The following is a 57,671-nucleotide window of genomic DNA, read 5'->3' on the forward strand; positions in this document are numbered from 1 at the left end:
AAGTTTTTCAAATCATCAATCGACAGCGCGTAACCGCTCAGGTGCAATAAAGAGTAAATCAGCATTGAGCCGTGGCCGTTTGACAGCACAAAACGGTCGCGGTCAGCCCATTGTGGGTTTTGTGGGTTATGGTTTAAGTGACTACGCCAAAGCACTTCAGCGATATCGGCCATACCCATCGGTGCACCAGGGTGACCAGAGTTAGCTTGTTGAACACCGTCCATACTAAGAGCACGGATGGCATTGGCGAGTTCTTTATTAGAAACAAGGTTACGGGAAGACATGTCTGCTCCTGAGTGCATTAAGCGAATTCAAATTAACGGAAATGGGCTGAAAATAGCGCGGCTATTCTCTCAAAGCACTTTTCTCACTGCAAACGTTTTACTGGAGAAATAGTGCTCTTTAGCGCTTATTTTTAGGATAAAAAACCAAACTCCAATTTTTCATCTAAATTTAAGCAAACGTTTGGTTTACAGACAGGCGTAAAAATAACTTGTAATTCGACCATTCAAAACTAGAATAGACGTCTAGATGTAGAAACACCTACATAAACTAATGAATAACGATGGTGAGCGAAGCTTGCCATAGTCCAACGATTAAAAGTGGAGCTCTCATGGTTAAGCACCTGTTTACTTCTGAATCCGTTTCAGAAGGCCATCCAGATAAAATTGCAGACCAAATTTCTGATGCAGTTTTGGATGCGATTCTAGAACAAGACATCAAAGCGCGCGTTGCTTGTGAAACTTACGTGAAAACCGGCATGGTCATGGTTGGTGGTGAAATCACTACCTCTGCATGGGTGGACATTGAAGAGCTTACTCGCCAAACCGTTCGTGAAATTGGTTACGTCAACTCAGAGATGGGTTTCGATGCCAATTCTTGCGCCGTTTTGAATACCATTGGTAAACAGTCACCTGATATCAACCAAGGTGTTGATAAGGCCGATCCTAAAGAACAAGGCGCCGGTGACCAAGGTATTATGTTCGGTTACGCGACCAACGAAACTGAAATCCTTATGCCGGCACCGATCACCTACGCTCACCGCTTGATGCAAAAACAAGCAGAAGTGCGTAAAAATGGCACGCTTTCTTGGCTACGTCCTGATGCAAAATCTCAAGTTACCTTCCAATATGACCAAGGTAAAATTGTCGGAATTGATGCAGTCGTTCTTTCAACGCAACATTGCGACTCTATCTCGACAGCTGACCTACGCGAAGGCGTCATGGAAGAGATCATTAAGCCTGTGTTGCCAGCCGAGTGGCTTAGCAAAGAGACCAAATTCTTCATCAACCCAACCGGTCGTTTTGTGATTGGCGGCCCAATGGGTGACTGTGGTTTAACTGGTCGTAAGATCATCGTTGATACCTACGGCGGCGCAGCGCGTCACGGTGGTGGTGCATTCTCTGGTAAAGATCCATCAAAAGTAGACCGTAGTGCAGCCTACGCGGCGCGTTATGTAGCGAAAAACATCGTGGCGGCTGGCCTTGCTGACCGCTGTGAAATTCAGTTGTCATACGCCATTGGTATCGCAGATCCAACCTCAATCATGGTCGAAACCTTTGGTACTGAGAAAGTATCACAAGAGATCATCATTGAAGCGGTACGCCAGCACTTCGACCTACGCCCATACGGCCTACAAGAAATGCTCAATTTGCTGCAACCGATCTACAAGAAAACCGCCGCTTACGGTCACTTCGGCCGTGAAGAGTTTCCTTGGGAAGCGACTGACAAAGCCGCCATCCTGCGTGACTTTGCTGGCTTGAAGTAATTTTCAACCTAGTTTAAATTTGTAAGCCCTTGCTCATTCGCAAGGGCTTTTTTCTAGGAATGAATCTGTGCCTAATTTTGAGCTACATTACCGTGCGCAAGTAAAAGCAAAACAGTGCATCACAACCGCTCGTCACTATTTTCAACACGACTTCCCTATGCCGAGTATCAGCTATCAGTTACGGGGAAAGGCGGCAGGTAAGGCTTATTTACAACGTTGGGAAATCAGACTGAATCCAGTGCTGTTTGCTGAAAATCAACGCGCCTTTCTCGATGAAGTGATCCCACATGAAATCGCCCACCTAATTACCTACCAGCGCTATGGTCGTGTTCGTCCACACGGTAAAGAGTGGCAGGCCGTGATGAATCAAGTGTTTCATTTACCAGCCAATACCACTCATCGCTTTGAAGTCTCTTCTGTGCAAGGCAAAACCTTTGAATATCACTGCGCCTGTGCGCATTATCCGCTCACTGTCCGTCGTCACAATAAAGTGATGCGCAATCAAGCCACCTACCGCTGTCAACACTGTGCACAAACGCTCCATTTTACTGGCGTGCAGCTTTCCTAAATAAACTTTGGTTGCTGCTACTTGAATCTACAGCTGTGTGGTTACACCCATCTGCAATTAACAACAAAAACATCATTTATTATTCTTTAATCTGAGTGTTAGACTAATAAAAACCATACTTATATCAGTCTAAATGATGTCCTATTTTCGCTTATTGCTTGTGAATAGCAGCTTAGCTTTGTTCTCGTTTTGTGCCCTAGCTGCGCCTCCCGCTTCCTTTTCTCAAGCTAAAAAAGAAGCATTGAAAATCTATCATGATCATCCAGTGAGCTTTTACTGCGGTTGTGACATTGCATGGCAAGGTAAGAAAGGCACGCCCGACTTACAAGCTTGTGGTTACCAAGTTCGCAAACAACAAACTCGCGCCAGCCGTATTGAATGGGAACACGTCGTCCCTGCTTGGCAATTTGGCCACCAGCGTCAGTGCTGGCAACAAGGTGGGCGTAAAAATTGCACCAAAAATGATACTATTTTTCGTTCGATGGAAGCTGACCTTCACAACCTGACGCCGGCGATTGGCGAAGTTAACGGCGATCGTTCAAACTACAATTTCAGTCAGTGGAATGGCGTCGAAGGTGAAAGCTATGGCCGTTGTGAAATGCAGGTCGATTTTAAACAACGCAAAGTCATGCCACCCGATAGAGCACGTGGCTCAATTGCTCGTACCTATCTGTACATGAGCCAAAACTATGGCTTTCAGTTATCCAAGTCCCAAACACAACTAATGCAAGCGTGGAATCGCCAATACCCAGCCGATGAGTGGGAATGCAAACGCGATCAGCGAATTGCCAAAGTTCAAGGCAATCACAACCCATTTGTGCAGCAACAGTGCCGTTCATGAGGTACTTTTTGTGGGCCATTTTCGTGATTGAAACTCGCCCTTGCCCCTTGTTTTTTCAGTGTAAAGCATCCATGTTAATGGCTATTCAACGTCAGGTAGGAACTATCCATGCGTATCCCTAGAATTTATCATCCGACTCCTCTTCAACCCTCAAGCATTATTGCTCTCAATGATGATGCGGCTGGGCATATTGGCCGGGTGTTACGCATGCAAGCGGGCCAAGAAGTACTGCTTTTTGATGGCAGTGGCGCGGAATTTCCAGCGGAAATTACCGAGGTCAGCAAAAAAAATGTGCTGGTCAATGTGTTGAAAAGAGTCGAAAGCAGCTGTGAATCGCCTCTTAATTTACACCTTGGGCAGGTGATCTCGCGTGGAGACAAAATGGAGTTCACCATTCAAAAATCGGTCGAACTTGGCGTCAATACCATCACGCCTTTGATTTCTGAACGTTGCGGCGTGAAATTAGATGCCAAACGTTTTGAGAAAAAACTGGAACAGTGGCAAAAAATTGCAATCAGCGCTTGTGAGCAGTGCGGCCGCAATATAGTGCCGCTGATCCGCCCAATTATGCAGTTGGAAGAGTGGTGTGCCGAACCCAGTGATGCGCTCAAGCTCAACTTACATCCACGTGCGAAGTATTCAATTAATACCCTGCCTCAACCCATCAATAAAGTCCGTTTGTTGATTGGCCCTGAAGGGGGCTTATCAGAATCAGAAATTAGCATGACTGAACAGTACCATTTTGAAGAAACCTTGCTAGGCCCACGCGTACTGCGTACTGAAACTGCGGCCTTAACGGCTATTACTGCTCTTCAAGTTCGCTTTGGCGATCTTGGCTAACCGGAGAAAAACAATGATTAAACTTGGTATCGTCATGGACCCTATCTCGTCCATTAACATCAAAAAAGATTCCAGCTTTGCCATGTTGCTAGAAGCGCAGCGTCGTGGTTATGAAATCCACTATATGGAGATGAATGATCTACACTTAGATCAAGGTGTCGCTTTTGCCGATACCAAAGTGGTGACATTGAAAGAAGATCCGAATGGTTGGTATGAGTTTTTATCTGAGCAAACTATTCCACTGGCTGATCTCGATGCAGTGTTGATGCGTAAAGATCCGCCGTTTGACACTGAATATATCTACGCAACCTACATTCTAGAACGCGCAGAAGAAGCAGGAACATTAATCGTCAATAAGCCGCAAAGCTTACGTGACTGCAATGAGAAACTGTTTACGGCATGGTTCCCTGAACTAACGCCAACCACCATAGTGACGCGTAAAGCGGAAAAAATTAAAGCCTTCCGCGCGCAACATGGTGATGTGATTTTAAAACCGTTAGACGGTATGGGCGGGGCATCTATCTTCCGCGTTAAAGAGGGTGATCCAAACGTATCTGTCATTATCGAAACATTAACTAACCACGGCCAAAACTACTGTATGGCGCAAACTTTTGTACCTGACATCAGCAACGGTGATAAACGTATTTTAGTGGTCGATGGTGAACCAATGCCTTACTGCCTAGCGCGAATTCCGGCACAAGGTGAAACCCGTGGCAATTTGGCAGCGGGTGGCCGTGGTGAAGCGCGTCCGCTAAGCGAAACCGATAAAAAAATTGCTCAAACTATTGCTCCAACATTGAAAGAAAAAGGCTTAATCTTTGTCGGACTTGACGTTATTGGCGACAAGCTCACTGAGATCAACGTGACGAGCCCTACGTGTATTCGTGAAATAGAGGCCGCCTTTGATATCTCAATTACCGGTAAGTTGATGGACGCGATTGAGCGTCGAATCAACAAGTCATGCTGAACTGGGCAAACTCTTGCCCAGTAATTTGCGATAGGTTGGAGGCAGTATGAATCTTACAAATCATTTTTTAGTCGCCATGCCAAGTATGAGAGACCCTTACTTCAAGCACAGTGTTATTTACATCTGTGAGCACAATGAAGAAGGGGCGATGGGCTTGATGATTAATGTGCCGATTGATATCACCGTGGGCGGCATGTTAAACCAAGTCGATGTTGAGCCAAGCTACCCGAAGCTTCAACTTGATAGCCTAAAAAGGCCCGTATTGAATGGCGGTCCTGTTTCTGAAGATCGCGGTTTTATCCTACATCGACCGAAAGATCATTATGAATCCAGCATCCGTATGAGCGATGACATTGCCGTCACCACATCGAAAGATATTTTAGCGGTACTGGGCACGGATGCCGAACCAAGTCACTATCTTGTGGCTCTGGGTTATTCAGGCTGGGAGCCGGGTCAGCTTGAGTTAGAGCTGGCTGAAAATTCTTGGTTAACCATTGAGGCCGATCCAGAGGTTATCTTTAATACGCCCATTCACGATAAGTGGAATCAGGCGATTAAAAAACTCGGCATTGACCCCATCCAACTCTCAGCACAAGCTGGGCATGCTTAACTTTTACGGCTCTAACCTTTACGGCTCTAACTAGGTAACGCGCCTTTTTAGAGCCTTCGTTGCACCATTCAAGATACTGATTATGACATCCAGAACCATTATGGCTTTTGACTTTGGCACCAAAAGCATCGGCAGTGCGATTGGCCAAGAAGTTACAGGCACCGCATCGCCACTTAAAGCCTTTAAAGCCAATGACGGAATTCCACATTGGGAAGAGATCGAAAAGCAGATCAAAGAGTGGCAACCCCATTTATTGGTGGTAGGGCTACCAACAGATTTGCACGGTAAAGCGTTGGAAACCATTACTCCGCGAGCCAAAAAATTTGCGCAGCGTTTACACGGGCGCTTTGGCTTACCCGTCGAGATGCATGACGAACGGCTTTCAACCCGGGAAGCCCGCGCCGACTTATTTGCCATGGGCGGCTATAAAGCGCTGAGCAAAGGCAATGTCGATTGCCAATCAGCCGTAGTGATCTTAGAGAGCTGGTTTGAAGCGCAATGGGGCGCTTAACTTAACCTCGCGTAACTTAACTTTAATACAGCGGTGCAGAACAATCCCGAATCGAGTTCGGGATTGTTCGTCTTGAACTGCAACTATTCCATATCAATCTGCACGTTATCCAATGTGCCACTGCTGATCCCTTCGCCACGCTTTGTTTTTAACATTAAACGCAAATCGTTAGCCGAGTCAGCGCTGTGCAGTGCATCTTGTTCACTGATTTTGTCATCAACGACCAGTTGATACAGTGCTTGGTCAAAAGTCTGCATCCCCACTTCTTTTGATTTGCCCATCGTCGCTTTCAATTCGTGCAGATCACCACGGCGGATCAAATCGGAAATTCGAGGGCTGTTGAGTAAAATCTCAAACACACCATGTCGTCCCTTGCCATTCTTATCGCGGATCAACTGCTGCCCCACGACGCCTTTGAGGTTCATTGATAGATAAAACAAAAACTGCTCTTTTTGCTCTTTAGGAACCAAATGCAAAATTCGCTCAAGCGCTTGGTTGGCATTGTTAGCATGTAACGTTGCCATACATAAATGACCTGTCTCGGCAAAGGTCATCGCATATTCCATCGTTTCACGTGAACGGATCTCACCAATTAAAATCATATCAGGGGCTTGGCGCAGCGAGTTTTTCAGCGCCACTTCGTAACTCTCGGTATCCAACCCCACTTCTCGCTGGGTCACAATGCAACGCTGATGCTCATGCACAAACTCAATCGGATCTTCCACTGTTAAAATATGCCCAGTTCGGTGCGAGTTACGATAGCCCGTCATGGCCGCCATGGTGGTCGATTTGCCCGACCCCGTCGCGCCTACCACCAGAACCAGCCCACGCTTTGCAATCGAGAGATCTTGCAACACACCCGGTAACTTTAATTCTTCAAAAGTGGGGATATGAGTTTCAATGCGGCGGATCACCGCACCGGGCAGCTCACGTTGGAAAAAAGCACTGACACGAAAGCGGCCAATCTCTCTCACCACTGCAAAATTGGCTTCACGTGTACGTTGAAATTCACGGCGGCGATCCTCATCCATCATGGCATCTAACAACGCCATCACCTGCGTTTGGGATAACTTTTCGCCATGAGCTCTTAACTCTCCATCGACGCGAAATAACACTGGCGCTCCTACGGTGAGGTACAAGTCGGAAGCTTTTTGAGTCAACATACCCTCAAGACATTGGTTCAGTTCCATGAGCTCTCTCTTAAAATGGTGATGAATTGACTTCCAGTTTTTTCTGCACTTCTTCTTGATCGACAATACCTTGCGCAATCAACTGTTTAGAATTCTGTTCCATGGTTTGCATGCCATGCGCCGCACCCGTTTAGATGATGGAGTACATCTGCGCAACCTTATCCTCGCGGATCAAGTTACGAATCGCTGGAGTGGCAAGCATAATTTCATGACATGCGACGCGGCCCCCACCTAAACGTTTTAGCAACTTTTGCGCAATCACGGCTCGCAATGATTCAGAGAGCATTGAACGAACCATCTCTTTATCACTACCGGGAAACACATCAATGATCCGGTCGATAGTTTTCGCCGCAGAGCTGGTATGTAACGTGCCAAACACTAAATGCCCGGTTTCAGCCGCGGTTAACGCTAAGCTGATGGTTTCTTGATCGCGCAGCTCACCGACCAAGATTACATCCGGATCTTCGCGCAGCGCCGAGCGTAGCGCCGCTTTAAAACTGTGGGTATCTCGGTGCACTTCACGTTGGTTAACCAAACATTTATTGTTGCTATGCACAAACTCAATTGGGTCTTCAATGGTTAAAATGTGTTTGTTGTGATGAGAATTAATGTAATCAACCATTGCTGCCAGTGTGGTCGACTTACCCGACCCTGTTGGCCCAGTCACCAGCACCAATCCTTTCTCATAATTGGCGATTTTATTAAAAATGTCAGGCGCTTGTAGTTCTTCCAAGGTTGGGATCACCGTAGGAATCGTCCGGAAAACCGCAGAGCAGCCACGAGATTGATGGAAAGCATTGACACGAAAACGCCCTACATTAGGCAGCTCAAATGAGAAATCCACTTCCAGTTTCTCTTCAAATTCACTACGCTGAGCATCGTTCATGATCTCAAAAATCAAACGATGCACGTCAGCATGAGTAAAAGCAGGCACTCCGAGCTTTCTTACTTCACCATCTATCCGTACCATAGGTGGAACACCTGCAGATAGGTGTAGATCCGAAGCGTTGTGCTTTACACTAAAATCCAGTAGCTCAGCGATATCCATTTAATTTCCTTAGTAAAGTCAGGCTATGAGTAGTATTCAACAAAACATTGAACAGATCACTTCACAAATTGAAAGTGCACAACAAAAGTGTGGACGCGCTCGAGAGAGAGTGCAACTTTTAGCGGTCAGTAAGACCAAACCTGTCGAGGCGATTCTAGAAGCAGCGCGCGCTGGGCAACGTTTATTTGGTGAAAACTATGTGCAAGAGGGCGCGGATAAAGTTCAATACTTCAATACCTTGCACCCCGAACTGGATTTAGAATGGCACTTTATCGGCCCAATTCAGTCCAATAAATCGCGCATTGTGGCCGAGAACTTTGCTTGGGTGCACACGGTGGATCGAAGTAAAATTGCCCAGCGTTTAAATGATCAACGTCCAGCAGGCATGCCACCACTACAGGTCTTGATTCAAGTCAACACCAGCGGTGAAAGCTCGAAATCGGGCATTGGTGAACACGAAATAGTTGAGTTGGCAGAGTTGATATCCGCGCTACCCAACCTCACGTTAAGAGGACTGATGTCTATTCCTGAGAATGTCCCCGATTACGCTGCGCAACTTGCCGCATTTCAAAAACTGGCGAGCTTACAAGCGCAATTGTCTGAACGTTTTTCAGGGTTAGATACGCTCTCAATGGGCATGAGTGGCGACATGCAAGCGGCGATTGAAGCTGGTAGCACTATGGTGAGGATCGGCACCGCTATTTTTGGTGCGCGTGATTACGCTTAGCACTGGCTTATCTATCAACCACATAATAATCAATCAGCGACAAGCAATTAGAGGTCAGCAGATGCAGCAGAGAAACATCACTTTTATCGGTGCAGGCAATATGGCCAAAGCAATTATTGCAGGCTTAGTCGCCAGCGGTTATCCAGCTGATAGAATTACCGCGACCGCACCGTCAGAAACAAGACGCAAACCACTGGAAAGTGCTTATGGCATTCACACCACCAGCGATAATCTTGCCGCAGCGCAGCAAGCCGATGTGGTGGTACTGGCGGTCAAACCGCAGTTGATGACCAGTGTCTGTCAACCTTTGCAATCCATTGATTTTAGAAATAAGTTGGTGATCTCCATTGCAGCAGGTGTTTCTGCGGCGCGCCTTAATGAGATGCTGGCAACCGAACTACAACTAGTACGCGCCATGCCCAATACACCTTCGCTGATCAATCGAGGCATGAGCGGTCTATTTGCCGCTCCAAGCGTATCAGAGCAAGACAAACGCTTTACCGCACAATTGCTACAAGCCGTTGGTGAAGTGTGCTGGGTTGAAAACGAGTCCGCCATTAATGGCATCATCGCCGCTGCAGGCAGTGCGCCTGCCTACTTCTTTTTGTTTATGGAAGCGATGCAAAATGAAGCCATCGCTCAAGGCTTTGATAAAGAAACGGCCCGTTTGTTAGTACAACAAGCGGCGTTAGGCGCAGCCGAAATGGTGGTGGCAAACCCTGAGATTGAACTCTCGACATTGCGTGAACAAGTGACCTCCAAAGGCGGCACCACCGCCGAGGCGATTCGCACCTTTAACGAGCATCAACTTGCCAATATCGTTGCACAAGCGATGCAAGCGGCCGTAACTCGTGCACAAGAAATGGAAAAACTGTTTTAATCCTAGTGGCGTTTCACTAAGCTATAGCGCAAAAGCGCAAACGACACTCTACTCATATTAAGGGCTAGCTATGAATTCAATGAGTTTTTTGATCTCCACCCTGTTTGATCTGTACATCATGGTCGTAATTTTACGCATCTGGTTACAAGCAGCGCGTGCCGATTTCTATAACCCATTCTCCCAGTTTATCGTCAAAGCAACACAACCTGTGGTTGGCCCACTGCGCCGAGCGATTCCATCCATTGGCAGCCTAGATTTGGCCACGGTTCTCTTTGCGTACGTGCTGTGCGTATTGAAATTTATTGCCTTAATGCTGGTGGCATCAGGTGGTGCGGTTAGTTTTAGCGTCTACTTTTTATTCTTAGGCTTACTCTCGTTAGTCAAATCCGCTGGCGGTTTACTGTTCTGGGTACTGTTGATCCGCGCCATTCTCAGTTGGGTTAGCCAAGGCCGAAGCCCGATTGAATACGTATTTCATCAATTAACCGAGCCGATGCTTGCGCCGATCCGTCGTATTCTACCAGCGATGGGTGGTTTTGATTTAAGTGTATTGGTGCTGTTTATTGTGCTGCAGTTTGCGAACTTCCTAATGGGCGATTTTATTGGCCCAGTATGGTATCAGTTGTAATGTCATCTGCTGTTTGGCAAGAGGGAGAGGATCTAATCCTCAAACTCTACATCCAACCCAAAGCAAGCCGCGATAGTATCGTCGGCTTGCATGGTGAGGAGCTCAAAATTGCCATCACAGCCCCGCCTGTTGATGGCAAAGCCAACGCGCATTTAACCAAATTCTTGGCCAAACAATTTAAAGTCGCCAAAGGTTTAATCGAGATAGAAAAAGGGGAATTGGGACGTCATAAACAAGTCCGAATTCATTCACCTCAAGTGATACCAGAGCCGATTGAAGCCATCTTGTGATGGCTTTTTATTTAGCCCACTCTGTTTTGTAAGGAGCACCACATGCGTAAATGGATGATAGCGTTTGTTATAGCCTTTATTTCGCTACCCACACTCGCCGAGCAGTTTCAAACCATCAAGAATGTTGAAGTTCACTACTCAGCTTTCAACTCAACATTTTTAACGCCACAAGTGGCGCGCAGTTATCAGTTAAAACGTAATGGTTACTCGGCTATTTTAAACATCAGCGTATTAGATAACTCGGCCTTAGGTAAACCAGCTATGGAAGCGACACTCAAAGGCAATGCGAAAAACCTAATCGGTCAGGTACGTGAACTTGAATTTAAGCAATTCAAAGAGGGCAACGCGATTTATTACCTCGCTGAATTCCCCATTACCAATGAAGAGAATTTGAGTTTTGACATTGAGGTTGATGCGGGCTTAAAAGGCACCGGTAAGCTTAAATTCACCCAAAAATTCTACGTCGAAGAATAGAGAAATAGTGCAATGAAAAAAATAGTATTAGCCACAGGAAACCAAGGCAAAGTGCGCGAAATGGCTGATCTGCTGGTTGATTTCGGTTTTGATGTGGTGGCGCAAACAGAATTAAACGTCCCAGAAGCCGAGGAAACTGGCACCACCTTTATTGAAAATGCGATCATCAAAGCACGACATGCTGCCAAAATCACTGGCTTACCTGCGATTGCCGATGACTCCGGCTTAGAAGTGGATTATCTGCAAGGCGCTCCGGGAATTTACTCGGCGCGCTACGCTGGTGAAAATGCCAGTGACCAACAAAACCTAGAAAAATTATTAGCGGCGATGGAAGGTGTACCAGACGAACAACGCACCGCTCGTTTTCATTGCGTGCTGGTTTTCATGCGTCACGAAAATGACCCAACACCATTGGTCTGCCATGGTACGTGGCAAGGTCGTATCTTGCACCAAGCTCACGGCAGTAACGGTTTTGGTTATGATCCAATCTTCTTTGTCCCTGAAGATAACTGCGCTTCAGCTGAACTGCTACCTGCACGTAAAAAGCAGCTTTCACATCGTGGCAAAGCGCTAAAAATGCTATTTAAAACCTTAAGCGAGCAAAATTCATAATGTTGCAACCACCCGCGCTGAGTTTGTACGTGCACATCCCATGGTGTGTACAAAAATGCCCCTATTGTGATTTTAACTCTCACGCGCTAAAGCACGATATTCCTGAACGTGAATACATTGATGCGCTATTGGAGGATCTCGATACCGATATCGCCAAATACCGCCTTGTAGACCATCCTCGCCCATTGCATTCCATTTTTATTGGCGGTGGTACACCGAGTCTTTTTTCTGCTGAAGGTATTGCTCGCCTGCTGCAAGGCATTGAAGCGCGTATTGCGTTTAAGCCTGGGATTGAAATCACCATGGAAGCTAACCCGGGCACGGTAGAGGCTGACCGTTTTGTTGGATATCGACAAGCAGGGGTGACGCGCATCTCGATTGGTGTACAAAGTTTTGAGCCACAAAAACTGGCACGTTTAGGGCGAATTCATGGTCAGCAAGAAGCGGTTAATGCCGCTCAATTAGCTCATCAAATTGGCTTAAACAGCTTCAACTTAGATTTGATGCATGGCTTACCCGATCAAAACTGTGAACAAGCGCTGGCCGATTTAGACAAAGCGATTGCACTAAACCCACCTCATCTTTCTTGGTATCAACTGACCATTGAACCTAATACGGTTTTCTACTTTAAACCGCCCACTTTGCCAGATGATGACGCACTGTGGGATATTTTTGAGCTGGGTCACCAAAAATTGGCCGCCGCTGGGTACGTGCAGTATGAAATTTCTGGCTATAGCAAACCCGGCTATCAATGCCAACACAACTTAAATTACTGGCGCTTTGGTGATTATCTGGGGATTGGTTGTGGCGCGCATGGCAAGCTCAGCTTTAACGATGGGCGTATTGTACGCACCACTAAGGTGAAGCATCCGCGTGGCTATCTCAATTTACTCAAACCTTACTTGGATGACGAATTTGAAGTCGCCGCTGCGGATCGCCCTTTTGAATTCTTCATGAACCGCTTTCGCTTGATGGAACCTTGTCCGAAACAAGACTTTGTTGAAACAACTGGATTAAGTTTAAGCGTGATTCAGCCAACGATAGATTGGGCACTAGCCGAACACTATTTAACGCAAACCGAAAGTCACTGGCAAATCACAGAAAAAGGAAAACTGTTTCTTAATGACTTGCTCGAAGCCTTTATGGCTGACGACTAAAAAGATAACCCCAACAGAGATTGGCTAACCTAATCGGTAGCCAATCTTTTGCCAAAAACACGGGCTGTCAGAAAATATTGAACTTAAAAGATAGAGCGACCAATACGCTCAGCCAAGAGTTCTAACATCTTAGTTCCCGCAAAAGAATTACCTGACGCATCAAGCTCTGGCGACCAAACCGCAATCGTCATCTCCCCAGGAACAACAGCAATAATACCGCCACCTACGCCCGATTTACCCGGCATGCCAACACGATAAGCGAACTCTCCTGCGCCATCATACAAACCGCAAGTCGCCAATAAGGCATTGATCTGCTTACTTTGTGTCGGCGTTACTATCGCTTCCTTGGTATGCACGGACACCCCTTTATTCGCCAGATAACTGAAGGTTTTCGCTAATTGAACACAGCTCATTTTAAGTGAACAAGCGTGAAAATAGTTGTGCAGTACCGGGATAACATCATTATCGAAATTACCAAACGATCGCATCAAATAGGCGATGGCGGCATTGCGATCGCTGTGCATCATTTCTGAAGCCGCTACCACTTTGTCGTATACGATGCCCTCTTCACCCGACAACTGACGTACAAACTCCAGTAAGCGCTGCCGAGGGGCTGATAAACGGCTATGCAGCATATCCGCCACCACAATAGCTCCAGCATTGATAAAAGGGTTACGCGGAATACCCTGCTCCATTTCAAGCTGGATCATCGAATTAAACGCTTGGCCTGAAGGTTCTTTTCCGACACGAAGCCATAGCTCTTCTGGTTTATAAAGCATCATAGCAAGCGTTAAGCTCAAAGCTTTAGAGATGGATTGAATTGAGAATCCTTCCGTGGCATCTCCAGCCGAAATCACTTCACCTTGATTGGTGTAAACCGCGATCGCCAGCTTGTTATTCGGTACTTTGGCTAAAGCAGGAATGTAATCGGCGACTTTTCCTTTGCCGATCAGTGGGCGAACCTCACACAAAATATCAGCAAGTAGATTGGGTGTTAGCTTCATGGGTGACTTTACCTCGGGTGAGAAATGTTTTTCTCTATTTTTATAATGATTTTCGTAGGGCGCTAAGGCCGAAAAAGCCAACATTACAACAATGTTGGCTTTTCTTTAATCGCTAATTTTGTTGCAGCAACAAAAGTGAGTCGTTACGCGGTGCGTTTATATTTGATATCCCACACACCATGACCTAAACGGTGACCACGCGCTTCAAATTTAGTCAAAGGACGCTCTTCAGGACGAGGAATATAGTCACCTTCTGCGGCAATATTGGCAAAGCCCGGCGCTTGATTCATCACTTCAATCATATGCTCAGCGTAGTTTTCCCAATCGGTCGCCATATGAAAGATACCCTCTTCCATTTTTAGTTTTTGACGCACCATTTCCGCAAATTCTAACTGCACAATACGGCGCTTATGGTGACGTTTTTTGTGCCAAGGATCAGGGAAGAACAGTTGCAGTGTATGCAGGCTACCATCAGGGATCATGTGTTCAAATACTTCCACTGCATCATGGCACATCACGCGTAAATTAGTCACGCCAGCATCACGAGCGGCTGACAAACAGGCGCCAACACCTGGGCTATGCACTTCAATACCAAAGAAGTTTTTTTGCGGTGCATTTTTAGCCATTTCAACTAATGAAGCGCCCATACCAAAACCGATTTCTAAAACCACCGGGTTATCGTTACCAAAAACCGCCGCCCAATCGAGCAATTGTGGCTGGAAATCAATACCCATTGTTGGCCAACATTCATTCATTGCCGCTTCTTGGCCTTTGGTTAATCGACCCTCACGACGAACGAAACTACGGATTCGACGCAGTATTTTGCCTTCTTCGGTATATTCGTTGGTGGTTACTTCACTCATTGATCTTGCCTGCACATTGATTAATCAAAGCGGGGATTATCCAAAGAATTATTCTCGGTGCAAGTGTTATCGAAATAAACTTGTTGGATAAATCCACACAATTTGTCCGTTTTACAACGTCACATTTATGTGGTGCAATTTTGCTCCACTAAAACTATAAACCAAAGAGCCTGTCGTGACACCTTTCGCTAACGCCATTTTAAAATGGTATGACGCCTATGGGCGCAAACATTTGCCGTGGCAACAAAACAAAACGGCCTACAGCGTTTGGCTGTCGGAAATTATGCTCCAACAAACTCAAGTCGCAACGGTAATCCCTTATTTCGAACGCTTCATGCAACGTTTTCCAACCGTGATTGATTTAGCCAATGCAGAACAAGACGAGGTACTGCACCTATGGACCGGCCTTGGTTATTACGCACGTGCGCGCAATCTACACAAAGCAGCCAAAATAGTGGCCAGCGAATATGGCGGTGAGTTTCCCCTTGATATCGAACAGATGAATGCTCTACCGGGTATTGGCCGCTCAACCGCTGCGGCGGTGCTTTCTTCGGTTTATAAGCAGCCGCACGCCATTTTAGATGGTAACGTAAAGCGTACTTTAGCCCGCTGTTTTGCTGTCGAAGGCTGGCCGGGGCAAAAAAAGGTTGAAACTCAGTTGTGGCAACATGCCGAACAAAATACGCCAGCGCAAGATGTTGATAAATATAACCAAGCCATGATGGATATGGGGGCGATGGTCTGCACACGCAGCAAACCGAAATGCACGCTCTGCCCAGTTGAATCTTTTTGCATCGCCAATAAACAAAATAACCCACTCGATTATCCGGGCAAAAAACCAAAAACAGACAAACCAACCAAACAAACTTGGTTTGTGATGCTGCACCATAACCATCAAGTATGGTTAGAACAGCGCCCTCAAAGTGGAATTTGGGGTGGATTATTTTGCTTCCCTGAAAACCCCAATAGCGCCATCGAAGATCAACTTGATCACAGAGCCATCAAAGAGAGCGCTATCCGCTCTATTCGCCCACTCATCGCTTTTCGCCACACGTTTAGCCATTATCATTTAGAGATCACACCGATCTTGGTGGAGTTATCTCAACAACCGAACATCATCATGGAAGCAAGCAAAGGTCTTTGGTATAACTTAGCCCAACCGGAACAAATCGGCTTAGCCGCTCCTGTAAAACAGTTGCTAGAAAGCCTTCCATTTGAAATTAACCCTTAAAACACCGAAGAGGAAGTGACCATGAGCCGCACTGTATTTTGTGCTCGACTAAATAAAGAAGCCGACGGTTTGGATTTTCAACTGTACCCAGGTGAATTAGGTAAACGTATTTTTGACAACATCTCAAAAGAGGCTTGGGCACAATGGCAGCATAAGCAAACCATGCTGATCAACGAGAAAAAACTCAATATGATGGACCCTGAACATCGTAAATTGCTGGAAACCGAAATGACCAACTTCCTATTTGAAGGAAAAGAGGTCCATATCGAAGGCTACACGCCACCAAGCAAATAAGAGATACCTTATTTATTTCGAGGATAATCAATGACATCATGGTAAACGCTCTGATGTCATTTTTGTATTGGGAAGATAATGAGAAAGCTGACTTACTTTTTTATTGCAATGCTACTGGCCGGTTGTAGCCGAGAATTAGTTGAACGCATATACAGCGTCGACTATGAGCCGACCAACCGTTTTGCCAAAAACTTAGCGCAATTACCCGGGCAATTTGTCAAAGATACCGCCGCCTTAGATGCACTGATCAGCAGTTTTTCTGGCAACATTGAGAAACGCTGGGGCAGTAAAGAGATCAAAGTGGCCGGTAAAAGCAACTATGTAAAATACATCGATAATTACCTGAGTCGTTCCGAAGTCAATTTCTCCACGGGAACCATTATTATCGAAACAGTTTCCCCAACTGACCCCAAAAAACATCTGCGCAATGCCATTATTACCACCTTGCTCACGCCTGATGATCCCGCACACGTTGACCTTTTCTCTTCACAAAATATCGAATTGAATGGTCAGCCATTTTTGTACAACCAAGTGCTTGATCAAGATAAACAACCGATCCAGTGGGGTTGGCGCGCGAATCGATTTGCTGATTATCTTATTGAAAATAAATTAAAAGTTAAGAACGTTGATTTCAAAAAAGCCTACTATGTGGAAATTCCTATGGTAGCGGATCATGCCTCTAAACGAGGTTATAAATACGCCGACATCGTGCACCGAGCCTCGAAAAAATATAACATTCCCGAAGATCTGATCTACGCGATCATAAAAACTGAAAGTAGCTTTAACCCCTACGCCGTCAGTTGGGCCAATGCGTATGGCCTGATGCAAGTGGTTCCTAAAACCGCAGGTCGAGATGTCTTTAAACTGGTCAAAAATAAATCTGGTGAGCCCAGTCCTGAATATCTGTTTGATCCCGAAAAAAATATTGATACGGGAACGGCCTATTTTTATATTCTGAAAAACCGCTACCTCAAAGAGGTCAGCCATCCAACGTCACTCGAATACAGTATGATTTCGGCCTACAACGGCGGCACAGGAGGAGTACTGAATACCTTTAGCAAAGATAGGAAACGAGCGATGAGGGACTTAAATTCACTGCAACCCAATCAAGTCTATTGGGCGCTGACCCAAAAACACCCTAATGCTGAATCGAGAAGGTACTTAGAAAAAGTAACAAAATTCAAAAAGGAATTTAACGCAGGTGGATAAAAAAGCGCAGCTTTGTCTAAATTCGCAGCAAACAAACCGTTTTTTCAAAATATTTCCAAAAAGCAGTTGACGATTGAAGGGAAAATCCGTTTAATAGCGCTCCGTTGCCCGGATAGCTCAGTCGGTAGAGCAGAGGATTGAAAATCCTCGTGTCGGTGGTTCGATTCCGCCTCCGGGCACCACAAATTAAATTGTTGGTGCTTTTGTTAAAGTAGCAGCAAGCAATAAATAAAGTGCGCCGACTTAGCTCAGTAGGTAGAGCAACTGACTTGTAATCAGTAGGTCACCAGTTCGATTCCGGTAGTCGGCACCATTTATTGCCTCGATAGCTCAGTCGGTAGAGCAGAGGATTGAAAATCCTCGTGTCGGTGGTTCGATTCCGCCTCGAGGCACCATTATTTGGTGCGAAGTCTTAGACTTACACAGATAATTCCCCCTTAGTTCAGTTGGTAGAACGGCGGACTGTTAATCCGTATGTCGCAAGTTCAAGTCTTGCAGGGGGAGCCACTTTTAAAGCCAAGTCTAACGACTTGGCTTTTTTATTACCTGTCATATTTATCCAATCCCCTCTACCTCTACAGCGATTACCTCTACAACGATTAAATTATGGGTCAGTCCATTTTCCGTCAAAAACTAAAACCAGTCTGGTGAGTTTGCTCCTTTAGTGTAACCAAGCGGATAAACGTGTGTTTTTCAACGCGCTTTTATTCGCTATTTGCTCCATTCAAAGCTCCTATTTTCTTTTCAACGCCTCTTTCCCTATCTAATCTGACACTAATTTTTAACGAAAATGGGCAAAAACGAGTCACTAAGTATAGAAAAACAACAAACGACATTTTTTTTGCATTTTACTGTTGACGTTAAATGCGAAAAACCTTTTAATACACCCCGTCGCCCGGATAGCTCAGTCGGTAGAGCAGAGGATTGAAAATCCTCGTGTCGGTGGTTCGATTCCGCCTCCGGGCACCACAGTTTCTAAATTGTTGGTGCCTAGCACAGACAATAAAATTAAAGATAAAAATGTGCCGACTTAGCTCAGTAGGTAGAGCAACTGACTTGTAATCAGTAGGTCACCAGTTCGACTCCGGTAGTCGGCACCATTCTTTAAAACCTGTTCCCCCTTAGTTCAGTCGGTAGAACGGCGGACTGTTAATCCGTATGTCGCAAGTTCAAGTCTTGCAGGGGGAGCCACTTTTCATCAATGAGCACTGCTTATTGATTCGGCGCCGACTTAGTTCAGTAGGTAGAGCAACTGACTTGTAATCAGTAGGTCACCAGTTCGATTCCGGTAGTCGGCACCATTTATCTGCATAAGATAAGCAAACATTCTGTTCCCCCTTAGTTCAGTCGGTAGAACGGCGGACTGTTAATCCGTATGTCGCAAGTTCAAGTCTTGCAGGGGGAGCCACTTTCTAAAGCCAAGTTTTCAAACTTGGCTTTTTTTGTGTCTTGCGTATGCTCATAATAAAAAGAGCCAGTTTGCACCAGCTCAATCGATTGGAACGTTCGCGGTAATTCACGATAGCCGGTTACTTAAAACCCTTCTCTTTCTTAATCAAATCGTACGCATTTTGGATCTCTTGCGATTTTTCTTTCGCAACGTTCATCATCTCTGGTGGTAAGCCTTTGGCCATCAATTTATCTGGGTGATGCTCATTCATCAATTTGCGATAGGCACGTTTAATCTCTTTAGCATCCGCATCTTTACTCACGCCTAACACATCGTAAGCATCAGTGAGGCGTTCAGCTTGCGCGGCTTGTTGCCACTGCCCAGATTGCTGGTAGCCTTGTTGTTGGCCACCAAAATTTCCGCCTTGTTGAAAACGAAAGGCCGCTTCTTGCATACGCAAGCGTCTTTCCAGTTGATCGGATGAGAAACCCAAACTACGAGCGATTTTGTGCAGTACATTGCGCTCGCTAGGGTGAACATCCCCATCGGCAAACGCGGCTGATATTTGCAATTCGAGGAAAAATTGCAACAAGTCAAAGCGTCCACCCGTCGAAAGGCGCACACGCTCCAACACTTCCTCTAAAGGAAAACCACTCTCTTTCCCCTCACGAAACGCATCTTGAGCCGCTTTACGTTGCTCACCATGTAAGTTCATACGCTCCATCATGATGGTAGCTAGCTGGATCTCTTCTTTGGTGACTTGCCCTTTCGCTTTAGCAACATGGCCCATGACCGAGAAAGCGGCTTTAAAAAATTCGTCTTGTCGCTCAGTTTGGCTTGGCCCAGAACCAAATGAGCTAGTTTTAAACCCCGCTTGATTCAAACGACGAGCTTTATCAAATTGATGCCCGAGAAACAAGCCAAAAAATGCGCCAAACGGTCCTCCAAATAAGAAGCCAAAAAAAGCGCCAAGAATTTTGCCAAAAATATGCATTATGTGCTCTCAATCTATGAATTTTTCAGGAGTAAAGCGGTCTGATAGTGCCGGGAGCTTCAATTTCCTTTATGATAAGAAACGTTTTATTTTACATTCGGCCATCCATCTTCCGAATCAATCAAGTTCAAACAGGATAGTACAACTCGATGTCATGTTTTTCCCGCACCTTGTTAGCCGCTTCAATTAGCGCAGCTCTTTTTGTGCCACAGACTCAAGCAGAAGCTATGTTAGACAATAGTGTGCAGGAAATGCCCGCTATAGATCAATGTTTGATCAACGAACCTGAAGCAGAAAACTCAAGTCAGCAACCGATTAATGTCGAGGCTGATACGCTAGAAGCCGTGAACGGTGAACGCGCAAACTACTCAGGCAATGTGGTCGTTGTTCAAGGTAAAAAACGCATTCTAGCGGATACCGTTACCCTGCATCAGAAAGATAATATTGTAGTTGCGCAAGGTAATGTCAACTTCAGTGACGGTGAAGTAAGGACCATTTCTGATAAAGCAACCAACAATCTTAATACGGATTTAATGACATTAGAGAACACAAAATATCAATTTTTGTGTGAACCCGGCCGTGGTGAAGCTGTGTATATTTCCAAAACGGGTAAGGCCGTTTATGAGATAGAAGATGGTTCTATTACCTCTTGCCCTGAAGGTAATAATGCATGGCGATTGAAAGCATCCAGCATTGATATTGACCAAAATGAAGAGCAAGCCACTTTTTATAATCCGCGCTTCGAGATTCAAAATATTCCGATTTTTTATCTGCCATTTCTTACGGTGCCGATTGGCGACACACGTAAAACGGGATTTTTATACCCTACCGTTTCTTACGGTTCTAGCGATGGTTTTGAAGCCCAAGTACCTATTTATTGGAACTTAGCGCCAAACTATGACCTAGAAACGACCTTTAAATATATGCAAGAACGCGGTACGCAATTAAACAGTGAATTCCGTTATCTGAATGATTTTGGTACAGGTAACATTAAATCTGAATATTTACCTGATGATCAAAAACATCCGGAAAAGGGCAGCCGCTGGGGCTTCCAATACCAACACAGTGGTATTTTCAACCAAGCTTGGAAGTTTGAAATTGACTACTCTCAAGTCAGTGACATTAGCTACTTTAGTGACTTAGACTCAGGTATCGGTAACCGAGAAGATGGTCAGCTTATCCAAGAAGGTAAAGCCACCTACCGGACCCACAATTGGGATTCATCGATACTGGTTCGCGACTTTCAGCTGCTTACAGAAGACAAAACTAGCACCAACCAACCCTATCGCTTGATGCCACAGATTGCGTTTAATTACTATGCGCCCGAATTATTACCGTATTTGAACTTTGATATGGTGAGCCATCTATCGCGTTTTGAAACCGATGCAAGAGGAAAACCTGCAGCCACCCGAGCGCATATTGAACCGGGCTTTACTATCCCTCTCAGTAACACCTGGGGCACTTGGACAACAGAAGCGCGAGTGCTTGGTACTTATTACCAACAAGATCTCAGCGGTGTTAACCTCAATTCGGATAACTATAAAGACCTAAAAGAGAGCGTTTCACGCATCATTCCGGAATTTAGAACTCATGTGGGATTAGTACTGGAAAGAGATACGGTTCTGTTTGATGACTATACGCAGACACTTGAGCCGCAGATTCAGTACCTGTACGTACCGAGAGAAGATCAGCGCAATATCGGGCTGTACGATACAACGCTACTGCAAACCGATTATTATGGTTTATTCCGCAGCCGTAAATATAGTGGTGTCGATTATATTGCCCCAGCAAATCAGATCAGCTACGGTGCCTCTTCACGGTTTTTCGACGATCAGTATAAAGAACGTTTAAATATCTCTTTTGGCCAGATTTTTTACCTCAAAAAAGATCTCAAGAATTCCTCCCCTAATGAGGGAGATAATTCAGCCAACACTTCCAACTATTCGGCTTGGGCCGTCGAAATGGACTTCAACTATGATGATTTGCTCTTCTATCATGGCGGGGTCCAATACGACATTGATAGCAGTACGATGCAGCTCGCCAATAGTACTCTCGAGTACCGAGTGGGTTCTGGATACATTCAAACTAACTATCGTTACGTCACCAAAGAGTATATTGATAATACCGTTGGCGATACAATTACCAATATTAATGCCATTACCAAAGATGGCATTTCACAAGCCGGTTTACTGGCTGGGTATCAGATCTCCAAAAAGTGGAATGCTAGCGGACAGTACTTCTACGATTTAACCACGGAAAAGAGCCTGGAGTGGCTGGCTAACCTAAGCTACACCTCAGATTGTTGGTATATTGGTTTTACTTATAGTAATCAACTGCGGAAATGGGATGGTGATTTTGTTACTGACCCTAATGCTACGCCACTCTACGAAAATAACTTTAGTTTGAACTTTGGTATTGTCGGTTTTGGCACCACGATTGGTGCAGGTTCCGGAACGACGGGCGTAGACAGCGCTGGAAATTCATTAAGTTATGGTCGTCCATTTTTCCTAAACAACTAATTTATCCGGCCTTTGCTTAAGCGTAAAGGCCCTTGCGCATTTTGATAGGACTACAAATGAAATTGTGGAAACACACACTGATTGGGTTGATGGCAACATTAAGCCTAAACACCGCATACGCTGCTCCTGTTGAGCTCGATCGCGTCGCCGTCATCGTCAATAGTGGCGTTATTTTACAGAGTGACATTGATGGTGCATTAAAAACCTTGACCATTAATGCAAAGAAAAATGGTCAAACGCTACCAGAAGACACAGTGCTGCGTGAGCAAGTGGTTGAAAAATTGATTATTGATACCATTCAGCAACAAGAAGCACAACGCATTGGCGTTCGCATTGACGATAACCGACTCAGTGACGCGATCGCCGACATCGCGAAAAACAATAATCAAACCCTGGAACAGCTTAACGCTTCTGTTACTGCTGAAGGGCTGACTTATGCCGAATTTCGCGAACAAGTACGTAAAGAAATTGCAGCAAGTGAAGCGCGCAATGCTTTAGTTCGTCGCCGGATCAATATATTACCGGACGAGGTGGACAACTTAGCCAATATTCTTGCGCAAGAAACCAATGCAACGGTGCAATATAAAATCAGCCACATCCAACTGCGTGTTGACGACACTCAAGATAAGGCCGCAGTAGAACAGCAAGCCAAAACCTTAGTCGAAAAACTCGACCAAGGAGCGGATTTCAGCACCATGGCTTATACCTATTCAAAAGGTCCGAAAGCGCTGCAAGGTGGTGATTGGGGCTGGATGCGCAAAGAAGAAATGCCGACAATTTTTGCCGACCAAATCAAAATGCAAAACAAAGGCTCTATTATTGGGCCATTTCGCAGTGGCGTCGGTTTCCACATTCTTAAAATTGATGACGTCAAAGGATTAGAAACCGTTGCGGTCACGGAAGTTAATGCACGCCATATTTTAATCAAACCCACGGTCATTTTAAGCGATGACGGCGTACAAAAAGAGCTACATGACTTCATTCGTCGCATTAAGGCAGGTGAAGCGACCTTTGGTGAATTGGCGCAGCAATACAGCCAAGATCCCGGCTCTGCGGCGCAAAATGGCGAATTGGGTTATCAAACACCTGATCTGTACGTGCCGGAGTTTCAGCATCAAATCGAAACATTATCGGTTGGGCAAATCAGCGAACCCTTTAAAACCGTTCATGGTTGGCATATTGTCGAAGTGCTTGATCGCCGTGAAGTCGACCGCACCGACTCAGCACTGAAAAACAAAGCTTATCGCATTCTTTTTAATCGAAAATTCAATGAAGAAGCCAGCGCATGGCTACAAGAAATGCGTGCCAGCGCCTTTGTCGAAATTATACAGGACAACCAAGATGACAATTAAACGCATCGTGGTTACCGCTGGCGAGCCCGCGGGTATTGGCCCAGATTTGGTGCTGGCCTTATCAAAAGAAGATTGGGCACATCAACTGGTGGTATGCGCGGACAAAAGCTTGCTTGCAGAGCGCGCTAAAGAGCTCAATATTGACGTTATATTGGAAGACTACTTAGTCACCTCTGCACCAAAACCACAGCAAGCGGGACGGTTAGTAGTGGATCATATTCCCCTCAGCGCACCGGTGATAACGGGAAAACTGAATGAAGCCAATGGACATTATGTATTAAATACATTAGAAAGAGCCGCTTTAGGCTGTATGAATGATGAATTTGATGCTATTGTCACCGGCCCTGTGCACAAGGGGGTGATCAACCGAGCTGGCGTTGCATTTAGCGGCCACACTGAATTCTTTGCTGAAAAATCTAATACTCCACTGGTGGTTATGATGCTCGCAACAGAAGGGTTGAGAGTCGCGCTAGTGACAACACATATTCCACTGGCTTATGTATCAAAGGCAGTAACGGTCGAGCGGTTAGAAAAAATCATCACTATTTTGCATAAAGATTTGGTGGAAAAATTTGCCATTGCTCAACCCAAAATTTATGTGTGTGGTTTAAACCCACACGCGGGAGAAGATGGCTGTCTGGGCCGTGAAGAGATAGAAACCATCACTCCAACACTAGAAAAAATTCGTCAGCAAGATGGCATTAATTTGATTGGCCCACTACCAGCCGACACCATCTTCAATGACAAATACTTGCAAGATGCCGATGCTGTTTTAGGCATGTATCACGACCAAGTCCTGCCCGTATTAAAGTACAAAGGCTTTGGTCGTTCAGTAAATATTACTCTTGGTCTACCCTTTATAAGAACATCGGTCGATCATGGCACCGCACTCGAATTGGCAGGGAAAGGGCTTGCGGATACAGGGAGCTTTAGAACAGCACTCGCCTACGCGATTGACTTGGTAGAAAAGAAACCTAATTAATTTCGAGAAAACTATGAGAAATGATGTCCACTTAGGGCACAAAGCGCGTAAACGTTTTGGTCAAAACTTCCTAAACGATCCATACATTATTGATGGCATCGTCTCTGCGATTAACCCTCGTCCGGGACAAAATTTGGTTGAGATCGGCCCCGGTCTTGGAGCGATAACTGAGCCAGTCGGCCGCGAAGTGGATAAATTCACTGTTATTGAGCTAGACCGTGACTTAGCTGAGCGCCTGCGCAACCACCCAGAATTATCGAGTAAATTGACGATTCATGAAGGTGATGCGATGCGTTTTGACTTCACGCAGTTGGTGAAACCGAATAATAAACTGCGCATTTTCGGCAACTTGCCATACAACATTTCAACGCCATTAATGTTCCACTTATTTGAATTTCATAAAGATATTCAAGATATGCACTTCATGCTGCAAAAAGAAGTGGTCAACCGTTTAGCTGCCGGTCCCGGCAGTAAAGCTTACGGGCGCTTAACGGTTATGACGCAGTATTTCTGCAAAGTGGTTCCTGTGTTAGAAGTTCCGCCAACTGCTTTTGTGCCGCCACCGAAAGTTGATTCAGCCGTGGTGCGCTTGGTGCCTTATGAAGTACTGCCGCATCCCACGACAAACATGAAATGGTTAGAGCGTGTCTGCCGAGATGGTTTTAACCAACGTCGTAAAACCGTACGCAACTGCTACAAAGGTTTGATTGAGGTGGAAACGCTAGAAGAACTTGGGGTCAACCCTGGCATGCGCCCGGAAAACCTAACACTTGAACAGTTTGTTGCTATGGCAAACTGGTTAGACGCTCATCACGCCTAATAACGATTGAGCGATAAACGGCCAATGTCTATCGCTCATCTATAAAAACAAGGAGTTAACATGGATATCTCTGAACCTTGTATCAAAATCCAAGTCCATACCCAGTATCTCCCCGAGCAGTCCAATCCCGATTTACACCGCTATATCTTTGCCTATGTGATCACCATCCGTAATCTCAGCAACCAGCAGGTACAGCTGATGAGCCGCCGTTGGCTAATTACCGATGCGAATGGCAAACAGATGTCTGTGGAAGGTGATGGCGTGGTCGGGGAACAACCGATTATCTTGCCCAATGATGAGTACCGCTATAACAGTGGTACGGCGTTAGAAACGCCAGTCGGTGTTATGCAAGGTCATTACATTATGTTAGATGAAGCGGACGCTGAATTTATTGTTGAAATTGAGCCTTTTCGTCTCGCTATTCCTAATGTTTTAAATTAAAAGAGGTAGCCGTGGCGAACTATATTGTCGGCGACATTCAAGGCTGTTTTGATGAACTACAGTGTTTATTGGCTCAAGTGCAATTTCAACCACAACAAGACACACTGTGGGTCGCTGGCGACTTAGTTGCAAGAGGCCCTAAATCTCTAGAAACGCTACGTTTTATCAAACAATTGGGTAGTTCGGCACGTATCGTTCTAGGCAATCACGATCTTCACTTACTGGCCGTATCGCTGGGCATCCACCCATGTAAACCTCGTGATAAAACCTTACACATATTACAAGCCAACGATGCAACAGAGCTGCTCACTTGGTTGCGCCATCAACCGCTCCTCGCTGAACATGCTGACTTTGTCATGTGCCATGCGGGGATTTCTCCTCTATGGGATCTTGAAACTGCACGTCAAGCAGCAAAAGAAGTCGAAAGTATTTTGCAAAGTGATCGTTGGCGTTGGCTTATCGAGCAGATGTACAGCAACACACCTGATATGTGGAGCTCGAAGCTAGAAGGGATTGATCGCTATCGCTATACCATCAATGCCTATACTCGGATGCGTTTTTGCTTTGCTGATGGGCGTCTTGATATGGCGTGCAAACTTCCCCCTCAAGAAATAAAAGATGAAGAATTGTTACCGTGGTTTGCCCTACCCAAACGCCTTAAACTCGATAAAACAGTCCTCTTTGGCCACTGGGCTGCGTTAGAAGGTTACCGCAGCGACGAAGTGATAGGGCTTGATACTGGTTGTGTGTGGGGAGGATGTTTGACCATGCTACGCTGGGAAGATAAACACTACTTCACTCAACCAGCGTTAACCCATAAAGGCTAACGAATAAAAAGATTCGGATCGTTGCTTAATATCGATCCGAAATCCTCTATTGCTTATCAAAAACCACAAACTGCATGTTGTGAGCATTTTTGTCATCCGCTTGATACATTTCACGATGAACTTCTTGCCACTCACTCCCCCACTCGGGAAATTGCGTATCTCCCTCAATATTTAAGTCAATAAAGGTGAGGTATAGTTTATTGGCCTGTGGCATACAGGCTTGATAGATAGAGCCGCCACCAATGATCATCACTTCATTCACATGACCCGCAACCTCAATGGCTTCTTCAATCGAAGAGACAATACTCACCCCTTCAATTGCCAATGAAGCATCACGACTGATCACGATATTATGGCGACCGGGTAACGGGCGACCAATAGACTCATAAGTTTTTCGCCCCATGATCACTGGTTTGCCCAATGTACAGCGTTTAAACCATGCAAAATCGGCCGGTAAATGCCATGGCATTTGATTGTCTTTACCAATAATCCGGTTGTCTGCCATCGCGGCAATCATGCTGATGATCATAAATAAGATCCTAAAGTGTCATCACGAAAAATAGCCCATGCCCTTACACTATGGGTTTGCGCCGATAGAATAACAAACCCGGAACCGCAAGGCCAACCGCTAAGCCCGCGATAATAAACATCGCTTTTAAAAAATTATCCATCAGTATCGCCAGCAGCTCTGGCGTAAAACCAAGATGGTTAATTTCAACCATTGCAATCATCGCTTTAAAGGCAAAAACCCCGGGAACCATTGGGATCAAAGCCGCTACCGTAAACACTTTAGGGTGAGCTAAAAATTTACGCGACCAACGCACGCCAATCATTCCAACGATAGTTGCAGCAAAAAAAGTCGCCCACTCAATGGGAATTCCAAATTGCATCATTAAGTAACGTGAGCCATGACCAATCGCACCACCTAACGCACAATATTTTAGGGCTGGTACAGGAACATTAAACACCAAAGCAAAACCAACGGCTGGGATTGCAGCAAAAAACATATCATTGGCTAAACCGAGTAATAAATTCATCCAATCCATCGCTACCACCCCCATACACCCGTCACGCTCATCGCCGCAACGATGCCCAAACTCGTTGCCAACGTAAGCAAACTTGCCATCACAAAACGGGCAATACCCATATTGATATAACCTTTAAGCATATCCGCGACCGCATTAATTAAAGGAAAACCGGGGACTAACATCAGTACAGAAGAAGCCATCACAATGGTTGGTTTATTGCCTAGTTGGTAGATGATAGCTTGCGCTGAAATGATCGAAGTAACAAATGAGGTCACCGTAAAGTTGACGAGCGGATTAAATTGGCGATGCCCAATCTCTTGGCGCACAATCATACCCGCCGCAGAAGCAATGAACGTCATCGTAAACACCGTCCAATCTCCGCCAGCTAAACGAGCAAATGCAGCACAAGAAAGACCAATCATCACCACAACCAACCAACGGTTGTAGCGTTCAGGGCTGATCTGATTAAGTTTTTTCTGCGCAAGGGAATAATCTAAAATCCCTTTTTCCATCATGATGCAGATGCGCTGGACTTGCGTCACTACCCGCATGTTGATCCCACGATCAGGACAACGGCGCGCAGTCGTAATGCAATGGCCATCATAAACCGTGGTTAGCACAAGTGAACTCGCCGAGAGCGATACTTCCACTTCACTCATGCCACACGCCGCTCCCATGCGACGCATAATATCGCCCACCAGTGTACTTTCCGCACCATGAGCCAACAACATTTGCCCAGCCTGGGCGATCAATCGAGAAACAAGCCTCTGTTTGGATGTCATGATTCCTTTCCGAACGTCCTAAAAGCCCAATAGTGTGCCCGAAATTGGGTGCTTTAAATATGATTTAGCTATAAAAAAGCCGCAATAATTATTGCGGCTCAATCAATTCAGGAACATTAATCACGAACATAGATAACGTGGCCGTCATCTTCTTCGTCGTCCCAATCATCCCAGTCATCACCATCTTCAGTGATCACATTTTGGCTGTTCATCTCATCTTTATGGTAATCATCCCACATGAAATCGACTTTCTGAGCTTCACTGAGCTCTTCCTGCTCACGAGGTAGCGTTTCCATATAGTCAGCCAACTCACGGCACAAATCCGCCGTACCTTGTTGGTTTACTGCCGAAATTTTGAAGTATCTACCTTCCCAAGCCAGCGCATCTAAGATCTCTTGGATCTTTTCATCGGCTTCTTCTTCAAGCATCAGATCAACTTTGTTGAACACCAACCAACAAGGTTTTTGTGACACTTTTTCACTGTATTGCTCTAGCTCATCAAAGATGGTCAGCGCATTTTGCGCAGGATCACTTTGATCAATAGGAAGAATGTCGATCATATGCAGCAACACTCGGCAACGTTCTAAGTGCTTTAAGAAGCGAATACCTAAACCAGCACCATCGGCCGCGCCTTCAATCAAGCCCGGAATATCAGCGATCACGAAACTTTTCTCAGGAACCACACTCACGACACCCAAACTTGGGATCAGCGTAGTGAAGGGGTAATCAGCGACTTTTGGCTTCGCTGCTGAAACAGAACGAATAAAGGTTGATTTACCCGCATTCGGCAAGCCAAGCATACCCACGTCAGCTAACAATAAAAGCTCAAGGCGTAATTCGCGCACCTCACCTTTTTTACCCATGGTTTTTTGGCGTGGTGCACGGTTAACGGATGACTTAAAGCGAGCATTACCTAAACCATGCCAGCCACCTTTAGCGACCATCACTTTTTTGCCATGCTCTGCAACTTCACCCACAACTTCATTGGTGTGAATGTCAACCGCTCGAGTCCCAACAGGCACCTTCAAAGTAATGTCTTTACCGCGCTTACCTGTACAGTTGGCACCGCCACCATTTTGGCCGCGCTCAGCAGCGTAAAAGCGTTGGAATCGGTAATCAACCAAGGTATTTAAGTTTTCATCGGCTTGGATATAAACGTCGCCGCCATCGCCGCCATCGCCGCCATCAGGGCCGCCTTTCGTCACGAATTTTTCACGCCAAAAGCTCACGACACCGTTACCGCCATCACCCGCTTCGACTTTAATTATCGCTTCATCAACGAATTTCATTTGTTACTCCACGCTCTTTGCGTTGCGATATCATTGTCACACAATGATATAAATTCTAGCAGATACACATTCAGGATCGACCGTGATCATCCTTCGTTTTATCCACAATTGGAACACATAAGGAGAAACTCTAGTGATTAGAGTGTCTTCTTTTCTGTTCGGCTGATAAATAAAAAACCCCACCGTAACGGCAGGGCTTTTGAGTTCAGTTAGGTATAAATTTATTCAGCGTCGATGCTAACAAATTTACGGTTTTTAGGACCTTTAACTTCAAATTTCACTTTACCTTCAGTAAGAGCGAAAAGAGTATGGTCTTTACCGATACCAACGTTAGTGCCTGCGTGGAACTTAGTACCACGTTGACGAACGATGATGTTACCTGCAAGAACAGATTCACCACCGAAACGCTTAACACCAAGACGTTTGCTTTCTGAATCGCGGCCGTTACGAGTAGAACCGCCAGCTTTTTTGTGTGCCATTGTTAAACTCTCCTAAATTACTTAAGCGTTGATGCCAGTGATTTTCACTTCAGTGAACCACTGACGGTGGCCTTGTTGTTTACGAGAGTGTTTACGACGACGGAACTTAACGATTTTAACTTTATCGCCACGACCGTGTTGTACTACTTCAGCAGTAATTTTACCGCCTTCAACAAGAGGTGCCCCAACAGTGATTTGCTCACCGTTAGCAACTAGTAGAACTTTATCAAATTCAACAGTTGCACCAGTTTCAACGTCTAATTTCTCTAAACGAAGAGTTTGACCTTCGCTTACACGGTGTTGTTTACCACCAGATTGGAAAACAGCGTACATATTTTACTCCGCTCTTTCCGCACAGCCGTATGCTTTTTATTTGAGCAATTTGGGTGTGCGCTAAACTAATCATCAATAGGGCGCAGATTCTACGCGAATGAGTACCCCAAGACAAGCCATATTTTGAAAAAATTGGCGAAAAGCTAATCGCCAATGAAAAGTGGCGCAATCATGCCTTTAAGCCTTGTATTAATCAACGTTTTTTAGTGTATTATTCGAGAATTATAGAAGAACACAACACCTTATAGGTTCTAACTTCAGCCGGATTAACCATGGATTTTAAAGCTATCCAAACGCTTACTGCCGATGACATGGCAAAAGTGAATGAAACGATTCAAGCTCAGCTCAACTCTGATGTATCTTTAATCAATCAATTAGGATTCTACATCGTCAGCGGAGGTGGGAAACGTCTGCGTCCTTTGCTGGCTATTTTGTCGGCTCGAGCCCTTGGTTATCAAGGTGAAGCGCACACGACTGCCGCTGCATTTATTGAATTCCTCCACACGGCAACCTTGCTGCATGACGACGTTGTCGATGAGTCGGATATGCGCCGTGGTAAGGCAACAGCGAACGCGGCATTTGGCAATGCAGCGAGCGTGTTAGTGGGGGATTTCATCTACACGCGTTCCTTCCAAATGATGACTACACTAGGATCGTTAAGGATCCTTGAGCTGATGAGCGATGCGGTGAACGTTATCGCGGAAGGCGAAGTGCAACAATTGATGAACTGTAATGATCCAAACACTACCGAGGAAAATTACCTACAGGTGATCTACTCGAAAACGGCGCGTTTGTTTGAAGCAGCGACCCAGATTGGTGCGATATTAAGTAACGCTTCTCCTGAAATTGAAACGGCACTACAGAACTATGGTAAGTACCTTGGCACAGCTTTCCAGCTCATTGATGACGTGATGGATTACACCTCTGATGGCAGTGAAATGGGCAAAAATGTGGGCGATGATTTAGCGGAAGGCAAACCAACACTTCCTCTATTGTACGCAATGCAGCATGGTACACCCGAACAAAAAGAGATGATCCGTGAGGCCATCGAAAAAGCCAATGGCATGGAACAGCTGGATGCAATTCTAGCGGCAATGAAACAAACAGGCTCGCTTGAATACACAACCAACAAAGCGCTCGAAGAAGCCGATAAAGCGATCAATGAGCTGTCTATCCTGCCAGAAAGTGAATATAAACAAGCACTGATAGCTCTAGCTCATATGGCTGTGAATAGAACAAAGTAGAACAGCAGCTAGCTTGGACGAAGAATCGATCTTTGCCTAAAAATGCACCGCGACAAAAAGAGCCTCAATTGAGGCTCTTTTTGATTCTAAGCGTTATTTAAAACCCGCCTTGCCAAATCATGCCAAATGCAAAAACAGCCACGATTGTTAAAGCACAAGCTCCTAACTTTTCTTTGCCTTGAAAAGGATGAATGCCCTGCTCTCGTTTAGCTTTCATGTAGAAATAGAGCCCAGGTAAGTAGAGTAGCGCGGAGAGCATCAAATAGTGCAAACCAGAGGCATACAAAAGCCAAATCCCATAAATGGTGGCACAAGAACCTATCACCAGAAGTTTGCCTTTATTCTTCTGTTCAATCGCGATCTTTAACGTAAAGGCGCCGATCAAAAAATAGGGAACAAGGATCATTTCTGAAGCGAAAATCAGCAGCGTATCGTAGGTACTGCCTGCGTACATCACCAGAATCAGTGAGACCTGAATGCAAATATTGGTTAGAGTTAACGCTTTTACTGGGCTCCCCGCTTCGTTTTGCTGGGCGTAGATGGCAGGAAACATCTTATCTCTAGCACATAAAAATGGCGCTTCGGAGGCCAGGACCGTCCAGCTAAGAAAAGCACCGCACACCGAAATAATTAAGCCAACACCGATAATGTACTCACCCCAAGGACCAAGAATAGTCGTCAGCACTTTGGCCATTGAAGGGTTCTGATATTGCGCCAATTCAACCGGTTTAATCACGCCCATCGACAATAAGGTGACCAATACATAAATGGTCAACGCCGTAAGCAAACCGAGAATAGTCGCTTTACCGATATCAGCACGGTGGCGAGCGCGGCTTGACACGACAACCGCTCCCTCTATTCCGATGAACACCCATACCGTGATCAACATGGTGCTTTTTATTTGATCCAGCAGATCATGGCCAACACCGAAGTGTAAGCCTGTAAAATCCAATGTGAATTTGTCCCAAGAAAAAGCAAAAGCGGCACAAATGATGAACAACACTAGAGGAATCATTTTAGCAAAGGTGGTAATCAGATTAATGAATGCGGCCGTTTGTACTCCTTTTTTGACCAACGCATGCACCAACCAAAGTAATACCGATGCACTCCCAATGGAAAGCCACGTATTGCCCGCCCCAAACATCACGTTATCTGGTGTATCAAACAACATGCCTAAGGTGCTAAAAACAATTACCAGATAAGAGACATTAGCCACCATGGCGCTAAACCAGTAACCCCATGCGGAACAAAAACCCGCAAAGTCACCAAATCCTTCTCGAGCAAAACCAAATACGCCACTATTAATATGAGGTTTATGGACGGCAAGTTGTTGAAAAGAGAGCGCGAGAAAGATCATACCAACGCCAGTGATCCCCCAACCAATCATTACCGCCAAAGGGCTGGCGACTGAGGCCATGTTTTGTGGCAGGCTAAAAACACCAGCGCCAATCATTGAACCAATGACCAGTGCTGTTAGTGAGCCCAAACCAAGCTTATTATCCATGGGAACTATCCAGTGAGTGTTTACACATTAGAGGAAGGCGCTATTTTAGAGAACATATTTACCAGACATCAATCCCTATGTGATCGCGGTCACTGAGATAGTGAGTCAATAGTCAAATTCATTGCTAGGGATCAAAAAGTTTGTAAGTTCACGACGAAAATAATGCACTGCTCAGTAAAAAAAACCGCATATTACACAGTTCAAAGCATCATCATACAAAAATATTGGTAAAAACCATAAAAAATGCCGCTTGGATGAGCAAGCGGCATTTTTGTATAAGATAAGGTTATTCTTTATTTGGCGAAATCAACACCTAGCTGAATATCACCTTTCAGTGTTGTCAGCATTCCATCTAACGCGGCTTGTTCATAGTCACTCAATGCACCATAGCTCAACACTTCTTCGACACCCTCTTTACCGAGTTTAATCGGTTGTGCAAAGAATGAAGCATGCTCACTACCACCGTCAACGTAGGCACATTCCACAACACCTGGTTCACCTTGTAGTGCTTTGACTAATGATAAGCCAAAACGGCAAGCCGCTTGACCCATTGACAGTGTTGCACTGCCGCCACCCGCCTTCGCTTCCACCACTTCGGTGCCTGCGTTTTGAATGCGCTTAGTTAGAGCTTCCACTTCTTCAGCCGTGAACTCAACCCCTTCAATTTGCGAAAGCAAAGGAAGGATAGTGACGCCTGAGTGGCCGCCAATCACAGGCACAATAATCTCGCTAGGGTTTTTATCTTTTAGCGCCGCGACAAACGTTTCTGAGCGAATCACATCCAACGTTGTCACACCGAATAGCTTACGCTTGTCGTAAACGCCTGCTTTTTTCAAGACTTCCGCTGCAATAGGTACTGTTGTATTGACAGGGTTGGTGATAATGCCCACACAGGCTTTTGGACAGACAACCGCAATCTTTTCAGCCAACGCTTTCACAATGCCAGCGTTAACATTAAACAGATCCGCGCGATCCATACCTGGTTTACGAGCGACACCTGCAGAAACAAGGACTACATCCGCACCTTCAAGCGCAGGTGTTGGATCTTCGCCAGCATAGCCTTTGATCGATACGGGAGTAGGAATGTGGCTTAGATCGGCAGCAACGCCCGGAGTCACCGGTGCGATGTCATACAGCGCCAGATCGGAACCAGCAGGAAGATGGTTTTTAAGTAGAAGTGCTAGGGCTTGACCGATGCCACCAGCGGCACCAATAACAGCTACTTTCATCGTAGTTCTCCTTGAGAATAAATCTCTTATAAATGTTTTTGTGTAGGGTATTTTTAAGCTAGAAAACTATAGCAATCACAATATGATTACAATCAATTAACGCTAGCTTTGCGACCTCGCGCAATTCGCTAAAATCGTGCTACAGCACCGATGGCAATTATGACCTTGTTTATCTTTACCGACAAAGAGTTAAGTTGCCATTCGACCAAAGTTTTACATAAAAGTTTACAGTGACCTTTTAGACACTTTTGGACGATAATTTGGCGATAACTGCATAGCTATGCGAGAATATGCAGCAATAAATGGCTAATCGAAGACGATAACTATGCGCAACAATAATGATAAGCAAGATAATCTGGTTCGTGCTTTTAAAAATCTATTAAAAGAAGAACGTTTTGGATCTCAAGGTGACATTGTCGATGCCCTGCGTAATGAAGGGTTTGATAATATCAACCAATCCAAAGTATCTCGCATGCTGACTAAATTTGGCGCGGTACGCACTCGCAACGCAAAAATGGAGATGGTCTACTGCCTTCCTGCTGAACTCGGTGTACCAACCGTATCAAGTTCACTGCGTGAATTAGTGCTAGATATAGATCACAATGCCGCGCTGGTAGTGATTCATACCGGGCCAGGGGCGGCGCAGCTTATTGCTCGGTTACTTGATTCTCTGGGCAAATCAGAAGGCATCTTGGGTGTGGTGGCCGGTGACGATACCATTTTTATCACACCGACACTGAACGTAACGACAAAGCAGCTGTTTGATTCAGTCTGTGATCTGTTTGATTACGCAGGGTAATTTGTCACTAAACGCATTTCATCTCACTCTCTAGTAGAATCACACTGAGTCAAGTCGGCGTGATTCTCTTCACATCTTCAGCAATAAGTTGTCACAGCAGAAAGAGGAATAACTCCTTGATAGGCAAGCTATTGCCATATTTTGGCTCTGACAATGACGCTTATTGATAGCCAATTTCGCTACATTTTTTAACATTCCTGTAATTATGTGTCGATTTTTTGGTATTATTTAGCCACTTTTTCAACATACGGATTGAAAAAGATGCCGTTTCTAGATGAGGAAACTCCCCCGATACCCAAACAACTTGAAGTTGCGGGTAGACGGCAAGTGAGTCAGTCGTCATAAGCATGGATAATTCTGTGATTGGGGTGAACGAACGTAGCCAACACCACAGCAACTTCAGGTGGGAAGGGTGTAACAACAATTATCTATGGGGTTAATAATGAATAAGGAAGGAAAATTCATGGCATTGAATAAATTGATTAAAGTTGGAATTATTGCAGCAGCGGTCATGGGTACAGGTACGTTAAGCGCACAAGAGTTCATTACGATTGGTACAGGATCCGTCACTGGTGTTTACTACCCGACAGGTGGTGCTATTTGTAAGCTGGTTAATAAAGGGCGTAAAGATCACAACATTCGCTGCTCAGTAGAATCAACGGGCGGATCGATCTACAACGTGAACACGATTCGTGCAGGTGAACTCGATTTCGGTATTGTTCAATCTGACTGGCAGTACCATGGTTATAACGGTACCAGTGAATTTGCCGAGCAAGGCCCGAATAAAAAACTGCGCGCAGTTTTTTCCCTTCATACCGAACCTTTTAATATCATTGCCCGCGCGGATTCTGGCATTGAAAACGTGGCTGACTTGAAAGGTAAACGTGTCAACATTGGTAACCCAGGTTCTGGTGACAGGGCCACCATGGCAGTGGTGATGGATGCATTTGGTTGGACCAATGACAGCTTCAAATTGGCTTCTGAGCTCAAAGGCTCTGAGCGCTCTCAAGCATTGTGCGACAATAAAATAGATGCCTTTATTTATATGGTTGGCCATCCAAATGGTTCAATCAAAGAAGCAACGACCTCATGCGATGCAAAACTCGTCTCTGCTACTGGCCCTGAAATTGAAAAAATTGTTGCCAATAACCCTTACTACGCTTACAGCACGATTCCTGCTGGCATGTACCGTGGAACAGATAAAGATGTAACCAGTTTTGGTGTGGCTGCGACCTTGGTATCAAGCACTGATGTGTCTGATGAAGTCGCATACAATTTGGTCAAAGCGGTATTTGAAGATTTTGATACCTTTAAACGTCTTCACCCTGCCTTTGCTAACTTGAAAAAAGAAGACATGGTGAAAGCGGGGATCTCCATTCCTCTTCATCCTGGCGCAGAAAAATACTACAAAGAAATCGGTCTGCTAAAATAATTTCGCATCGCGAAAACCAACAATAGCGATACCGAATCAAAGGAGGCTGAATGTCTCCTTTGATTGCCCTTTCAGTCACGAGCGATATGCCCTTTATCCCTTGGCGTTATGGTCAACGATGATGGCCTGTCCTCTTACGTTTACAACGACTCTTTGGGCACATTTGGGTTTTAAATGATTTAACAACCCACCTTTTGTTCTGTTCCGCAATAGCCCACTTCTCATTAGCAGTGAATTGACCCTGTGACCAACCGAGACGTAGGCAGCCAATAATAAGGATAACGTACATGACGAAGACACTTACTCCGTCAACCGATGTGCAGGAAATGGTAGCGCAATCTGATACCGGCGCAAGAAACCCTCACGGCTTGCCGGGGCGCATTTTGTGGTTTGTCCCACTATGTTGGTCACTATTCCAACTTTGGTATGCTTCACCGCTGCCCTTTATTTTTAACTTTGCCATCTTAAACGATACGCAAGCACGAGCCATTCACCTCACATTCGCTGTCTTTCTCGCCTTTACTGCCTACCCTGCGTTAAAGAACTCACCACGCGATCGCATTCCATTGATTGATTGGATTTTGGCATTGGCGGGCAGTTTCTCTGCTGCTTACATCTATTTATTTTACAATGAGTTGGCTGGTCGCTCCGGTGCGCCAACCTTGATTGATATAGCGGTCTCCGTCACAGGAATGGTGCTATTACTTGAAGCAACACGTCGAGCGTTAGGACCACCGCTAATGTTGGTCGCAGCACTCTTTTTGCTCTACACCTTTGGTGGCCCCTACATGCCGGATGTGATCGCTCATAAAGGAGCGAGCCTAAACAAAGCGATGTCTCATTTATGGCTGACCACTGAAGGGGTTTTTGGGGTGGCTCTTGGGGTTTCCACCTCTTTTGTGTTCTTGTTTGTTCTATTTGGCGCAATGCTTGAACGAGCTGGCGCAGGTTCCTATTTTATCAAAGTAGCCTTTTCACTGCTGGGCCACATGCGAGGCGGCCCAGCGAAAGCAGCGGTTGTAGCCTCAGGCTTATCGGGGCTAGTGTCTGGCTCATCGATTGCAAACGTAGTTACCACCGGTACTTTTACCATTCCCTTGATGAAACGTGTCGGCTTTCCCGGAACAAAGGCGGGCGCTGTTGAAGTAGCCGCTTCCACCAATGGCCAATTAACCCCGCCTATCATGGGTGCTGCCGCATTTTTAATGGTGGAATATGTCGGTATTTCCTATGTTGAAGTGATCCGTGCGGCGCTACTACCAGCGCTTATCTCTTATATTGCCTTAATTTATATTGTCCATTTGGAAGCCTGCAAAGCAGGAATGAAAGGCCTACCTCGCCGTCATACACCAACATGGGTGCAAAGCTTACTTTCATTTACGGGTACTATTTTAGGGCTTTGCGTTCTCAGCGCTGTTGTTTACTACGGCATTGGTTGGACCAAAGAAGTGTTTGGTGACGCCGCTACTCCAATTGTTACGGTCGCGCTTTTACTGACTTATGTCGCTCTGATTAAAATTTCGTCTCGCTACGCCTCAGAAAGTGCAATGGATATGGATATCCAAGAAGTACCCGACCCTGGGCCGACGGTAAAATCAGGGCTTCATTACCTGCTACCTATTGTGGTGCTAGTATGGTGTTTGACGGTCGAGCGCTTCTCGCCCGGATTATCCGCCTTTTGGGCCACGATATTTATGGTCTTCATTTTGATCACTCAGCGGCCAATCATGTCGTTACTCAATAAGAGCAACGATTTGAACACGCAAGTGAAGGCTGGATTTGTTGATCTTGCCGAAAGCTTGGTTTCGGGCGCGCGGAATATGATTGGCATTGGTGTGGCAACCGCCGCCGCAGGAACCGTCGTTGGTGTCGTCACCTTGACTGGCATTGGCTTAGTGATGACCGATTTTGTTGAGTTTATATCCGGTGGCAGCGTCATACTGATGCTGATTTTTACCGCCGTGATCAGCCTCATTCTTGGTATGGGCTTACCGACCACCGCCAACTACATCGTCGTATCAACCTTAATGGCTCCCGTCATTGTAACACTGGGAGCCGCTCATGGTCTTATCATCCCATTGATTGCCGTACACTTATTTGTGTTCTATTTCGGCATTTTGGCAGATGACACCCCACCAGTTGGCTTGGCGGCATTTGCCGCAGCCGCTATCGCTAAATCAGACCCTATTCGTACAGGTATTCAAGGGTTTGCTTACGATATTCGTACCGCCATTTTGCCCTTTATGTTCGTATTCAACACTCAACTACTGCTAATGGGAATTGATACATGGTGGCACTTAGCGTTAACCATTTTCTCGGCCATTACCGCAATGCTGCTGTTTTCTGCTGCGACTCAAGGTTGGTGGCTAACTCGCAATAAGTGGTGGGAAACCGTCCTGCTGTTGGTGCTGACGTTCTCGTTCTTCCGACCCGGTTTTTGGTGGGACATGATTTATCCTGCGACCGAACTGCACCCAGGCACAGAGATAGCGCAAATTGTAGAAAACCTCGATGTGGGTCAATCGATAGAGCTTATCGTCGCTGGTGAAACCATTGAAGGTGATTACTTATCAAAAACAGTACTACTCCCTTTTGATGATCAAGCGTCAACGGCAGAACAGCGTATTCAATCAATGGGGCTAACCCTGAAAGAAACCAGTAATCGTATGCTGGTGGATATGATTGAGTTTGGCAGTCCAGCTGAAGCTGCAGGCATAGATTTTGATTGGGAAATCCGCTCAGTTGTGTTGGAAAGCCAACGGCCAATGAAAGAGTGGGTTTTCTTACCTGCATTATTATTAGTGCTGACGCTAGCTTGGAATCAAAAACGCCGTATGAGAACACAAGAAATACGCGCTTAATCAATATGCCTAGCACGAGCTAGGCATATACTTTACGGAAACAAGGTGCTCTAAAGCACCCTATCGTAGATGAGATAATCCATAATGTATAAACACATCCTTGTTCCAGTGGACCTTAATGAAAAAGGCTTTTCTGACAAAGCCGTTGAACTTGCTGTTTGGCACGCGACACATTCCAATGCTGAAATTCATCTTTTAAATGTACTACCTGGTATCCACATGTCGATGGTCGCCACATACTTCCCGAAAGATGCCGCGGCGAAAATGAAAGAAGACGTCAAGCAACAGCTAAAACAGTTTGCTGATCAACATATCGCTGACGAAATAATCTACAAACTGCATGTAGCGGAAGGTAAAGCCTACACCACCATTTTAGATTACGCAGAAAAGCTCGGAGCTGATTTGATTATCATGCCAAGCCATAAACGATCGAAGATCGATAAAGTGATGCTGGGATCGGTGGCCAGTAAAGTAGTGCAAAACTCGCCAATCAATGTACTGGTTGTCAAACCGCAAGGATAGAAACCCTGCATCGTCATAAAAAAGCGCATGAGGCGCTTTTTTTTATGCCAACGACAAGCGCCTCAGTTAGGAATTGGCTATCAAACTAATAGGCTCAATTATCTTTACTTGTTGAGAATAATTATCAATAATATTTACATCAACCCGATAACCGTTTAGGTGAACATTATGAAAAAAACGCTTAGCTTTGCCGCGATCCATTTCAGTATTGCGTTTACCGTCGTTTATCTACTTACGGGCGACATTATTCTTGGTAGTCTGATTGCCATGCTTGAGCCGATGGTCAATACCGTTGCTTTTTACTTTCATGAAAAAGTATGGGCACACTACGCCCCGCTGCGCCGCTACTCACAATCGGCCAAAATTAAAACAGGTAGCTTTGCTGTAGTGCACTTCAGTGTTGCATTTAGCGTGGCATATATCATGACCGGAAGTTTTATCATTGGTGGTGTTTTAGCCATGATCGAACCGAGCATTAATACGTGTGCTTACTACTTCTACGAGAAGTTTTGGCAAAAGAGGCATCCGCAAGAATGGTCACCAATGAAATGCTCTCATTAACTGTACGTTGATCAGATAGGAAAATGGGTAACACAGAGATCTTCGCTTAACGCGATATGGAAGGATTGCTGCTGACCATCAAGTTTCACCGATAAGGTATACAAATCATTCGGGTTAAGCTGTGTAAGATCTGCGTACTTCGGCGCTTCCACTTGAAATAAAGCACTGGCGTGCTGATGACGCACATCAATAGGTAACTGATAGCTCATACCATTAAATTTCACCACCGCGGAAACTAATCCTGCTGCGTAGGTTTGATAATGTAAGTGAACCAAAAACTCACAGCCACCGCCATAGTGCCAGATTTGCTCAGTGGTAACATGCTCTAAACGAACATGACGAATGCATTGCAGATAAGGCTCTTGCCAAATACCCATTCGCTCATCGTATTTCTTCACCGAGTGGTGTCCCAATGGGCATAATTGCGGTAAATCTTGATCCTCCAGCAACCACTCTTCTTCTTGCTCAACAAACAAAATTTCGAATCGATTGCGGCCGAGTTGCAGCAAAGGCCGAATGTCTTTTTCATACACCGCTTGACTGCCATCACAATCAAATAGTGCCACACCGTTTAAACGTATTTCCGCATAAAAATCGATCCCCTCAAGCACAAGATCAATTGCAGCAAAACCAAGCATCACTTCATCCACCTCAACATCATGCATCAAATGCCACTCTTGCTCGGCAATGTGTGCTTCTGTCATATCGTGAGGTAATACTTGGCTAAGAGGCGCAGGAAAACAAAGATCATCTTGCGGGATCGATAAATCAGTCAACGGTGAAAGCTGCCAAAAGCCAGCAAGAGAAATTCGCATAATAAACTTGAGCTAGATCAATGTTGAGCGATTATATACAAAATAAATAAAGATGTGCTGACAAAAATAATGATTCGTCACTAAAGTGCCCCGCTAGCTTTGCATAGCTAAAAAAATACCAGCCAAAGGGCTGGTATCTCACATCAAGGTAAATAACGCCTAATCACTCTTGGTCGTCTTCATCTTCCTCATCGTCGTATAGCGCATCTTCACCCTCGTAGTAAGTGCCCCAGCCGTCGTAAATAATGTCATATTTTTCAGCAAGTTGAATAAGCTTCTCTGCCTGTTCATCGATCGCTTCGGCCTTCAGTACCGATTGCATAGTCGCGTCACAGCACAATAGTTTATTGCCGTCTTCATCTTCTGTTTCTTCTGCTTCAAGCACTTCAAAGCCCATTTTAAAGGCTTCAACAACCGCTTTTTCTAGCGTGTCAAAATCTTCAGCAAATAGGTGGTGCTCTATCTCATATAACGCATCTGGATCACTGCCATCTTCGAGCAGGGCTTGAATGATGTCGCGAGTATCTTCTTTTTGAATTTCGATTAACTCTTCAACGGATACGTAGTCATCTTGCTGAGGTTGAGACATAAGGTGCTCCAGATTTGGCTAAATGTAGACTATACTCCATCAACTTGGCGTTGCAGATAGGCGGCAAGTGAGTTAATCCCCATGAACATAGATAAACTATGTGACTGGGGTGAGCAAACGTAGCCAGCACCGCTGCAACTTCAAGTCGGAAGGGTATAAATGAATTTCGACGAAATATGGCATGGTTCGCCTAAAATTGCCACCAACAACGTACCACGATCTTTATCTTTCTAAAGGATCACTGCTCAATCAAGTACAGATTAAATAAAAAACACTTTAATTTAACAATTTATTTTCATTTTGCTAATTCAGTAGATTATCTGCCTGATGATTTGCTCTTTCACCGCATTAAACTGCCTGTTTATCAAACATTCATGCATAGCGAAAAAGGTCGCTTTGGCTAAACATGCCCGCATTATGCACTTTTTATGTAAATAACCGCATAGAAAATCACTTATTCTTCATGCTTAATTCACCCTCCTCTGAGACAAAAACGCATAACAAAGCACTTTGTCGTTATTAGGCTTATTTGGCTGGTTTTGGAGTTATTTTTTAATAAGCACACACTTTGAAGCATACACAACTATAGGTTCACGAAATAACAGCTAATATCACCACTAAGTAGACTTGCATCGATCGCTTAAGCTTGTCATAAAGAACATGAGAAATAAGAGTAGGGATACAAAATGAATAAGCTGTACGTTGGATCTGAAGTTGGGCAACTGCGCCGAGTATTACTCAATCGGCCAGAGCGTGCCTTAACTCATCTCACACCGTCGAACTGTCATGAACTGTTATTTGATGATGTACTTGCCGTAGAAGATGCAGGAAAAGAGCATGATGCCTTTGCCAACACATTGAAGGACCAAGATGTTGAAGTGCTGTTGTTGCATGATCTCTTAGTCGAAACCTTAGCCGTTGCCGATGCCAAAGCGTGGTTGCTCGATACGCAAATTTCTGATTTTCGCTATGGTCCCACTTTGGCGCGCGATCTGCGCTGCTATTTAGCTGACATGGATAACGAACACCTCGCCACTCTGCTACTCGGTGGTCTTGCTTATTCCGAACTGCCCATCCACTCCTCTTCGATGCTACCTAAAATGCATCGTCCGTTAGATTTTGTGATTGAACCGTTGCCTAATCATCTCTTTACCCGCGATACCTCTTGCTGGGTGTATGGCGGCGTATCGCTTAATCCGATGATGAAACCAGCACGCCAACGTGAAACCAACCATTTACGCGCCATTTATCGTTGGCATCCTGTATTTGCAGGAGAGAATTTTATCAAGTATTTCGGTGATGAAGATCTGCACTACGATAATGCCAATATTGAAGGGGGCGACGTACTGGTGATCGGTAAAGGTGCGGTGTTGATTGGTATTTCCGAACGCACGACGGTGCAAGGGGTAGAAAATTTTGCTGCGAGTTTATTTAAACATGGGCAGGCCAAAGAGGTGATTGCCGTTAACCTGCCTAAACACCGCTCCTGTATGCATTTAGATACGGTGATGACACATATGGATGTCGACACCTTTTCTGTTTACCCCGAAATTATGCGTCATGATTTAGAAACATGGCGTTTAACGCCGAAAGGCGATGGCGGGATGAACGTAGATTCAATGCCAAGTTACGTTAATGCGATTGAACGCGCGTTAGGTTTGGACAAACTCAAAATCATCACCACTGGTGGTGATAGCTATGAAGCTGAGCGCGAGCAATGGAATGACGCCAACAACGTGCTAACGGTTAAACCCGGAGTTGTGATTGGCTACGAGCGCAATGTCTACACTAACGAGAAATACGATAAGGCGGGCATCAAAGTATTAACCATCCCCGGCAATGAACTCGGCCGAGGCCGAGGCGGCGCGCGCTGCATGAGCTGCCCGATCGAGCGAGATGATATTTAACCTTCTCAATTCAACGCAGTGAATAAAAGAGATAAAAAAGCGGCGCATCAAAACGCCGCTTTTTATTTGCTTACGACGTCAGCTCTGAGCGAGTAACAACGTTATTCGGTGCCACCAACAGTGAGCGAATCTAGCTTAAGCGTAGGTTGCCCTACTCCAACAGGCACACTTTGTCCTGCTTTACCGCACACTCCAACGCCGCGATCAAGGCTCAAATCGTTACCCACCATCGAGACTTGTTGCATTGCCTCAATGCCAGAACCGATCAAGGTTGCACCTTTGATTGGATAAGTAATTTTGCCGTTTTCAATCATATAGGCTTCAGAGGCAGAGAACACAAATTTACCCGAGGTGATATCCACTTGGCCACCGCCAAAGTTGGGCGCATAAACGCCTTTCTTCACTGTTGAAATGATCTCTTCTGGCGTATGTTCACCCGGCAACATGTAAGTGTTGGTCATGCGCGGCATCGGTAAATGTGCGTACGATTCACGACGCCCATTACCCGTAGGGTTCACCCCCATCAAACGTGCGTTGAGTTTGTCTTGTATGTAGCCTTTCAACACGCCATTTTCAATTAAGGTGTTGTATTGACCATTGACACCTTCATCGTCGACATTGAGCGAGCCACGCAGATCTTTCAGTGTGCCATCGTCAACAATCGTACAAAGCGTTGAGGTTACTTTCTGGCCAATTTTACCGGAGAAAACAGAAGATCCTTTGCGGTTAAAATCACCTTCTAAGCCATGCCCTACCGCTTCGTGAAGCAAGACGCCCGGCCAACCAGAACCGAGCACAACAGGCATCGCGCCAGCGGGAGCTGCGACAGCTTCAAGGTTGACTAAGGCTTGTCGGATAGCTTCATCGGCAAACTGAAACGCAACTTTACGGCCATCTTGTTCGGTGAGGAAAAAGTCATAACCAAAACGACCACCACCACCAGAGCTGCCTCGCTCGCGGCGATCACCTTTTTGTGCTAACACGCTGATCGACAAACGGACCAACGGGCGGATATCGCCTGCGTAAGTCCCATCGGTTGCAGCAACTAACATCTGTTCATGCACACCACTTAAGCTCACCGAGACTTCTTGGATCAACGGCTCTTTGGTACGAATGTAAGCATCCAGCTCTTGCAGTAATTCTGTTTTTTGCTTTTTTTCCCAACTGGCTAGTGGGTTATCCGCCGCATAATAGGCTTGATTATCGCTACGTTTAAAGGCTTGAACACAGCCACTTTTACCTTGCTGCGCAATACCTCGTGCGGCTATTGCACTCTGTTTCAAACCTTCTAATTGGATTTGATCTGAATAAGCAAAACCCGTTTTTTCACCAGTGATGGCGCGCACACCAACACCGCAATCGATATTAAATGAGCCGTCTTTAATAATGCTGTCTTCGAGCACTAAAGATTCATGCCAGCTCGACTGAAAATAGATATCGGCATAATCAATTTGACGAGTGGCAATTGTCGCTAGTGTATCCGCAATATCTTGCTCGGTTAATCCTGCAGGTTTTAATAGTGCATCTTCAATGCGGTTAATACTCATAGTTTGCTCTTATTATCTATAAACTGATTCGTGAATCGGGTGTGTGCAGCAATGGGCATTTTTTGTCGAACTTGCTCAACGTAAGCCAAGTCAATATCGGCGACTAAATTCCCCACTTGCTGGTTTAAGCTTGCAATAACCTCACCCCAAGGGCTGATGACCATCGAATGACCCCATGTCTCGCGCCCACATGGATGAAGCCCAGTTTGCCCAACCGCAACAATCCAACACTGATTCTCTATCGCTCGGGCTCTTAACAAGACTTCCCAATGTGCCTTTCCGGTCACCGCCGTAAAGGCCGCAGGAACCACTAATATCTGAGCACCCTGCATTCTTAATTGGGAATAGAGGTGCGGAAAGCGCACATCATAGCAGATGGAAAGGCCAATTTGACCAAATGGCGTCGACGCAACACTCAGCTTTGTGCCGCAGGTAAAAGTTTCCGATTCTCGATAGCGCTGGTGGCCGTCAGCGACATCTGCATCAAACATGTGTAATTTGTCGTAGTACGCGACAAGATCGCCACTAGCGTCAAACAGCAAGGAGGTAGTCGTTACCCCGACCTCACGACGGATAGGCATGCTGCCCACCAACAGCCACACCCGATGAAAGCGAGCCATAGCAGCCAATTGACTCTGCAAGGGCCCTTGCCACAATGGCTCGGCATGTTGGTGATACTGTTGTCGCGTGCCAAACACCAGTGCATTTTCCGGCGTGACAATCCACTTCGCACCTTGCGCCACAAGTAGTGACACTTGCTGTTCGATATAGGCCAAATTCTGCGCAGGTTCAGAGCTTGACGTCATTTGAATAAGTCCAACGCGATCCATGCCTACTTCCCTATTTTTCAGTCAATTTTCTCAACTTTTCTGGCAATTTAAACTCGCCCCTACTACGTGAAAGCTCTTTAACAACCGGTGAATTAATTGGTCCTTTAACCTCATAGTTGACTTGGGTAAAGACCTCAACCACAGGTGCAATCACGGTCGTAATAGCGAGGACATACAGCGCTGTTTGCGGCGTCACCGCAAAAGCCGTCAAGACGGGAATTCCTGATGTGATGTCTGGTACAAAATTCACCTCAGCATCAACAGTACGGCTATTGAGATCCGCTAAGCCTTTAATGGTCATTTCACCGGCAACAGCATCCATTTTGATGTTGTTGGTAACAAAAATCCCTTGCGAAATTTCACCACTGCCCGTAATTGAGTTAAAGGCCATTCCTTTATCAAACACGTCACTAAAATCGAGCTGCATTTTACGGATAATGGAATCTAAACTGAATAATCCGAGTAAACGAGCGGCACCGCTGACATCAGAAACGACACCTTTACCCATAGTAGTCTCTATCTTGCCTTCTAAGCTGTCGATCTTCATTGACCAAGGCGCGCCATCCCATTCGGTTTGACTCGACATTTCAAATGGCGCTCTTTGGATACCGGAGCTGATGCCAAAGCGCTCCATCAAATCGCTATTATTGTCACCTTTCATGGTGAGATTCAGTTGGGTATGGCTACGCTCATCACCTTGCGCGTCTTTATTCAACGTCCAAGCACCACTGATATTGACTTGGTTTGAACCACTACTAATATCAATCTTCTTCCATTGCAAAGTATCACCTTGCCGTTGGAAGTCCATATTCATCTTGCCCACCTTGTAACCCTGCAACCAAAGATCATCAATGGCCAAAGTTAAGTTTGGCACCAATCGATGAAACTGTCGGTCAAAATCAGTAATAAGCGGCTCAGACTGGCGATCTTGATCAACCAACAGTGATTTTTTGGGGCTGTCCTCCAGCTCAGGAATGTAAACGTGCAAGCGTTCAAGCGAGACGGACAAATCATAAGGTTCAATATAACTCGCTTGGCCTTTTGCTTCTTGGCTCTCGAGCTGTGCGTACCAACCGAGATTTTTACGTCTGGCATTAAAATCAACATCGTGCCACTCAATGCCCGCCAGTAGAAGTGCTTTGACGTTGATGTCCACTCTCTCTGGTGGTGGGATCTCGGGAGTATTCATCTCCGCTAGAGCTGATTTTTTCTTCGGCTGAGGCTCATTGGCCAAACTCAACCATTCATCCAAATTAAAGGTATCGCTGCGGATCTGCGCATGGTGGCCAACCACTGGGCTGATTTTGAAATTGCCGCTCCCTACTATGAGATTGGTGGCCGTCAGGCGTGGTTTTTTCGATGTGATATCGATTTCAGCTTGGTATTTCGCTTGTGGTAATTGTAGGCGAGCGGTGATCGACTCTTGGTTACCCGATGCTTGCAAGTGAGCTTTGCCTGCCACGTTGAAGGCTTTTTTTAGCGGGTAAGGGTAATCACTTTCTACCATTTTTAAATCGGCTAAGGTATTGATTTGATAAGTGAAACCGACATCATTGAGCTGAATATCAACGCCCATTTGCCAAGGAGCATGCCCTTTTAAACGGTTTAGCCAGCGCTCACCGACAAAAGGCGTCAGGGGTTTAATATCCCAGTCTCCCACCACATCAATATTCACCGCGTAACCTTGGCTGGCATTTTCACCTTTAAAATCAATCGCGATCGGTTGAGTCAGCAGATCCGCCGACAAACCAGCTGCCGTCACAACGTCATTATCAAATTCAATTTTGCCAGAGACACCCTCAAGCACCATTGGCGGTGCATCAATTTCCACGTGGTTATTGTTTAAATTCGCCCAACCCCATGCTCGGGGTTCCTGCTCACTATCAAAAGGAATACGAAGCTGAAATTCAGATTGCACTTCGCCACTGACTTGGATCGCCGTTAACGCCGCTCCCACCGAATCCACTAAAGGCGTTGAGGTCATATAGTCGCGTACGGCATTGCCTTGGGCTGTTGCACTGGCTTCGATTTCGATGTGTCCACCTTCGGCTAGCTCAGGTATTCGCCCTGTGATCCGCTGGGCAGTGACATCCATTAAGGTCGCAGAGTGTGAATCAAGGTACATCGCATCGTTTTCAAACAGCAGATAGAGTTGCAAATTGGTGATCGGCGGCCACGCCGTATCAAAACTAAATTTCGCCTCTTTTAAACCAACCCAAGCTTGGAATACGCCATTGTTTTGTTGGTAGGGAAAATCGCCAAGTTCACCATACCAAAGCAGTTTAGCGGTGTTGGCTTTACCGCCTTGAATCGCAGTAGAGAGATAGTCTGTTAACTTGCGCCCCAATGCTAAGGTGGGCAAATAACGCCAAGTTTCACCTGCATTGTATAAGTCCGCTTCCGCATAAAATGAAAGTAAAGGACTACGTTTTTCAGGAAAATCGAGACGAAATGATCCAAGCACTTGTAAGTCAGGCGTCGCCGCAGTCACTTTACTGGCCCACAATGACCAGCCATCGGCTTGCTTTTGCCACACAACATCGGCTTCACCTTGACGAATATTCAATGGTGCTTGGAAAACCTCACCATAAGGTAACACGTCATCAATCAGCGTTACTTTGGCGCGAGCACTCTCCATGCTACCTGCAATGGAGGCTTTGAGATGGTGTACTTGTGGCAATAACTGCCATTGTGCCATGGCGCCATCACTGAGTTCGGCAGAATAACGAAGCGATTGCAGGCTATCTCCTTTGCTGAGCCGAATATCTTCTAAGGTGCCCCCCAAATCCAATAGCTGCAAAAGCTCGTTCGTTTTGCTGGAATCGGGCATCATTTTCACAAAGGGAAGCAAAGTTTTTATGTCCAACTGAGATAAGTTCAAACGCCATTGCGTCGGTTGCCATTCAAACGCGGCATCAAGTTTAGGCCACACTTCGTCATCCGTGCGCAACTGAAGTGAGTAAGCGTTAACTTGCCATCCTTGTTCAATAGGTAACAGTTTGATGATTCCCGACTCTAACAGCAATTCATGCTGACGCTCTTCACCCCAAACCAGTTCAGAGGGCTTAAGTTCGACATAGCCATCTTTGGGTTGGTTATGTTCTAAGGTCAGCCAGGCATTAAAACTCACCTGTCCTTTCTTAATGCCGGTTTCGTCTTTGAGATAACGAGTCAACCACGGGTTTATTTTGATATTGTCAGCGCTAACATAGAAGCGACCTGAAATATCGCGTAGTGACCCATGATCTTCAAAGTTAGCACTCACTAACAGAGAGTTAATACTGGTATCAGCGATGCTCACCACGCCTTCAGCTTTATGTTGCTGAGCGTTATTTTTCCACCGAAGACGTTCAATATCTAACTGGCGAATCTCCCCCGCGACAGATTGATAGAAAACCGTCGAGTCGAGTAGCGCAAAATCATCCAATTGCCGCAACAGTAGGTTGTCTAAACGTTGAATGACATTGCCTTGTGTGCGGCTCTGTTGGTTATCTTCAGCCTGTAGCTCAAGCCAGTTTACCGAGCGAATATCCAATTTGAGTTGATGAATACTGAGATCCGCGACCACAGGTTGCATTTGCAGTATTGACTGAATGAGGTCAAATTCAACATCGATTTGTTGCGCAGAAAAGTGAATTTGCGATCCATCGGGTAGCTTTGCTTTTAGCCCCTTAAGTGCAATTGACGGGTGAGTATTACGCCAAAAACCAGTGACCTCACTTAATTCAAATTCAAAACCTGAATTTTGGTTAATCAACGTTTGTATTTCGCCTTGGAAACGATTCATTTGTGGCAAAAACACACGCAAGGTGGTGACAGCAACAGCCAGCATCACTAACACGCAAACGATAAACCACAATACTATTCGCCAAAGGCGCGTAAAAGTTGAGATCACAAAAGCCCTACTACATCATCACAACGTCAAATTGTTCTTGAATATAAAGTGGCTCCGCTTGGATGCGCACTTCTTTTCCAATAAACACTTCCAACTCAGCAAGAGCATGAGACTCATCACCTTGCAAGGTTTCTGCCACCGCAGGGGATGCGTAAACCACAAATTTATCCGCATCGTAAGCGCGGTTGACACGCGTGATTTCACGTAAGATTTCGAAACAGACGGTTTCAACGGTTTTCACACTGCCGCGGCCTTCACAGGTTGGACAACTTGAACATAACACGTGTTCAATACTTTCACGGGTGCGCTTACGCGTCATCTCCACCAAGCCTAACTGCGTAAAACCATTAATATTCGTTTTGACGCGATCTTTAACCAGTGCGGCATCTAAGGAGTTGAGCACTCGCTTACGGTGCTCTTCAGACATCATATCGATAAAATCAATAATGATGATGCCCCCTAAGTTGCGCAAACGTAACTGACGGGCAATGGCTTGAGTCGCTTCAACATTGGTATTAAAAATGGTTTCTTCGAGGTTACGACGGCCAACAAACGCGCCAGTATTGATATCAATCGTAGTCATGGCTTCGGTTTGGTCGATGATAAGGTATCCACCAGACTTGAGCTCCACTTTACGCTCGAGAGAACGCTGAACCTCGTTTTCGGTGTCGTACATATCAAAAATAGGCTTGTCACCTTCATACAGTTCAAGCTTATCGGTTAACTCAGGCACAAACTCTGAGGTAAACTCTTTGAGGTTCTCAAATTCAAGTCGTGAATCGACTAAAATCCGCGTCAAATCGGTGCCGACAAAATCTCGTAAAATACGCTGAGCTAAACCCAATTCGCCATACAGTGTCGAGCGTGTTTTGTATTTAACTCGACGCTCCAACACTTTCAGCCATAGCCGTTTAAGAAAGGCGGCATCTTGTGAAAGCTCTTTCTCATCAGCCCCTTCAGCGGCGGTACGAATAATGAACCCACCGTGCTCATCACAATAATGAGACACGACTTTTTTGAGACGATCACGCTCTGATTCACTTTCAATGCGTTGTGAGACACCAACATGACTTGCGCCGGGCATAAAAACGAGATAGCGCGAAGGTAGGGTAATATCTGTCGTTAAACGGGCGCCTTTAGTGCCTAATGGATCTTTGACCACTTGCACCACGATATCTTGGCCTTGACGAACTAGCTCTGAAATATCACGAACTTGAAACTGCTGTTTTTCGTTCTCAGCCACACATTCAGTATGAGGAACAATGTCAGAAGCGTGAAGAAAAGCGGCCTTGTCTAAACCAATATCGACAAAGGCGGCCTGCATTCCGGGAAGAACTCGGCTGACTTTTCCTTTGTAAATATTGCCCACAATGCCGCGTTTCGCTTCTCGCTCAATGTGGACCTCTTGAAGAACTCCGCCTTCAATCATCGCCACTCGAGTTTCACTCGGGGTGACGTTTAGTAGCAACTCTGCACTCATGAGTACACCTCAATGTTTTTAATTATATAAATTCGTGCAAGAGCTGGTCAGTTTCGAATAATGGTAATCCTACAACAGCGTAATAACTGCCCTCGATCTTCGTTACAAATCGTCCACCCAATCCTTGAATGCCATAACTGCCAGCCTTATCGCAAGGTTCACCCGATTGCCAATATTGTTCTATTTCTTCATCTGACAAAGGTTTAAACCATACATCCGTCGTTACCACGACGGATTTAGAATGATCATGTGTTGCTACGGTTACGGCCGTCATCACTTGATGTTTTGTACCAGATAGGCTGCGTAACATCTGTTGTGCTTGAGCAAAATCAGCAGGTTTTTCAAGTACTGTTTCACCTTGCACGACTATGGTATCAGACCCAATAACTATCGAAGCAGGGTTGGATAAAGCAACACCAGCCAGTGCCTTATCACGTGATAAACGTTCAACATACACTGCTGGGGCTTCATGCTCATTACGGCACTCTTCAACGTTGGGCACCACAATATCAAACTGATAACCCAGTTGAGTCAGTAACTCTCGTCTTCTTGGCGAGCCAGAAGCTAATACAATTTTTTTATTCATCATCTAAGGTGCCAGTGGCGTCGCACACGACGAAGCAGTAGGAACATCCAAGGCCATAATATGCAATTGATCATACCAACCCATAGCGAGAGCGGGTTAAATGTCACATCTTGAATTAAATATTCGCCGCAGAAGATCAGCACTTCAAGCAACATAGATAACACGCCAATGATTACGGCTTGTTGCCATAACGCCATATTACGCAGCACTAAGAAGTTAATCGCCACTAAGTAGACAACAATGGCCATCATCATGCCACGAATGCCCAATGTTGAACCAAGCAGCAGATCCCATAACAAACCAAGGATCAAAGCCGACCCTACGTTGACTCGATGCGGCAACGCTAAAACCCAATAGCATGTCACCAGCAGTAACCACGATGGGCGCAATAGATCCAGCTCACCCGGCCAAGGGATAGTTTGTAAAACCAGAGCAAAGAGAAATGATGCACCAATCACCAATTTACTTTTCACGACACTACTGGCCATCGGTTGCTTCCTCTAACATTTTCTCTGGCGTAACTTGCAATACTTTCTGCTGCCTATCTTCGTTAGGCCAGATCAACAGCAAATAGCGTAGACGATCAAAATCCACCACGGGATCGGCGGTGATCGACGCAAATTCACGCTGGGTATCTTTGTCGACCACCGAAACGTGTGCGACAGGATAACCTTCAGGATATACGCCCCCTAAACCTGATGTGACGAGCAAGTCACCCACTTCAATATCAGTGCTGGTGGGTATGTGTTCCAATTGAATACGATCCACCTGGCCATTCCCTGAAGCAATCACTCGAATATCATTACGAATAATCTGCACTGGAATCGCACTATTGGTGTCAGTCAGCAACAACACCCGGCTGTTATGAGCCGCAACAAAAGTCACTTGGCCAACAATACCTTTGTCGTTAATAACGGGTTGCCCTTCGTAAACGCCATCTGTTCGCCCTTTATCAATCACAACTTGGTGACGATAAGGTGAGGTATCGACCGCCATCACCTCAGTGACAACCTTCTTTTCATCACGAACAAAAGAAGATCCAAGCAATTTACGTAACCGCTGGTTCTCTTCGCGGTATTGATCAAACAAGATCAAATCACTTTTCAAGGTGATCGCTTCTCGTTTTAAACGTTGATTCGATTCAATCAGTTTTTGATGAGTGGCGAATCGCTCATACAGATCATCAAACATACTGCGCGGTAAATCCGCCATGTATTGAATGGGAGCCACTAAGCTATTAAGAAAAAAACGAACGTTGGAAAAAGTACCTAAACGACTATCAGCCAGCATAAGACTGGCTGATAAAATCACGGCAAAAAAGAGACGTAGCTGAAGAGATGGTCCTCGACCAAATATTGGCTTCATTCTATAAAAATCCTAGATGTCATAATGGGAGCTTTACGGCTCCCAAAGCCATTATTCTTCGCTAAATAGGTCGCCACCGTGCATATCGATCATTTCCAACGCTTTACCGCCACCAAGGGCAACACAGGTTAGAGGATTATCGGCAACCACGACTGGTATTCCCGTTTCTTCGGTCAAGAGGCGGTCGATATCTTTGAGCAGCGCTCCACCACCGGTTAATACCATACCATTTTCTGAGATATCAGAAGCAAGCTCTGGCGGACACTGTTCAAGCGCAACCATCACCGCAGAAACAATACCGGAAAGCGGTTCTTGCAGTGCTTCTAAGATTTCATTGGAGTTAAGAGTAAAGCTACGAGGGACCCCTTCAGCAAGGTTACGACCACGAACTTCAATCTCCATCACTTCATCGCCGGGGTAAGCCGAGCCAATTTCATGTTTGATTTTCTCTGCGGTCGCTTCACCGATTAAGCTGCCGTAGTTACGACGCACATAATTGATAATCGCTTCATCAAAACGGTCACCGCCGATACGCACAGAGGAAGAGTAAACCACACCGTTCAAGGAAATAACGGCAACTTCAGTCGTACCGCCACCGATATCGACCACCATTGAACCCGTTGGTTCAGAAACACGCAGACCAGCTCCGATGGCCGCCGCCATAGGCTCATCAATCAAATACACTTCACGCGCGCCAGCACCGAGTGCTGATTCACGAATCGCACGGCGTTCAACTTGGGTGGAGCCACAAGGCACACACACCAGAACGCGAGGGCTTGGTTTGAGTACACTGTTGTCATGCACCTGCTTGATGAAGTGTTGCAACATTTTTTCGGTCACGTAGAAATCCGCAATCACGCCGTCTTTCATAGGACGAATTGCAGAAATATTCCCCGGCGTACGACCAAGCATCTGCTTAGCGGCATGACCGACAGCAGCAACGCTTTTTCCACCACGACCTTTATCTTGGCGAATAGCAACAACGGAAGGCTCGTCGAGGGCAATACCTTGTCCTTTAACGTATATAAGAGTATTGGCGGTACCTAAATCGATCGATAGATCGTTGGAAAACATGCCACGCAGTTTTTTGAACATATTCTTCGCTCGTCCTGCAAGAATTAGAAGATAGAAAATTGCACTAAATGTACCAATGCCTTGCGATCACAGCAAGGCGTTGACGCATAAACATGGACTGAAACACGCAATTTCTAACAGATTCCTAACTTAGGTAGAAAAATCTCTATGAATTTGTGTGAATTATCCGGTTAATTTTTTTCACGCCACCAGATTACCCGGTCGCTGCCTCGGTACAATCCAAACTGTACTCGGCCTGAGACTTCATTTTCAAACGCGCTATTTTGATCATTGTAGAGACGCAACCAAGGCAACCCATGAGCATTGAGATCAAGCAAAGTATCAATGAATCCTTGATGACCCGCTCCCGGAGCCGTAAAGTTGATATTCGCGGTACCCAAAGTGAGCGTTTGACTGGCTAAAGTAGGATAAACTTCAGGAGCCCCACCGGAACCTAAAGTTAGATCGGTCGGCGTTAAAGTGAAATTCGCAAGATCTGGTAACCTTGTACAGCGATCAAAGCTATTGGTAACAAAGCCATTGGCAGTGAAGTATTCGCTCGTAATTGGCTGACTTAACGCACTCGTTTCTGGGCCGTAAGTGTCGTGGATCACCAGTTTTCCCCAGCGCAATTTCATCTCATCATCAATGTCTGTAATCGTATAGTTTAGGCAAGGATCACTGGCCGTTTCTCGGTAGCAAACTCCATCAAGGTCTGTAAGATCGGATACCAAGAGGGTAAGATCTAACTTGCTGTTAAAAGGCACTATTGGTTGTGGTGGCTTTTGGTAGATCAATATCTCCCCAGAGAGTTCAATGCGAGAATCAACGCCATTGACTCGGTTCACACTCGTCAAATCGCTATCAAAGCTGATTGGTAAACTATTCACAGTATCGTTATATATTCGGTTGTCCCACTGCCGATCATAACGCCACCAAGCACTGTCGAAATAATTGATCGTTTCACTGCCTGACGCGGATCTTGGGTGTAAGTAAATACCCGGATTGTCTTTATATCCAAACGGTTGTCCTAAATAACTGAACGATTCGTCATTCGGAGAAGTCACCTCACACTCAGCCTGTAAGCTGGTCACCACCGAAGAAGGAGAAAAATAGGCTGGGATAAAACGACCTATCGGGCCCGTTGAGGCAACGGCAATCGGCAGATTCTCACTCGCTAAATCGAGTCCAAGATACGTCGTTGGCGCGTTCAGCGAGAAATCAAACACCCCAACCTCACTCACTCTTTGTTGTACAGTCGTCGAGCTACCTAATTGGTGATCATATTCAACTTCGCCGAGAGCACCGGGCACGCCTGTCGCTGGTGCGATTAGAGTATGTTTAAGCTCAATGTTTGCTTGTTGATAATTTGTCACGCCTAAATTGTTAGTGAAATCATTATCCTCAATCGGTGCCTCCGCAACCGCTTTGATATTGAGATTAAAGTTTTCATCTGCCCTTGCAAAAACCAAACAGCTTAAGTCAGCAGCAGGGCACTTTCCATCTGGATGAGCTAAGTTATAAGAGTGATTGGTGCTAAGCACCAACGCACGAGGAACTCGTATAAAAGTCGTTTGACCTGTTAGTTGCAAATCCTGCTCATCACCACTCCCCGTTAAACGAGCATTCAAAGCAAGGCTACCAGCCTCACGATAGGATACGTTAATGCTCGCCTCACCATTTTGGTTGAAATTGAGCACCACTGGCATCGCAGTATTGGATGACTGCCCTACCGCCACACTATTCACACCAACCGATAAAGCTCTAAAACCTTGCCCCCCATTAGGACTCAAGTAATCACTCCAAAAGGAAACGGGTTTTTGTACATTTTGAAAACTAGGCAAACACAGTTGTGAAGCGTTATCTTTTCGTACCGCTTTAATGGTCCCAGTTACCGATTGATTGGCATAGGAATTAGGTATATCCAAAATGAAGCCACTGTCAACGAAATTAAGCGTACAATTTTGGGCAGAATACCCCCCACTACCATATCGACAAAGATTGGTCGAAAAAGGTTTAGCACTAGGTACTGAGCTCTGAACCCCCACAGTTACATTTCCTGCGCTATTTTTACGAAGCTTCAGGTTGGCAATGCCATTCGTCATATTAACTTGGGAGCCACCTTGCCATCCACCGCCAGCAGAAGGCAATGAATTTGGTAATAAAGTCGCGGAGATCGGCTGTTGGTAAAGCTCATTACAACTGCTATTTGCACAAGCTTGTATTTGTACATCAGCGGCGTTGCAAGTTAGCCCATCTGACGATGGTAAAGTAAAACGAAAATGATCAACCTGCTCCCCCACGTCACGAGACTTCAAGGCACAAACCTTAAAGTTTTCAATCTCATGGTTATTAACAGAAGCCCCTGTTGAGCCTGCAAGAGAAAGTAAAAACTCTTCAGGTGTCGCACCTTGATTAGGATTCGATAGCACATTAAACCAATCGATAACTGTCTGCATATTGCCATTCACCAGACGATCCAC

53 protein-coding genes, 9 tRNA genes and 2 pseudogenes (1 of these 64 running past the window's edge) are annotated in these 57,671 nt (G+C 45.5%); 39 read left to right on the top strand and 25 right to left on the bottom strand.

The features are described from left to right. Positions 1 to 284, bottom strand: a pseudogene (locus tag AACR75_RS17200) (transketolase); the annotation flags it as partial. Positions 285 to 613: 329 nt separating this feature from the next. Here AACR75_RS17200 and metK point away from each other — a divergent pair. From metK to ruvX, 7 genes are all read left to right on the top strand, one after another. Continuing rightward, positions 614 to 1,768: a methionine adenosyltransferase gene (gene metK / locus AACR75_RS17205; protein ID WP_026027375.1), complete on the top strand. Its 1,155-nt coding sequence runs from the start codon at positions 614 to 616 to the stop codon at positions 1,766 to 1,768. A gap of 67 nt (positions 1,769 to 1,835) precedes the next feature. Then, on the top strand, positions 1,836 to 2,336 hold the full coding sequence (locus AACR75_RS17210; RefSeq protein WP_017045505.1) for a SprT family zinc-dependent metalloprotease: 501 nt from the start codon (positions 1,836 to 1,838) through the stop codon (positions 2,334 to 2,336). A gap of 133 nt (positions 2,337 to 2,469) precedes the next feature. Continuing rightward, positions 2,470 to 3,177, top strand: a complete 708-nt coding sequence (gene endA / locus AACR75_RS17215) for a deoxyribonuclease I (RefSeq protein WP_013857813.1) — start codon at positions 2,470 to 2,472, stop codon at positions 3,175 to 3,177. A 108-nt stretch (positions 3,178 to 3,285) separates the two neighbouring features. Then, positions 3,286 to 4,017 carry a 16S rRNA (uracil(1498)-N(3))-methyltransferase gene (gene rsmE, locus AACR75_RS17220; protein ID WP_013857814.1) on the top strand — a complete coding sequence of 244 codons (732 nt, stop codon included), beginning with the start codon at positions 3,286 to 3,288 and terminating at the stop codon, positions 4,015 to 4,017. A 13-nt stretch (positions 4,018 to 4,030) separates the two neighbouring features. Continuing rightward, entirely contained in the window at positions 4,031 to 4,984 is a 954-nt protein-coding gene (gene gshB / locus AACR75_RS17225; RefSeq protein WP_040122940.1) for a glutathione synthase, read from the top strand. Positions 4,985 to 5,030: 46 nt separating this feature from the next. Then, positions 5,031 to 5,594, top strand: a complete 564-nt coding sequence (locus AACR75_RS17230) for a YqgE/AlgH family protein (RefSeq protein WP_017045507.1) — start codon at positions 5,031 to 5,033, stop codon at positions 5,592 to 5,594. Between the two features lie 82 nt (positions 5,595 to 5,676). Then, complete coding sequence (gene ruvX / locus AACR75_RS17235; protein WP_019282292.1) at positions 5,677 to 6,105, top strand: Holliday junction resolvase RuvX; 429 nt, start codon at positions 5,677 to 5,679, stop codon at positions 6,103 to 6,105. An 83-nt stretch (positions 6,106 to 6,188) separates the two neighbouring features. Here ruvX and AACR75_RS17240 read toward each other — a convergent pair whose 3' ends face one another. Together AACR75_RS17240 and AACR75_RS17245 are read right to left on the bottom strand one after the other, a co-directional pair. Further along, a complete protein-coding gene (locus AACR75_RS17240) occupies positions 6,189 to 7,295 on the bottom strand; it encodes a PilT/PilU family type 4a pilus ATPase (protein WP_047688103.1) in 1,107 nt (368 codons plus the stop codon). Positions 7,296 to 7,305: 10 nt separating this feature from the next. After that, positions 7,306 to 8,343 (bottom strand): annotated as a pseudogene (locus tag AACR75_RS17245) (type IV pilus twitching motility protein PilT). Positions 8,344 to 8,368: 25 nt separating this feature from the next. Here AACR75_RS17245 and AACR75_RS17250 point away from each other — a divergent pair. From AACR75_RS17250 to hemW, 7 genes are all read left to right on the top strand, one after another. Beyond that, complete coding sequence (locus tag AACR75_RS17250) at positions 8,369 to 9,070, top strand: YggS family pyridoxal phosphate-dependent enzyme (protein WP_017048292.1); 702 nt, start codon at positions 8,369 to 8,371, stop codon at positions 9,068 to 9,070. A gap of 61 nt (positions 9,071 to 9,131) precedes the next feature. Next, positions 9,132 to 9,950 (top strand): pyrroline-5-carboxylate reductase, encoded by an 819-nt coding sequence (proC, locus tag AACR75_RS17255; RefSeq protein ID WP_047688105.1) that lies wholly within the window; start codon positions 9,132 to 9,134, stop codon positions 9,948 to 9,950. Between the two features lie 70 nt (positions 9,951 to 10,020). Continuing rightward, entirely contained in the window at positions 10,021 to 10,578 is a 558-nt protein-coding gene (locus AACR75_RS17260) for a YggT family protein (RefSeq protein ID WP_047688107.1), read from the top strand. Then, on the top strand, positions 10,578 to 10,868 hold the full coding sequence (gene yggU, locus AACR75_RS17265) for a DUF167 family protein YggU (protein WP_026028959.1): 291 nt from the start codon (positions 10,578 to 10,580) through the stop codon (positions 10,866 to 10,868). Before AACR75_RS17260 ends, yggU begins: the two co-directional genes overlap by 1 nt. A gap of 42 nt (positions 10,869 to 10,910) precedes the next feature. Beyond that, positions 10,911 to 11,342 carry a DUF4426 domain-containing protein gene (locus AACR75_RS17270; RefSeq protein WP_013857823.1) on the top strand — a complete coding sequence of 144 codons (432 nt, stop codon included), beginning with the start codon at positions 10,911 to 10,913 and terminating at the stop codon, positions 11,340 to 11,342. Positions 11,343 to 11,354: 12 nt separating this feature from the next. Then, positions 11,355 to 11,954: an XTP/dITP diphosphatase gene (locus tag AACR75_RS17275; protein WP_017042394.1), complete on the top strand. Its 600-nt coding sequence runs from the start codon at positions 11,355 to 11,357 to the stop codon at positions 11,952 to 11,954. Further along, a complete protein-coding gene (hemW, locus tag AACR75_RS17280; protein ID WP_047688111.1) occupies positions 11,954 to 13,111 on the top strand; it encodes a radical SAM family heme chaperone HemW in 1,158 nt (385 codons plus the stop codon). Before AACR75_RS17275 ends, hemW begins: the two co-directional genes overlap by 1 nt. An 83-nt stretch (positions 13,112 to 13,194) precedes the next feature. Here hemW and glsB read toward each other — a convergent pair whose 3' ends face one another. Together glsB and trmB are read right to left on the bottom strand one after the other, a co-directional pair. Next, on the bottom strand, positions 13,195 to 14,115 hold the full coding sequence (glsB, locus tag AACR75_RS17285; protein ID WP_047688177.1) for a glutaminase B: 921 nt from the start codon (positions 14,113 to 14,115) through the stop codon (positions 13,195 to 13,197). A gap of 143 nt (positions 14,116 to 14,258) precedes the next feature. Next, positions 14,259 to 14,978: a tRNA (guanosine(46)-N7)-methyltransferase TrmB gene (gene trmB, locus AACR75_RS17290; RefSeq protein ID WP_026027213.1), complete on the bottom strand. Its 720-nt coding sequence runs from the start codon at positions 14,976 to 14,978 to the stop codon at positions 14,259 to 14,261. 175 nt (positions 14,979 to 15,153) lie between these two features. Here trmB and mutY point away from each other — a divergent pair, with 175 nt between their 5' ends. The 12 genes from mutY (at position 15,154) to AACR75_RS17350 (ending at position 19,120) form a co-directional block, all read left to right on the top strand. After that, positions 15,154 to 16,209 (top strand): A/G-specific adenine glycosylase, encoded by a 1,056-nt coding sequence (gene mutY / locus AACR75_RS17295; RefSeq protein ID WP_013857828.1) that lies wholly within the window; start codon positions 15,154 to 15,156, stop codon positions 16,207 to 16,209. Between the two features lie 21 nt (positions 16,210 to 16,230). Continuing rightward, a complete protein-coding gene (locus tag AACR75_RS17300; RefSeq protein ID WP_010320634.1) occupies positions 16,231 to 16,503 on the top strand; it encodes an oxidative damage protection protein in 273 nt (90 codons plus the stop codon). Positions 16,504 to 16,581: 78 nt separating this feature from the next. Then, the gene (gene mltC, locus AACR75_RS17305; protein WP_013857830.1) at positions 16,582 to 17,712 is read left to right on the top strand and encodes a membrane-bound lytic murein transglycosylase MltC; all 1,131 of its coding nucleotides are present in this window, start codon (positions 16,582 to 16,584) and stop codon (positions 17,710 to 17,712) included. Between the two features lie 106 nt (positions 17,713 to 17,818). Beyond that, a tRNA-Phe gene (locus AACR75_RS17310) sits at positions 17,819 to 17,894 on the top strand. A 55-nt stretch (positions 17,895 to 17,949) separates the two neighbouring features. Next, positions 17,950 to 18,025 (top strand) — tRNA-Thr (locus tag AACR75_RS17315). 6 nt (positions 18,026 to 18,031) lie between these two features. Then, positions 18,032 to 18,107, top strand: a tRNA-Phe gene (locus tag AACR75_RS17320). 36 nt (positions 18,108 to 18,143) lie between these two features. Further along, positions 18,144 to 18,219 (top strand) — tRNA-Asn (locus tag AACR75_RS17325). A 386-nt stretch (positions 18,220 to 18,605) separates the two neighbouring features. Then, positions 18,606 to 18,681: transfer RNA gene (locus AACR75_RS17330), tRNA-Phe, on the top strand. 55 nt (positions 18,682 to 18,736) lie between these two features. Continuing rightward, positions 18,737 to 18,812: transfer RNA gene (locus AACR75_RS17335), tRNA-Thr, on the top strand. A 15-nt stretch (positions 18,813 to 18,827) separates the two neighbouring features. Continuing rightward, positions 18,828 to 18,903, top strand: a tRNA-Asn gene (locus tag AACR75_RS17340). A 34-nt stretch (positions 18,904 to 18,937) separates the two neighbouring features. Further along, positions 18,938 to 19,013: transfer RNA gene (locus tag AACR75_RS17345), tRNA-Thr, on the top strand. A gap of 31 nt (positions 19,014 to 19,044) precedes the next feature. Further along, a tRNA-Asn gene (locus AACR75_RS17350) sits at positions 19,045 to 19,120 on the top strand. Between the two features lie 121 nt (positions 19,121 to 19,241). Here AACR75_RS17350 and djlA read toward each other — a convergent pair. Then, positions 19,242 to 20,096, bottom strand: coding sequence for a co-chaperone DjlA (gene djlA / locus AACR75_RS17355; protein ID WP_047688116.1), 855 nt, complete (start codon positions 20,094 to 20,096; stop codon positions 19,242 to 19,244). A 149-nt stretch (positions 20,097 to 20,245) separates the two neighbouring features. Here djlA and lptD point away from each other — a divergent pair, with 149 nt between their 5' ends. The 6 genes from lptD to apaH are packed head-to-tail and all read left to right on the top strand — an operon-like array spanning position 20,246 to position 27,037. Beyond that, positions 20,246 to 22,615, top strand: a complete 2,370-nt coding sequence (gene lptD, locus AACR75_RS17360; protein WP_047688118.1) for an LPS assembly protein LptD — start codon at positions 20,246 to 20,248, stop codon at positions 22,613 to 22,615. A 56-nt stretch (positions 22,616 to 22,671) separates the two neighbouring features. After that, a complete protein-coding gene (surA, locus tag AACR75_RS17365; protein WP_047688121.1) occupies positions 22,672 to 23,967 on the top strand; it encodes a peptidylprolyl isomerase SurA in 1,296 nt (431 codons plus the stop codon). Continuing rightward, on the top strand, positions 23,957 to 24,949 hold the full coding sequence (pdxA, locus tag AACR75_RS17370; RefSeq protein ID WP_047688122.1) for a 4-hydroxythreonine-4-phosphate dehydrogenase PdxA: 993 nt from the start codon (positions 23,957 to 23,959) through the stop codon (positions 24,947 to 24,949). The genes surA and pdxA overlap by 11 nt, the downstream gene beginning before the upstream one ends. 13 nt (positions 24,950 to 24,962) lie before the next feature. Beyond that, the gene (gene rsmA / locus AACR75_RS17375; RefSeq protein ID WP_013857835.1) at positions 24,963 to 25,769 is read left to right on the top strand and encodes a 16S rRNA (adenine(1518)-N(6)/adenine(1519)-N(6))-dimethyltransferase RsmA; all 807 of its coding nucleotides are present in this window, start codon (positions 24,963 to 24,965) and stop codon (positions 25,767 to 25,769) included. Positions 25,770 to 25,829: 60 nt separating this feature from the next. Beyond that, positions 25,830 to 26,210 carry a Co2+/Mg2+ efflux protein ApaG gene (gene apaG / locus AACR75_RS17380; protein WP_013857836.1) on the top strand — a complete coding sequence of 127 codons (381 nt, stop codon included), beginning with the start codon at positions 25,830 to 25,832 and terminating at the stop codon, positions 26,208 to 26,210. 11 nt (positions 26,211 to 26,221) lie between these two features. Next, entirely contained in the window at positions 26,222 to 27,037 is an 816-nt protein-coding gene (apaH, locus tag AACR75_RS17385) for a bis(5'-nucleosyl)-tetraphosphatase (symmetrical) ApaH (RefSeq protein WP_047688124.1), read from the top strand. A 46-nt stretch (positions 27,038 to 27,083) separates the two neighbouring features. Here the strand turns inward: apaH and folA are convergent, their stop codons facing one another. The 6 genes from folA to rplU all read right to left on the bottom strand — a co-directional run bounded on the left by folA (position 27,084) and on the right by rplU (position 30,948). Continuing rightward, the gene (gene folA / locus AACR75_RS17390) at positions 27,084 to 27,566 is read right to left on the bottom strand and encodes a type 3 dihydrofolate reductase (RefSeq protein WP_017050646.1); all 483 of its coding nucleotides are present in this window, start codon (positions 27,564 to 27,566) and stop codon (positions 27,084 to 27,086) included. Positions 27,567 to 27,609: 43 nt separating this feature from the next. Further along, the gene (locus AACR75_RS17395) at positions 27,610 to 28,098 is read right to left on the bottom strand and encodes a threonine/serine exporter family protein (protein WP_013857839.1); all 489 of its coding nucleotides are present in this window, start codon (positions 28,096 to 28,098) and stop codon (positions 27,610 to 27,612) included. Then, positions 28,086 to 28,847 (bottom strand): threonine/serine exporter family protein, encoded by a 762-nt coding sequence (locus AACR75_RS17400; protein WP_013857840.1) that lies wholly within the window; start codon positions 28,845 to 28,847, stop codon positions 28,086 to 28,088. The genes AACR75_RS17395 and AACR75_RS17400 overlap by 13 nt, the downstream gene beginning before the upstream one ends. A gap of 116 nt (positions 28,848 to 28,963) precedes the next feature. Beyond that, complete coding sequence (gene cgtA, locus AACR75_RS17405) at positions 28,964 to 30,136, bottom strand: Obg family GTPase CgtA (protein ID WP_010320622.1); 1,173 nt, start codon at positions 30,134 to 30,136, stop codon at positions 28,964 to 28,966. A gap of 221 nt (positions 30,137 to 30,357) precedes the next feature. After that, on the bottom strand, positions 30,358 to 30,615 hold the full coding sequence (gene rpmA / locus AACR75_RS17410; RefSeq protein WP_010320621.1) for a 50S ribosomal protein L27: 258 nt from the start codon (positions 30,613 to 30,615) through the stop codon (positions 30,358 to 30,360). 21 nt (positions 30,616 to 30,636) lie between these two features. Next, positions 30,637 to 30,948, bottom strand: a complete 312-nt coding sequence (gene rplU / locus AACR75_RS17415) for a 50S ribosomal protein L21 (RefSeq protein WP_010320620.1) — start codon at positions 30,946 to 30,948, stop codon at positions 30,637 to 30,639. A 272-nt stretch (positions 30,949 to 31,220) separates the two neighbouring features. On the opposite strand from rplU, the gene ispB reads away from it, so the two are divergent. Further along, on the top strand, positions 31,221 to 32,192 hold the full coding sequence (gene ispB, locus AACR75_RS17420; protein WP_017047084.1) for an octaprenyl diphosphate synthase: 972 nt from the start codon (positions 31,221 to 31,223) through the stop codon (positions 32,190 to 32,192). Between the two features lie 97 nt (positions 32,193 to 32,289). Here the strand turns inward: ispB and AACR75_RS17425 are convergent, their stop codons facing one another. Together AACR75_RS17425 and mdh are read right to left on the bottom strand one after the other, a co-directional pair. Then, positions 32,290 to 33,696 carry a basic amino acid/polyamine antiporter gene (locus tag AACR75_RS17425; protein WP_047688126.1) on the bottom strand — a complete coding sequence of 469 codons (1,407 nt, stop codon included), beginning with the start codon at positions 33,694 to 33,696 and terminating at the stop codon, positions 32,290 to 32,292. A gap of 293 nt (positions 33,697 to 33,989) precedes the next feature. Next, positions 33,990 to 34,925 (bottom strand): malate dehydrogenase, encoded by a 936-nt coding sequence (gene mdh / locus AACR75_RS17430; protein WP_047688130.1) that lies wholly within the window; start codon positions 34,923 to 34,925, stop codon positions 33,990 to 33,992. A 325-nt stretch (positions 34,926 to 35,250) separates the two neighbouring features. Here mdh and argR point away from each other — a divergent pair, with 325 nt between their 5' ends. From argR to AACR75_RS17455, 5 genes are all read left to right on the top strand, one after another. Next, the gene (gene argR, locus AACR75_RS17435) at positions 35,251 to 35,724 is read left to right on the top strand and encodes a transcriptional regulator ArgR (protein WP_013857844.1); all 474 of its coding nucleotides are present in this window, start codon (positions 35,251 to 35,253) and stop codon (positions 35,722 to 35,724) included. Between the two features lie 463 nt (positions 35,725 to 36,187). Then, a complete protein-coding gene (locus tag AACR75_RS17440; RefSeq protein ID WP_026027829.1) occupies positions 36,188 to 37,156 on the top strand; it encodes a TAXI family TRAP transporter solute-binding subunit in 969 nt (322 codons plus the stop codon). A 287-nt stretch (positions 37,157 to 37,443) separates the two neighbouring features. Further along, positions 37,444 to 40,017, top strand: a complete 2,574-nt coding sequence (locus AACR75_RS17445) for a TRAP transporter permease (RefSeq protein WP_013857846.1) — start codon at positions 37,444 to 37,446, stop codon at positions 40,015 to 40,017. Positions 40,018 to 40,101: 84 nt separating this feature from the next. After that, on the top strand, positions 40,102 to 40,539 hold the full coding sequence (locus AACR75_RS17450; protein ID WP_013857847.1) for a universal stress protein: 438 nt from the start codon (positions 40,102 to 40,104) through the stop codon (positions 40,537 to 40,539). 168 nt (positions 40,540 to 40,707) lie between these two features. After that, a complete protein-coding gene (locus tag AACR75_RS17455) occupies positions 40,708 to 41,100 on the top strand; it encodes a DUF2061 domain-containing protein (RefSeq protein ID WP_026027587.1) in 393 nt (130 codons plus the stop codon). 11 nt (positions 41,101 to 41,111) lie between these two features. On the opposite strand, the gene AACR75_RS17460 is transcribed toward AACR75_RS17455, so the two are convergent. Both AACR75_RS17460 and rraB read right to left on the bottom strand, forming a co-directional pair. Continuing rightward, positions 41,112 to 41,915 (bottom strand): glycosyl hydrolase 2 galactose-binding domain-containing protein, encoded by an 804-nt coding sequence (locus tag AACR75_RS17460; protein WP_047688132.1) that lies wholly within the window; start codon positions 41,913 to 41,915, stop codon positions 41,112 to 41,114. Positions 41,916 to 42,078: 163 nt separating this feature from the next. After that, positions 42,079 to 42,504 carry a ribonuclease E inhibitor RraB gene (gene rraB, locus AACR75_RS17465; RefSeq protein WP_017046663.1) on the bottom strand — a complete coding sequence of 142 codons (426 nt, stop codon included), beginning with the start codon at positions 42,502 to 42,504 and terminating at the stop codon, positions 42,079 to 42,081. A 686-nt stretch (positions 42,505 to 43,190) separates the two neighbouring features. On the opposite strand from rraB, the gene arcA reads away from it, so the two are divergent. Beyond that, entirely contained in the window at positions 43,191 to 44,411 is a 1,221-nt protein-coding gene (arcA, locus tag AACR75_RS17470; RefSeq protein ID WP_017047087.1) for an arginine deiminase, read from the top strand. A gap of 101 nt (positions 44,412 to 44,512) precedes the next feature. On the opposite strand, the gene tldD is transcribed toward arcA, so the two are convergent. The 9 genes from tldD to AACR75_RS17515 all read right to left on the bottom strand — a co-directional run. Then, complete coding sequence (gene tldD / locus AACR75_RS17475; RefSeq protein ID WP_013857867.1) at positions 44,513 to 45,958, bottom strand: metalloprotease TldD; 1,446 nt, start codon at positions 45,956 to 45,958, stop codon at positions 44,513 to 44,515. Continuing rightward, the gene (locus AACR75_RS17480) at positions 45,955 to 46,788 is read right to left on the bottom strand and encodes a carbon-nitrogen hydrolase family protein (RefSeq protein WP_047688134.1); all 834 of its coding nucleotides are present in this window, start codon (positions 46,786 to 46,788) and stop codon (positions 45,955 to 45,957) included. Before AACR75_RS17480 ends, tldD begins: the two co-directional genes overlap by 4 nt. A gap of 10 nt (positions 46,789 to 46,798) precedes the next feature. Next, positions 46,799 to 50,683 carry a YhdP family protein gene (locus tag AACR75_RS17485; RefSeq protein ID WP_047688136.1) on the bottom strand — a complete coding sequence of 1,295 codons (3,885 nt, stop codon included), beginning with the start codon at positions 50,681 to 50,683 and terminating at the stop codon, positions 46,799 to 46,801. A 10-nt stretch (positions 50,684 to 50,693) separates the two neighbouring features. Further along, complete coding sequence (rng, locus tag AACR75_RS17490; protein WP_019281135.1) at positions 50,694 to 52,163, bottom strand: ribonuclease G; 1,470 nt, start codon at positions 52,161 to 52,163, stop codon at positions 50,694 to 50,696. A gap of 22 nt (positions 52,164 to 52,185) precedes the next feature. Continuing rightward, positions 52,186 to 52,752 carry a Maf family protein gene (locus AACR75_RS17495; protein ID WP_026027832.1) on the bottom strand — a complete coding sequence of 189 codons (567 nt, stop codon included), beginning with the start codon at positions 52,750 to 52,752 and terminating at the stop codon, positions 52,186 to 52,188. Next, a complete protein-coding gene (mreD, locus tag AACR75_RS17500) occupies positions 52,749 to 53,237 on the bottom strand; it encodes a rod shape-determining protein MreD (RefSeq protein ID WP_013857872.1) in 489 nt (162 codons plus the stop codon). Before mreD ends, AACR75_RS17495 begins: the two co-directional genes overlap by 4 nt. Then, a complete protein-coding gene (gene mreC, locus AACR75_RS17505; RefSeq protein ID WP_047688139.1) occupies positions 53,227 to 54,114 on the bottom strand; it encodes a rod shape-determining protein MreC in 888 nt (295 codons plus the stop codon). Before mreC ends, mreD begins: the two co-directional genes overlap by 11 nt. Positions 54,115 to 54,165: 51 nt before the next feature. After that, positions 54,166 to 55,209, bottom strand: a complete 1,044-nt coding sequence (locus tag AACR75_RS17510; RefSeq protein WP_047688141.1) for a rod shape-determining protein — start codon at positions 55,207 to 55,209, stop codon at positions 54,166 to 54,168. 170 nt (positions 55,210 to 55,379) lie between these two features. Continuing rightward, positions 55,380 to 57,671, bottom strand: the 3' portion of a protein-coding gene (locus AACR75_RS17515) for a DUF6701 domain-containing protein (RefSeq protein ID WP_231564161.1). 1,386 nt of this gene lie beyond the right edge of the window; only the last 2,292 of its 3,678 coding nucleotides appear in the window; its start codon lies off the right edge, out of view; it ends in the stop codon at positions 55,380 to 55,382.

This window comes from Vibrio sp. ZOR0018 (assembly GCF_963865925.1).
Taxonomy (GTDB): Bacteria; Pseudomonadota; Gammaproteobacteria; order Enterobacterales; family Vibrionaceae; genus Vibrio; species Vibrio anguillarum.

Excerpts from the sequence above, each read along its gene's own strand:
- metK (WP_026027375.1), top strand. The coding sequence starts at position 614 with ATGGTTAAGCACCTGTTTACTTCTGAATCCGTTTCAGAAGGCCATCCA.
- endA (WP_013857813.1), top strand. The coding sequence starts at position 2,470 with ATGATGTCCTATTTTCGCTTATTGCTTGTGAATAGCAGCTTAGCTTTG.
- rsmE (WP_013857814.1), top strand. The coding sequence starts at position 3,286 with ATGCGTATCCCTAGAATTTATCATCCGACTCCTCTTCAACCCTCAAGC.
- gshB (WP_040122940.1), top strand. The coding sequence starts at position 4,031 with ATGATTAAACTTGGTATCGTCATGGACCCTATCTCGTCCATTAACATC.
- AACR75_RS17230 (WP_017045507.1), top strand. The coding sequence starts at position 5,031 with ATGAATCTTACAAATCATTTTTTAGTCGCCATGCCAAGTATGAGAGAC.
- ruvX (WP_019282292.1), top strand. The coding sequence starts at position 5,677 with ATGACATCCAGAACCATTATGGCTTTTGACTTTGGCACCAAAAGCATC.
- AACR75_RS17240 (WP_047688103.1), bottom strand. The coding sequence starts at position 7,295 with ATGGAACTGAACCAATGTCTTGAGGGTATGTTGACTCAAAAAGCTTCC.
- AACR75_RS17250 (WP_017048292.1), top strand. The coding sequence starts at position 8,369 with ATGAGTAGTATTCAACAAAACATTGAACAGATCACTTCACAAATTGAA.
- proC (WP_047688105.1), top strand. The coding sequence starts at position 9,132 with ATGCAGCAGAGAAACATCACTTTTATCGGTGCAGGCAATATGGCCAAA.
- AACR75_RS17260 (WP_047688107.1), top strand. The coding sequence starts at position 10,021 with ATGAATTCAATGAGTTTTTTGATCTCCACCCTGTTTGATCTGTACATC.
- yggU (WP_026028959.1), top strand. The coding sequence starts at position 10,578 with ATGTCATCTGCTGTTTGGCAAGAGGGAGAGGATCTAATCCTCAAACTC.
- AACR75_RS17270 (WP_013857823.1), top strand. The coding sequence starts at position 10,911 with ATGCGTAAATGGATGATAGCGTTTGTTATAGCCTTTATTTCGCTACCC.
- AACR75_RS17275 (WP_017042394.1), top strand. The coding sequence starts at position 11,355 with ATGAAAAAAATAGTATTAGCCACAGGAAACCAAGGCAAAGTGCGCGAA.
- hemW (WP_047688111.1), top strand. The coding sequence starts at position 11,954 with ATGTTGCAACCACCCGCGCTGAGTTTGTACGTGCACATCCCATGGTGT.
- glsB (WP_047688177.1), bottom strand. The coding sequence starts at position 14,115 with ATGAAGCTAACACCCAATCTACTTGCTGATATTTTGTGTGAGGTTCGC.
- trmB (WP_026027213.1), bottom strand. The coding sequence starts at position 14,978 with ATGAGTGAAGTAACCACCAACGAATATACCGAAGAAGGCAAAATACTG.
- AACR75_RS17300 (WP_010320634.1), top strand. The coding sequence starts at position 16,231 with ATGAGCCGCACTGTATTTTGTGCTCGACTAAATAAAGAAGCCGACGGT.
- mltC (WP_013857830.1), top strand. The coding sequence starts at position 16,582 with ATGAGAAAGCTGACTTACTTTTTTATTGCAATGCTACTGGCCGGTTGT.
- djlA (WP_047688116.1), bottom strand. The coding sequence starts at position 20,096 with ATGCATATTTTTGGCAAAATTCTTGGCGCTTTTTTTGGCTTCTTATTT.
- lptD (WP_047688118.1), top strand. The coding sequence starts at position 20,246 with ATGTCATGTTTTTCCCGCACCTTGTTAGCCGCTTCAATTAGCGCAGCT.
- surA (WP_047688121.1), top strand. The coding sequence starts at position 22,672 with ATGAAATTGTGGAAACACACACTGATTGGGTTGATGGCAACATTAAGC.
- pdxA (WP_047688122.1), top strand. The coding sequence starts at position 23,957 with ATGACAATTAAACGCATCGTGGTTACCGCTGGCGAGCCCGCGGGTATT.
- rsmA (WP_013857835.1), top strand. The coding sequence starts at position 24,963 with ATGAGAAATGATGTCCACTTAGGGCACAAAGCGCGTAAACGTTTTGGT.
- apaG (WP_013857836.1), top strand. The coding sequence starts at position 25,830 with ATGGATATCTCTGAACCTTGTATCAAAATCCAAGTCCATACCCAGTAT.
- folA (WP_017050646.1), bottom strand. The coding sequence starts at position 27,566 with ATGATCATCAGCATGATTGCCGCGATGGCAGACAACCGGATTATTGGT.
- AACR75_RS17395 (WP_013857839.1), bottom strand. The coding sequence starts at position 28,098 with ATGGGGGTGGTAGCGATGGATTGGATGAATTTATTACTCGGTTTAGCC.
- AACR75_RS17400 (WP_013857840.1), bottom strand. The coding sequence starts at position 28,847 with ATGACATCCAAACAGAGGCTTGTTTCTCGATTGATCGCCCAGGCTGGG.
- cgtA (WP_010320622.1), bottom strand. The coding sequence starts at position 30,136 with ATGAAATTCGTTGATGAAGCGATAATTAAAGTCGAAGCGGGTGATGGC.
- rpmA (WP_010320621.1), bottom strand. The coding sequence starts at position 30,615 with ATGGCACACAAAAAAGCTGGCGGTTCTACTCGTAACGGCCGCGATTCA.
- rplU (WP_010320620.1), bottom strand. The coding sequence starts at position 30,948 with ATGTACGCTGTTTTCCAATCTGGTGGTAAACAACACCGTGTAAGCGAA.
- ispB (WP_017047084.1), top strand. The coding sequence starts at position 31,221 with ATGGATTTTAAAGCTATCCAAACGCTTACTGCCGATGACATGGCAAAA.
- AACR75_RS17425 (WP_047688126.1), bottom strand. The coding sequence starts at position 33,696 with ATGGATAATAAGCTTGGTTTGGGCTCACTAACAGCACTGGTCATTGGT.
- mdh (WP_047688130.1), bottom strand. The coding sequence starts at position 34,925 with ATGAAAGTAGCTGTTATTGGTGCCGCTGGTGGCATCGGTCAAGCCCTA.
- argR (WP_013857844.1), top strand. The coding sequence starts at position 35,251 with ATGCGCAACAATAATGATAAGCAAGATAATCTGGTTCGTGCTTTTAAA.
- AACR75_RS17440 (WP_026027829.1), top strand. The coding sequence starts at position 36,188 with ATGGCATTGAATAAATTGATTAAAGTTGGAATTATTGCAGCAGCGGTC.
- AACR75_RS17445 (WP_013857846.1), top strand. The coding sequence starts at position 37,444 with ATGACGAAGACACTTACTCCGTCAACCGATGTGCAGGAAATGGTAGCG.
- AACR75_RS17450 (WP_013857847.1), top strand. The coding sequence starts at position 40,102 with ATGTATAAACACATCCTTGTTCCAGTGGACCTTAATGAAAAAGGCTTT.
- AACR75_RS17455 (WP_026027587.1), top strand. The coding sequence starts at position 40,708 with ATGAAAAAAACGCTTAGCTTTGCCGCGATCCATTTCAGTATTGCGTTT.
- AACR75_RS17460 (WP_047688132.1), bottom strand. The coding sequence starts at position 41,915 with ATGCGAATTTCTCTTGCTGGCTTTTGGCAGCTTTCACCGTTGACTGAT.
- rraB (WP_017046663.1), bottom strand. The coding sequence starts at position 42,504 with ATGTCTCAACCTCAGCAAGATGACTACGTATCCGTTGAAGAGTTAATC.
- arcA (WP_017047087.1), top strand. The coding sequence starts at position 43,191 with ATGAATAAGCTGTACGTTGGATCTGAAGTTGGGCAACTGCGCCGAGTA.
- tldD (WP_013857867.1), bottom strand. The coding sequence starts at position 45,958 with ATGAGTATTAACCGCATTGAAGATGCACTATTAAAACCTGCAGGATTA.
- AACR75_RS17480 (WP_047688134.1), bottom strand. The coding sequence starts at position 46,788 with ATGGATCGCGTTGGACTTATTCAAATGACGTCAAGCTCTGAACCTGCG.
- rng (WP_019281135.1), bottom strand. The coding sequence starts at position 52,163 with ATGAGTGCAGAGTTGCTACTAAACGTCACCCCGAGTGAAACTCGAGTG.
- AACR75_RS17495 (WP_026027832.1), bottom strand. The coding sequence starts at position 52,752 with ATGATGAATAAAAAAATTGTATTAGCTTCTGGCTCGCCAAGAAGACGA.
- mreD (WP_013857872.1), bottom strand. The coding sequence starts at position 53,237 with ATGGCCAGTAGTGTCGTGAAAAGTAAATTGGTGATTGGTGCATCATTT.
- mreC (WP_047688139.1), bottom strand. The coding sequence starts at position 54,114 with ATGAAGCCAATATTTGGTCGAGGACCATCTCTTCAGCTACGTCTCTTT.
- AACR75_RS17510 (WP_047688141.1), bottom strand. The coding sequence starts at position 55,209 with ATGTTCAAAAAACTGCGTGGCATGTTTTCCAACGATCTATCGATCGAT.